This window comes from Stappia sp. TSB10P1A (assembly GCF_900185725.1).
Lineage (GTDB): Bacteria > Pseudomonadota > Alphaproteobacteria > Rhizobiales > Stappiaceae > Stappia.
The window spans coordinates 1-55,316 of record NZ_FYAU01000029.1; the positions used below are offsets into that span (position 1 = coordinate 1).

General features: G+C 69.1%; 53 protein-coding genes and 1 tRNA gene (1 of these 54 running past the window's edge). 41 read left to right on the plus strand and 13 right to left on the minus strand.

Annotated elements, in window-relative coordinates; all coding sequences use genetic code 11:
* From TSB10P1A_RS13850 to TSB10P1A_RS13860, 3 genes are all read left to right on the plus strand, one after another.
* Positions 1–2,107: hypothetical protein (locus TSB10P1A_RS13850; protein ID WP_186388534.1), on the plus strand; the 2,107-nt coding region annotated here is incomplete at its 5' end.
* The gene (locus TSB10P1A_RS13855; RefSeq protein WP_186388535.1) at positions 2,100–3,131 is read left to right on the plus strand and encodes a hypothetical protein; all 1,032 of its coding nucleotides are present in this window, start codon (positions 2,100–2,102) and stop codon (positions 3,129–3,131) included. The genes TSB10P1A_RS13850 and TSB10P1A_RS13855, both read left to right, overlap by 8 nt.
* Positions 3,128–3,715 carry a DUF4376 domain-containing protein gene (locus TSB10P1A_RS13860; protein ID WP_186388536.1) on the plus strand — a complete coding sequence of 196 codons (588 nt, stop codon included), beginning with the start codon at positions 3,128–3,130 and terminating at the stop codon, positions 3,713–3,715. The genes TSB10P1A_RS13855 and TSB10P1A_RS13860 overlap by 4 nt, the downstream gene beginning before the upstream one ends.
* 292 nt (positions 3,716–4,007) lie before the next feature.
* Here the strand turns inward: TSB10P1A_RS13860 and TSB10P1A_RS13865 are convergent.
* Positions 4,008–4,097 (minus strand) — tRNA-Ser (locus TSB10P1A_RS13865).
* Positions 4,098–4,596: 499 nt separating this feature from the next.
* Between TSB10P1A_RS13865 and TSB10P1A_RS13870 the strand changes: the two genes are divergently transcribed.
* The 3 genes from TSB10P1A_RS13870 to TSB10P1A_RS13880 all read left to right on the plus strand — a co-directional run bounded on the left by TSB10P1A_RS13870 (position 4,597) and on the right by TSB10P1A_RS13880 (position 6,703).
* Positions 4,597–4,920: a hypothetical protein gene (locus TSB10P1A_RS13870; protein WP_186388537.1), complete on the plus strand. Its 324-nt coding sequence runs from the start codon at positions 4,597–4,599 to the stop codon at positions 4,918–4,920.
* 40 nt (positions 4,921–4,960) lie between these two features.
* Positions 4,961–5,623 (plus strand): peptide-methionine (S)-S-oxide reductase MsrA, encoded by a 663-nt coding sequence (msrA, locus tag TSB10P1A_RS13875; protein WP_186388538.1) that lies wholly within the window; start codon positions 4,961–4,963, stop codon positions 5,621–5,623.
* 102 nt (positions 5,624–5,725) lie between these two features.
* Complete coding sequence (locus TSB10P1A_RS13880) at positions 5,726–6,703, plus strand: zinc metalloprotease HtpX (RefSeq protein ID WP_186388539.1); 978 nt, start codon at positions 5,726–5,728, stop codon at positions 6,701–6,703.
* A 24-nt stretch (positions 6,704–6,727) separates the two neighbouring features.
* Here the strand turns inward: TSB10P1A_RS13880 and TSB10P1A_RS13885 are convergent, their stop codons facing one another.
* The 4 genes from TSB10P1A_RS13885 to TSB10P1A_RS13900 form a co-directional block, all read right to left on the minus strand.
* Positions 6,728–7,822 (minus strand): linear amide C-N hydrolase, encoded by a 1,095-nt coding sequence (locus tag TSB10P1A_RS13885; RefSeq protein ID WP_186388540.1) that lies wholly within the window; start codon positions 7,820–7,822, stop codon positions 6,728–6,730.
* A 127-nt stretch (positions 7,823–7,949) separates the two neighbouring features.
* The gene (locus TSB10P1A_RS13890) at positions 7,950–8,762 is read right to left on the minus strand and encodes an SDR family NAD(P)-dependent oxidoreductase (RefSeq protein ID WP_186388541.1); all 813 of its coding nucleotides are present in this window, start codon (positions 8,760–8,762) and stop codon (positions 7,950–7,952) included.
* A gap of 123 nt (positions 8,763–8,885) precedes the next feature.
* Positions 8,886–9,686, minus strand: coding sequence for a phytanoyl-CoA dioxygenase family protein (locus TSB10P1A_RS13895; RefSeq protein ID WP_186388542.1), 801 nt, complete (start codon positions 9,684–9,686; stop codon positions 8,886–8,888).
* Positions 9,687–9,714: 28 nt separating this feature from the next.
* Positions 9,715–10,410 carry a GntR family transcriptional regulator gene (locus tag TSB10P1A_RS13900; RefSeq protein ID WP_244293120.1) on the minus strand — a complete coding sequence of 232 codons (696 nt, stop codon included), beginning with the start codon at positions 10,408–10,410 and terminating at the stop codon, positions 9,715–9,717.
* 1,334 nt (positions 10,411–11,744) lie between these two features.
* Between TSB10P1A_RS13900 and phnD the strand changes: the two genes are divergently transcribed.
* The 4 genes from phnD (at position 11,745) to phnE (TSB10P1A_RS13920) (ending at position 15,240) form a co-directional block, all read left to right on the plus strand.
* Positions 11,745–12,689 carry a phosphate/phosphite/phosphonate ABC transporter substrate-binding protein gene (gene phnD / locus TSB10P1A_RS13905; RefSeq protein ID WP_186388944.1) on the plus strand — a complete coding sequence of 315 codons (945 nt, stop codon included), beginning with the start codon at positions 11,745–11,747 and terminating at the stop codon, positions 12,687–12,689.
* 99 nt (positions 12,690–12,788) lie between these two features.
* Positions 12,789–13,607: a phosphonate ABC transporter ATP-binding protein gene (gene phnC, locus TSB10P1A_RS13910; protein ID WP_186388543.1), complete on the plus strand. Its 819-nt coding sequence runs from the start codon at positions 12,789–12,791 to the stop codon at positions 13,605–13,607.
* Between the two features lie 3 nt (positions 13,608–13,610).
* Positions 13,611–14,423 (plus strand): phosphonate ABC transporter, permease protein PhnE, encoded by an 813-nt coding sequence (phnE, locus tag TSB10P1A_RS13915; protein ID WP_186388544.1) that lies wholly within the window; start codon positions 13,611–13,613, stop codon positions 14,421–14,423.
* 1 nt (position 14,424) lies between these two features.
* The gene (gene phnE, locus TSB10P1A_RS13920) at positions 14,425–15,240 is read left to right on the plus strand and encodes a phosphonate ABC transporter, permease protein PhnE (RefSeq protein ID WP_186388545.1); all 816 of its coding nucleotides are present in this window, start codon (positions 14,425–14,427) and stop codon (positions 15,238–15,240) included.
* 12 nt (positions 15,241–15,252) lie between these two features.
* Here the strand turns inward: phnE (TSB10P1A_RS13920) and TSB10P1A_RS13925 are convergent, their stop codons facing one another.
* Entirely contained in the window at positions 15,253–15,909 is a 657-nt protein-coding gene (locus TSB10P1A_RS13925; protein WP_186388546.1) for a LysE family translocator, read from the minus strand.
* 275 nt (positions 15,910–16,184) lie between these two features.
* Between TSB10P1A_RS13925 and TSB10P1A_RS13930 the strand changes: the two genes are divergently transcribed.
* Positions 16,185–17,936: a SulP family inorganic anion transporter gene (locus tag TSB10P1A_RS13930; protein ID WP_186388547.1), complete on the plus strand. Its 1,752-nt coding sequence runs from the start codon at positions 16,185–16,187 to the stop codon at positions 17,934–17,936.
* Here the strand turns inward: TSB10P1A_RS13930 and TSB10P1A_RS13935 are convergent.
* The 4 genes from TSB10P1A_RS13935 to dnaK all read right to left on the minus strand — a co-directional run bounded on the left by TSB10P1A_RS13935 (position 17,915) and on the right by dnaK (position 22,448).
* A complete protein-coding gene (locus TSB10P1A_RS13935; protein ID WP_186388548.1) occupies positions 17,915–18,523 on the minus strand; it encodes a class I SAM-dependent methyltransferase in 609 nt (202 codons plus the stop codon). The two genes, TSB10P1A_RS13930 and TSB10P1A_RS13935, sit on opposite strands and share 22 nt — an antisense overlap.
* An 82-nt stretch (positions 18,524–18,605) precedes the next feature.
* A complete protein-coding gene (locus tag TSB10P1A_RS13940; protein ID WP_186388549.1) occupies positions 18,606–19,034 on the minus strand; it encodes a VOC family protein in 429 nt (142 codons plus the stop codon).
* Between the two features lie 45 nt (positions 19,035–19,079).
* The gene (gene dnaJ / locus TSB10P1A_RS13945; RefSeq protein WP_186388550.1) at positions 19,080–20,201 is read right to left on the minus strand and encodes a molecular chaperone DnaJ; all 1,122 of its coding nucleotides are present in this window, start codon (positions 20,199–20,201) and stop codon (positions 19,080–19,082) included.
* Between the two features lie 324 nt (positions 20,202–20,525).
* Positions 20,526–22,448 carry a molecular chaperone DnaK gene (gene dnaK, locus TSB10P1A_RS13950; protein ID WP_186388551.1) on the minus strand — a complete coding sequence of 641 codons (1,923 nt, stop codon included), beginning with the start codon at positions 22,446–22,448 and terminating at the stop codon, positions 20,526–20,528.
* 298 nt (positions 22,449–22,746) lie between these two features.
* Between dnaK and pdxH the strand changes: the two genes are divergently transcribed.
* Positions 22,747–23,382, plus strand: a complete 636-nt coding sequence (pdxH, locus tag TSB10P1A_RS13955; RefSeq protein ID WP_186388552.1) for a pyridoxamine 5'-phosphate oxidase — start codon at positions 22,747–22,749, stop codon at positions 23,380–23,382.
* Here the strand turns inward: pdxH and TSB10P1A_RS13960 are convergent.
* Complete coding sequence (locus tag TSB10P1A_RS13960; protein WP_186388553.1) at positions 23,373–24,257, minus strand: universal stress protein; 885 nt, start codon at positions 24,255–24,257, stop codon at positions 23,373–23,375. The genes pdxH and TSB10P1A_RS13960 overlap by 10 nt on opposite strands.
* Positions 24,258–24,584: 327 nt before the next feature.
* Between TSB10P1A_RS13960 and modA the strand changes: the two genes are divergently transcribed.
* Genes modA through modC form a run of 3 tightly spaced genes read left to right on the plus strand, consistent with a single transcriptional unit; the run spans position 24,585 to position 27,223 of the window.
* The gene (gene modA / locus TSB10P1A_RS13965) at positions 24,585–25,379 is read left to right on the plus strand and encodes a molybdate ABC transporter substrate-binding protein (protein WP_186388554.1); all 795 of its coding nucleotides are present in this window, start codon (positions 24,585–24,587) and stop codon (positions 25,377–25,379) included.
* A 45-nt stretch (positions 25,380–25,424) separates the two neighbouring features.
* Positions 25,425–26,120, plus strand: coding sequence for a molybdate ABC transporter permease subunit (gene modB / locus TSB10P1A_RS13970; protein ID WP_186388555.1), 696 nt, complete (start codon positions 25,425–25,427; stop codon positions 26,118–26,120).
* Entirely contained in the window at positions 26,117–27,223 is a 1,107-nt protein-coding gene (gene modC, locus TSB10P1A_RS13975; RefSeq protein ID WP_186388556.1) for a molybdenum ABC transporter ATP-binding protein, read from the plus strand. The genes modB and modC overlap by 4 nt, the downstream gene beginning before the upstream one ends.
* Positions 27,224–27,237: 14 nt before the next feature.
* Here modC and TSB10P1A_RS13980 read toward each other — a convergent pair whose 3' ends face one another.
* Positions 27,238–27,819 carry an NADPH-dependent FMN reductase gene (locus tag TSB10P1A_RS13980; RefSeq protein WP_186388557.1) on the minus strand — a complete coding sequence of 194 codons (582 nt, stop codon included), beginning with the start codon at positions 27,817–27,819 and terminating at the stop codon, positions 27,238–27,240.
* A 159-nt stretch (positions 27,820–27,978) separates the two neighbouring features.
* On the opposite strand from TSB10P1A_RS13980, the gene TSB10P1A_RS13985 reads away from it, so the two are divergent.
* From TSB10P1A_RS13985 to TSB10P1A_RS13995, 3 genes are all read left to right on the plus strand, one after another.
* Complete coding sequence (locus TSB10P1A_RS13985) at positions 27,979–28,344, plus strand: MmcQ/YjbR family DNA-binding protein (RefSeq protein WP_371515098.1); 366 nt, start codon at positions 27,979–27,981, stop codon at positions 28,342–28,344.
* Positions 28,345–28,568: 224 nt separating this feature from the next.
* Positions 28,569–29,540, plus strand: coding sequence for a TAXI family TRAP transporter solute-binding subunit (locus TSB10P1A_RS13990; protein WP_186388558.1), 972 nt, complete (start codon positions 28,569–28,571; stop codon positions 29,538–29,540).
* Positions 29,541–29,624: 84 nt separating this feature from the next.
* Positions 29,625–31,811 (plus strand): TRAP transporter fused permease subunit, encoded by a 2,187-nt coding sequence (locus TSB10P1A_RS13995; RefSeq protein ID WP_186388559.1) that lies wholly within the window; start codon positions 29,625–29,627, stop codon positions 31,809–31,811.
* A gap of 25 nt (positions 31,812–31,836) precedes the next feature.
* On the opposite strand, the gene TSB10P1A_RS14000 is transcribed toward TSB10P1A_RS13995, so the two are convergent.
* Entirely contained in the window at positions 31,837–32,289 is a 453-nt protein-coding gene (locus TSB10P1A_RS14000) for an Lrp/AsnC family transcriptional regulator (RefSeq protein ID WP_186388560.1), read from the minus strand.
* Positions 32,290–32,458: 169 nt separating this feature from the next.
* Here TSB10P1A_RS14000 and TSB10P1A_RS14005 point away from each other — a divergent pair, with 169 nt between their 5' ends.
* From TSB10P1A_RS14005 to TSB10P1A_RS14115, 23 genes are all read left to right on the plus strand, one after another.
* Positions 32,459–33,667, plus strand: a complete 1,209-nt coding sequence (locus TSB10P1A_RS14005; protein WP_186388561.1) for a methionine gamma-lyase — start codon at positions 32,459–32,461, stop codon at positions 33,665–33,667.
* A gap of 182 nt (positions 33,668–33,849) precedes the next feature.
* Positions 33,850–36,240 carry a 1-deoxy-D-xylulose-5-phosphate synthase N-terminal domain-containing protein gene (locus TSB10P1A_RS14010; protein WP_186388946.1) on the plus strand — a complete coding sequence of 797 codons (2,391 nt, stop codon included), beginning with the start codon at positions 33,850–33,852 and terminating at the stop codon, positions 36,238–36,240.
* Between the two features lie 176 nt (positions 36,241–36,416).
* On the plus strand, positions 36,417–36,974 hold the full coding sequence (gene hslV, locus TSB10P1A_RS14015) for an ATP-dependent protease subunit HslV (protein WP_158194572.1): 558 nt from the start codon (positions 36,417–36,419) through the stop codon (positions 36,972–36,974).
* Positions 36,964–37,506, plus strand: coding sequence for a GNAT family N-acetyltransferase (locus TSB10P1A_RS14020; protein ID WP_186388562.1), 543 nt, complete (start codon positions 36,964–36,966; stop codon positions 37,504–37,506). Before hslV ends, TSB10P1A_RS14020 begins: the two co-directional genes overlap by 11 nt.
* Positions 37,507–37,555: 49 nt before the next feature.
* A complete protein-coding gene (gene hslU, locus TSB10P1A_RS14025; RefSeq protein WP_186388563.1) occupies positions 37,556–38,860 on the plus strand; it encodes an ATP-dependent protease ATPase subunit HslU in 1,305 nt (434 codons plus the stop codon).
* A 70-nt stretch (positions 38,861–38,930) separates the two neighbouring features.
* Entirely contained in the window at positions 38,931–39,425 is a 495-nt protein-coding gene (locus TSB10P1A_RS14030) for a universal stress protein (protein ID WP_186388564.1), read from the plus strand.
* Between the two features lie 145 nt (positions 39,426–39,570).
* Complete coding sequence (locus TSB10P1A_RS14035) at positions 39,571–40,125, plus strand: NifU family protein (protein ID WP_186388565.1); 555 nt, start codon at positions 39,571–39,573, stop codon at positions 40,123–40,125.
* Between the two features lie 176 nt (positions 40,126–40,301).
* Positions 40,302–40,970: a tRNA (adenosine(37)-N6)-threonylcarbamoyltransferase complex dimerization subunit type 1 TsaB gene (gene tsaB, locus TSB10P1A_RS14040; RefSeq protein WP_186388566.1), complete on the plus strand. Its 669-nt coding sequence runs from the start codon at positions 40,302–40,304 to the stop codon at positions 40,968–40,970.
* Positions 40,967–41,455: a ribosomal protein S18-alanine N-acetyltransferase gene (rimI, locus tag TSB10P1A_RS14045; RefSeq protein ID WP_186388567.1), complete on the plus strand. Its 489-nt coding sequence runs from the start codon at positions 40,967–40,969 to the stop codon at positions 41,453–41,455. The genes tsaB and rimI overlap by 4 nt, the downstream gene beginning before the upstream one ends.
* 123 nt (positions 41,456–41,578) lie before the next feature.
* A complete protein-coding gene (locus TSB10P1A_RS14050) occupies positions 41,579–42,049 on the plus strand; it encodes a Fur family transcriptional regulator (RefSeq protein WP_186388568.1) in 471 nt (156 codons plus the stop codon).
* A 4-nt stretch (positions 42,050–42,053) separates the two neighbouring features.
* Positions 42,054–42,896: a 1-acyl-sn-glycerol-3-phosphate acyltransferase gene (locus TSB10P1A_RS14055; RefSeq protein ID WP_186388569.1), complete on the plus strand. Its 843-nt coding sequence runs from the start codon at positions 42,054–42,056 to the stop codon at positions 42,894–42,896.
* A gap of 63 nt (positions 42,897–42,959) precedes the next feature.
* Positions 42,960–44,441, plus strand: coding sequence for a tRNA (N6-isopentenyl adenosine(37)-C2)-methylthiotransferase MiaB (gene miaB, locus TSB10P1A_RS14060; RefSeq protein ID WP_186388570.1), 1,482 nt, complete (start codon positions 42,960–42,962; stop codon positions 44,439–44,441).
* A gap of 109 nt (positions 44,442–44,550) precedes the next feature.
* Positions 44,551–45,594, plus strand: a complete 1,044-nt coding sequence (locus TSB10P1A_RS14065) for a PhoH family protein (protein ID WP_186388947.1) — start codon at positions 44,551–44,553, stop codon at positions 45,592–45,594.
* Positions 45,591–46,124, plus strand: coding sequence for an rRNA maturation RNase YbeY (ybeY, locus tag TSB10P1A_RS14070; protein WP_186388571.1), 534 nt, complete (start codon positions 45,591–45,593; stop codon positions 46,122–46,124). Before TSB10P1A_RS14065 ends, ybeY begins: the two co-directional genes overlap by 4 nt.
* A gap of 17 nt (positions 46,125–46,141) precedes the next feature.
* Positions 46,142–47,242 carry a hemolysin family protein gene (locus TSB10P1A_RS14075; RefSeq protein WP_186388572.1) on the plus strand — a complete coding sequence of 367 codons (1,101 nt, stop codon included), beginning with the start codon at positions 46,142–46,144 and terminating at the stop codon, positions 47,240–47,242.
* 128 nt (positions 47,243–47,370) lie between these two features.
* Complete coding sequence (locus TSB10P1A_RS14080; RefSeq protein WP_186388573.1) at positions 47,371–47,652, plus strand: hypothetical protein; 282 nt, start codon at positions 47,371–47,373, stop codon at positions 47,650–47,652.
* Positions 47,653–47,946: 294 nt separating this feature from the next.
* Positions 47,947–49,542 carry an apolipoprotein N-acyltransferase gene (gene lnt, locus TSB10P1A_RS14085; protein WP_208985264.1) on the plus strand — a complete coding sequence of 532 codons (1,596 nt, stop codon included), beginning with the start codon at positions 47,947–47,949 and terminating at the stop codon, positions 49,540–49,542.
* A 207-nt stretch (positions 49,543–49,749) separates the two neighbouring features.
* Positions 49,750–50,157 carry a helix-turn-helix domain-containing protein gene (locus TSB10P1A_RS14090; protein WP_067223230.1) on the plus strand — a complete coding sequence of 136 codons (408 nt, stop codon included), beginning with the start codon at positions 49,750–49,752 and terminating at the stop codon, positions 50,155–50,157.
* Positions 50,158–50,415: 258 nt separating this feature from the next.
* Positions 50,416–51,588: a methionine adenosyltransferase gene (gene metK / locus TSB10P1A_RS14095; protein ID WP_186388574.1), complete on the plus strand. Its 1,173-nt coding sequence runs from the start codon at positions 50,416–50,418 to the stop codon at positions 51,586–51,588.
* A 114-nt stretch (positions 51,589–51,702) separates the two neighbouring features.
* Entirely contained in the window at positions 51,703–52,389 is a 687-nt protein-coding gene (locus TSB10P1A_RS14100; protein ID WP_186388575.1) for a tRNA (guanosine(46)-N(7))-methyltransferase TrmB, read from the plus strand.
* A gap of 179 nt (positions 52,390–52,568) precedes the next feature.
* Complete coding sequence (rimP, locus tag TSB10P1A_RS14105; protein WP_186388576.1) at positions 52,569–53,147, plus strand: ribosome maturation factor RimP; 579 nt, start codon at positions 52,569–52,571, stop codon at positions 53,145–53,147.
* Between the two features lie 98 nt (positions 53,148–53,245).
* On the plus strand, positions 53,246–54,913 hold the full coding sequence (nusA, locus tag TSB10P1A_RS14110) for a transcription termination factor NusA (protein ID WP_186388577.1): 1,668 nt from the start codon (positions 53,246–53,248) through the stop codon (positions 54,911–54,913).
* A gap of 56 nt (positions 54,914–54,969) precedes the next feature.
* Positions 54,970–55,316: the 5' portion of an RNA-binding protein gene (locus TSB10P1A_RS14115; protein WP_186388578.1), read on the plus strand. 334 nt of this gene lie beyond the right edge of the window; the window shows 347 of its 681 coding nt (coding positions 1–347); it begins with the start codon at positions 54,970–54,972; its stop codon lies off the right edge, out of view.

Sequence of the window (55,316 nt, forward strand, 5' to 3'; positions counted from 1 at the left end):
GGACGGAACGTTCGACAAGACCAAGAACATCGCGTTCGAGTGCGATGTCCGCCTGCCGGTGGCGCCAGCCGCGCGATCGGTGCTGTGGGAAGACGGCGGGACCGGGATCGGCGCCGCCGTCTACATCGCGAGTTCCGGACAGATGGTACTGCGGGCCGGCAGCGGCTCTCCCTCCGTGCAGGCGAGCGATGCCACCACCGCGGTGCTCAAGGTGCCGGTCGGCGCCGATGGCAAGGTGCACAGGATCGCCTGGGATATCCGGATCAACCCCGGCCGGGTCCGGCTGTGGATCGACGGCGTCCTGCTCGGGGAGGCATTTACGACGGGCGGAGGTCCGCTGTCGGGAAATGTCTATGCGGGCAGCGACTGGGGCGGGTATCTGCGGCCATCCACCGGCGACGGCAGTTTTGCCGGCGTGGCATCGGGCGGCGTGTGGTGGAGCGACCGCGCCGGCGCCAGCACCCTGCGGGTCTGGGCGGATCGGCAGCACGTTGCGCCAATAACGGTTGCACCGGTGACAGCTATTCCCAACGGCACTTTCAACAAGGCCGCCTCCATCGCCTTCGAGTGCGACGTTCGCCTGCCGGCGGAGCCGGCGCCATGGTCGGTGCTGTGGGAAGAAGGCGGCACCGGGTGGGGGTCATCGCTATTTGTAGATGCAGCGCGCCGCCTCATCCTCCGGGCGGGTAGCGGCAATCCGGCGACCACATCGAACACCTGGAACACGGTGATCGTCAGTCTCCCCGTCGAAATGCTGCCATTCGACGGCGCGGTGCACCGAGTTGCCTGGGACATCCGGATAGGCCCCGGCCGGGTCCGGCTGTGGATCGACGGGGTCCTCATCGGCGAAGCGCACACGACGGGAGGAGGCCCGTTGGGTGGCTCCATCTACGGTGATGCGGATGCCGGCGGCTATCTGCGCCCCTCGTCCGCGAACGTCTGGGCCGTCGCCGGCATCCCTGTCGTGCCGGTCAACTGGTCAGCCCCGGCCGACGCCAGCTCCCTGCGGGTCTGGCCGGGGTGGCGGCAGCACGACACATCGCGCCAGTCTGTGCATGTGCTCGCGCCCAGCCGCAACCCGGCGCCGTGGCTGCTGGAGGCGATGACCGGTCGGCTCAATGCGGACCCGATCCCGCTCGACGTAGTCGATCTCGACGGCATCCTGGCGTGGCGCAGCGATTGCTACGACAGCTCCTATACTTGCGACATGGTGGCGGAGGGCGAGAGCCTGTCCGACCTGCTGAGGATCATCGCGAGCTGCGGCTACGCGCGGCCCTATCAATCGGAGGTGTGGGGGGTGATCCGTGACCGCGACAGGTCGGCCGAGGCGCCGGTTCAGGTTTTTTCCCCGCGCAACATGTCGCGGTTCCGGTGGACGCGGGCGTTCGCACGCCTGCCGGCCGGCCTCCGGGCGACCTGGAAAGACGCGATCGAGCACGGCCGCGAGAGGCAGGTGATCGTCTATCGTCGCGGCGCGGTGGGCACGGACGCACGCACCGAGCAGGTGAGCTATGAGGGCCTGGTCGATGAGGACAAGGTGCGGCGTCGCGCCGCCTTCGACCTGGCGCAGGCGGAGCATCGCAGTGCCTTCTACGATTTCACCGCGCCGGCCGAGGCGATCCGCTGCCGGCGCGGATCGCTGATCGCGGTCAATCACGACGTACTGACGCGGCACAGCCAATACGGCCGGATCGTGAGCGTCACCACGTCGGGCGGCAATGTGACCGGCATCGTGCTCGACTGCACGATCGAGGTGGCCAACACGGCCGACATGGTGGTGACCGCAAACCTGCTGGCTGTCCCGGACATGCTCGACGTGGGGACGCGCACGGGCATCGCGATCCGGCGCGGCGACGGGTCGACGAGCGTGCATGCGCTGTCCACGGCGCCCGGCACCACCGACACGCTGATATTCGCCACTCCCGTCCCCAACGTGATCGTCGCCGGGCAGCCGGCGATCGATGCCGGCTGCCTCGTGGTGGTCGGCACGATCGACCGCGAGTACCGGCGGATGATCGTCTCTGAGATCCGCAACGGCAAAGGCCTCACCGCGCAAATCACGGCGGTGGATGAGGCGCCACAGATATGGGAGGCCATCAATGGCTGATCGCAAGCTTCCGACCTCAATCTCGCCGCCGCCGGTCACGGGGGCGTCCTACATGGATGCGGTCGCGTCGAAGATCGGGATGCTGTTCGATGCGAGCGTGATGCGGCCCGTCACGCTGACGAACGCCGGCAACGACTACACGGCCGAGGTGGACCCGGTGCTGGACGCGGACGTCGTCGCCGGCATGGCGTTTTATCTCCGGCCGAGCGTCTCCAACACCGGGCCAACGCGGCTGCGCATCCACGCAAGCAACCCCTATTACGACCTGACAAAGGCGGACGGCGGCCCGCTGGCGCAGGCCGAATTCATGGCGGGCACCGTGTACCTCGCCGTGTTCATCGCAGGGGCATTCAGGCTCGTCGGCGGTAGCGGCGGCGGCGGCTCGGCGACGCTCGACTACCAGGCGTTTACCGCGTCCGGGACGTGGACGAAGCCCACGGGCCTCAGTCCAGACGCCCTGGCGCTGATCGAGGCCTGGGGCGGCGGCGGCGGCTCCAACAACTCCAACACCTATCGCGGCGGCGGCGGCGGCGGTGCCTATGTCTGGCGCTGGATGCGCCTCGGCGAGCTCGGCGCCTCCGAGCCCGTGCAGGTCGGCGCCGGCGGCGTCGCCAACACCCAGCCCGGCGGCACCGGCGGTGCGAGCTCGTTCGGCTCGCATCTGTCCGCCTATGGCGGCGGCGGCGGCTGGAGCGGCGGCGCTGGTGCCCAAGGTGGCGGTGGCGGTGGTGGATGGGGCTCGGCAGGCGTCAGTGGCTCCGCCAGCACCAATGGCGGCAACGGAGCGCTGTGGGGGGTGACGTTCGGTGGTGGGGCGGGGGGCTCCGGTGTCGGCGCCGCCGCCGCTTATGGTGGTGGCGGCGGCGGCGCAGGTCCCGGCGGCGGCAGTCAGCCCGGCGGGACCTCGCTGTTCGGCGGCAAGGGCGGCGGCGGCAGCGGCGAGGCCGGATCGCCCCCCGGTGGCGGCGGCGGCGGCGGAGGGCCGGGCGCGCGCGGCGAAGTCAGAGTGAGGGTGATCGGATGAGCGAAGTAATGGCGCGCGCGCATGTGGTCGGCGGCATCGTCGTCAACATCATCATGGCGGGACCGGATTTCATGGTGGGTGATGGCTATCTGACCGATGCCGATGACGCCGCGATCGGCGACCTGCACGACGCCGACACGGGGTTTAGCCGGCCTCCCGCCCCGGCGCCTTTGCCGGCCGAGCTGATCGCCCTGGCCGCCGATCTGAGGTGGCGCGCGGAAGTGGGCGGGATGGAGTGGCGCGGCTGGCCCGTGCACACCGATCGGCAGAGCCAGACCAAGGTCCTGGCCGAGCACGTGGCGGTCACGAGCGGAAGCCGGCTTGACGGCGAGCCGTGGAAATTTGCAGACGGCCTGTTCCGGGAGCTGACCAACGCGGACGTCCAGGACCTCGCCCTGGCCGTGCGCGAGCATGTGCGCGCTTCCTTCGCCATCGAGGCGGCGGTGGCGGCGGAGATCGAGGCCGGCGTGATCGTCACACGGGAGGCGGTGGAAGTGGCCTTCGCGGCGCCAGAGCCCAAGCCCGAGCCGGAAGAGGACCCTGAGCCGGACCCCGAGCCTGAGCCGGGCATCAATCCAAAGTAAGGAGCGGCCGGCGGTTCGTCGGCTGCGAGCGCGAGGAGGCCTACTACGTGATCGCCTGCGAACGGCTTTCGAAGGCGCTTTGAAGCGCGCCGACGGTGGCGGCGAGGAAGGCTTGCCGTCGCGGGCGAAACTGTTGTCATCCGTTCTTGCGCGAAATGACAAACGATTTTGCGCGCTATAATTCCGCCGATGGATCATGCGCGAGGCCGGTGTCGCATAGATCCCGTGACCGGCCGAAAGGCCGCCCCCGCGAAAGGCGTCGAGCGAAGCGAGACTGCCGTGAGCGAAAGAGTGGCGGAGAGAGAGGGATTCGAACCCTCGATACGGTTTCCCGTATACACGCGTTCCAGGCGTGCGCCTTAAACCACTCGGCCACCTCTCCGCAGCCGGCCCGTCCGAAGAGGCCTGCGCAGCAGGCGTTTCGGCGGTCCTCGTGCGGGAGAAAGACCGCAGCCGGCGCAGGTGCCGAAGCGGCACGGGGCCGGACCGATCCGGCCCGCAAGTCGCGCAATATACTGACGGCGCGGCCAAGTTCAAGCCTTCATCCATGTCCCTGAGCGCTTTTCAACACGGGCACGCGGAGGGCCGCAAGACGCCGGCCGGACGACGGGGCCCGGCGGCACGCCCACCTGCGCATTGTCGCCGTTTTCGCGTGCTTTGCTGTCGCCTGGACGCGCCCGGCGGGCTATGGTCCGGATCGCGGCTGCGCGCGTATCCGGGCTGACGGTCAACGGCCGGGACGAGCCCCATTTGGGGTTGGCGACACCCGGTTGGCGCGGGACAGGCGTGACAGGCAGGCGCGTCAGGCGGGCGGCAGCGGCCCGGCAACTCCGGCCCGGCGGGCCGCGGGCTTTCGTGGTGGATGGATCCGGAACGGGACGATGGTCAGACTTTTCCTGCGGCTTCTCGGGCTCTGGTTCGTCGCCCTGGCGCTGGTGGCGCTCGTCGTCGACGGCACCGCCACCATCGCCGCCGGCGCCTGGTCGGCGACGCCCTTCGGCCAGTACTGGTTCGATTTCGCGCCCGGCAGCCTTGCCGCCGCCCAGGCCTTCGTCCAGAGCGAGGTCAACCCGCTCGTCTGGGATCCGGTGGTGCTGACGCTGCTGGTGCAGCCGGCCTGGGTGATCGTCGGCCCGCTCGGCTTCCTGTTGCTGTGGATCGGCGACCTCGGCCGCGGCCGCCGCAGGCGGGCCGGCATCGCCTGACCTGACGCCGTCCCGGCGTCTCGCCCAAAAGGAGGCATCCATGTCGTTCATGACCATGCTCAGCAACAAGTTTTCCCTGGTCGACCCGGCGATGGCGCTGCCCGGCCGCAGCGAGCCGATCATGACCCCGGGCATCCATACCGTGCTCGGCCGCCCGCTCGATCTTGCCCCCGGCGCCGGCGAGGACGAGGTGCTGCTCGGCCTCGGCTGCTTCTGGGGCGCCGAGCGGCTGTTCTGGACCCTGCCGGGCGTTCTCGTCACCGCCGTCGGCTATGCCGGCGGCCACACGCCGAACCCGACCTATCACGAGGTCTGCACCGGGCGCACCGGCCATGCCGAGGTGGTGCGGGTGGTCTTCGACACCGCGCGGCTGTCGCGCGAGGCGCTGCTCAAGGCGTTCTGGGAGGGCCACGACCCGACGCAAGGGATGCGCCAGGGCAACGACACCGGCACCCAGTACCGCTCGGCGATCTATTGCGCGGAAGGAAGCGGGATGGCGGCGGCGGTGGAGGCCTCGCGCGCGGCCTATGCGGCGGCGCTGAAGGCGGCCGGCCATTCGCGCGCGATCACCACCGAGGTGAAGCCGGTCGGCGCGTTCTACTTCGCCGAGGACTATCACCAGCAATATCTCGACAAGAATCCCGGCGGCTATTGCGGCCTCAGCGGCACCGGCGTCGCCTGCCCGGCCGGGCTGGACGTTTAGGTCGCCTCTTGCGACAAGCCGTTGCCGGCGATCCGGTGCGGGCGGGCGGGACGCGCGACGCGGCGGCTATGCAGCCGCCCCGGCTCGGGCCATAGTCGGACGATGAGACCTGCTCCCGGCATCGATCCGCTCGTGCGTGCCCGCCATCTGCGGCGCAACCGTCTGCACACGCTGCTGCTGGGGGCCGGCGCGGTGCTGCTGCTCACCCTGACCGCCTGGACGCTGGCCGGCCCCGACGGGGTGCTGTGGGCGGCGCTCGGCGGGGCGCTGTCGGTGCTGGTCGCGGCGCGCTTCTCCTCCGCGCTGGTGCTGCATCTCTACGGCGCGCGGGAGATGACGGCGGCCGCCTTTCCCGATGCGCATACGATCGTCCGGCTGCTGGCGCAGCGCGCCGGCCTGCCGCGCATGCCGAAGCTCTACCTGGTGCCGAGCCGGCTGGTGAACGCCTTCTCGACCGGCACCCGCGAGGACAGCGCCATCTGCCTCACCGAAGGGCTGCTGGTCCGCCTGACCCCGCGCGAATTCGTCGGCGTGATGGCGCATGAACTCGCCCATGTGGCGCATGGCGACATCCATGTCATGGCGATGGCCGACATGGTCGCCCGGATGACCGGCATCATGTCGCTGTTCGGCCTGGCCCTGGTGCTGGTCAACCTGCCCGAGGCGCTGGCCGGCGGCGCCGGCGTGCCCTGGGTCACGGTGCTGCTGCTGGTGGTGGCGCCGACGCTGGGCACGATGGTGCAGCTTGCCCTGTCGCGCACCCGCGAATTCGACGCCGATGTCGGCGCCGCCTCGCTGACCGGCGATCCGGACGGCCTTGCCAGCGCGCTGATGAAGCTGGAGCGCATTCACGGCCGGATGTGGGAGGCGGCGCTGCCGCAGGGCGCCCGCATCCCCGACCCCTCGGTCCTGCGCAGCCATCCGGAGACCGGCGAGCGGGTGCGGCGGCTGCGCGAATTGCGCGCGGTGCCGGAGGACTGGCTGCCGGTCGAGGCGATGCCGCATGTGGCGGGCCGCTCGCCGGTGCCCGACACCGGCGCGCCGCGCCGCCGGCTGAGCCGGTTCGGCACCTGGTACTGACGCCTCTGGCCGGGCCAGCCGCGCCTATTCCGGCAGGCCGAGGAAGCGGAACGGCTCGGCCTCGACAAAGTCCGCCGTGGCATCGCCCGAATGGATGTGCTGCTGGTCGGGGCCGAGGTCGAGCCTGCGCACCGGCGCGCCTTGCGCAAAGTCGATCTGCTTCAGGTCGACCCAGAACGTGTTCGGGGTGAGGGCGGATTCGAAGAAATACAGCAGCCGCTGGTGGTCGACGACCGTGCGCCAGCGGGTGGAGGAGATGTTCGGCTGGTCCGGCGTGGTGATGCCGAAGGGCACCGAGACGTTGCGGATGACGCTGAAGACGCTGGCGACCGCCCGGTTGGGATCCTCGGGCCGCGGGATCGCCTCGACATAGAAGCTCGCCCGCGCGAAGCGGTCGGCGGCGCGGTTGGTGCCGGGCAGGAACACGGTGCCGCCGATGCCGCGCCAGTATTCGGCGAGCGCCAACTGCTCGTCGAAGGTCGGCGAATTGGTCATCACCGTGTAGCGGCGGCCGTGATGGATGACCTGGCGGCCCTCGATATATTCGACGATGGCGCTGTCGCCGCTGGCATCCGACATCGACAGGTGCAGCGTCGCAAGCCGGTCCTCGCCGGGCACGCTGTCGGTGACGATGGTGAAGGGCTCCGTCTCCAGCACCGCGACCGCCTCGGCGACGCTGGCGAAATTGTCGAGCACATACTGGCCCCAGGCGGCGATGGTCAGGCCCGGGCGGTCACCGTTCAGCTCGGGATATTCGGACTCGGCCAGCCAAAGGAGGTTGACGGCAAGGCCCTCCTCGTTGACCCCGTCCGTGGTCGATATGTCATAGCCCGAAGCGATGACGCTGCCGTATTTCGAGGTCCATTTCAGCGAGTTCGGCCCGGCCTCGCCGCTGCGCTCCATGCCGCGCGGCATCACCCACAGGTTGGTGGCGATCTCGGTCCTCCAGTCCATCGACCGGGCGGTGATCACCGTGTCGCCGGCGCCGTGATAGACGAGGCGGGTGCAGGCCTCGGCAAGGGCAACGCCGCCGGTGGCGATGAGCGCGGCGAGCGCGATACGCGCGCTGATGCGCGTGCCGAGGTGGCGGGCGCGGGCGGAAAACGGCGTGCGGGGCATGGGGGACCTTTCGGCGAGCCTTGTGGGGGGCGACTGCGCCGCCCCGAAACGGACGGCCGCCGCCATGGTAGAGGGCGGCGGCGGCGTCCGGCAAGCCGGTAAAACCTATGGCTGCACGGGCGAGCGCCTATGGCGCGACGCAGGTTGCCGTCAGCCCGCCGTCCACCACCAGCTCCTGCGCCGTGATGTAGCGGGCCTCGTCCGAGGCGAGGAACAGCGCCGCATGGGCGGTGTCCCAGGCATCGCCCATGTGCCCCATCGGGCATTGCGCATCGCGCCGGGCGATCATCTCGTCTTCTCCGCCATAGGCGGCGGCGAGCGGCTTGCGGATCATCGGCGTGTTCATCAGCCCCGGCGACACGCAATTGGCGCGGATGCCGAGCGGGGCATATTGCAGGGCGATGTTGCGGGTGAGCCCGACGATCGCCGCCTTGGAGGCCGAATAGGCGGCATAGGGAAAGCCGATATAGCGGGAGGCGGCGATCGAGGCGACATTGACGATGGCGCCGCTTCGCTGGCGCTCCATCACCGGCAGCACATGCTTGCAGGTGAGGAAGACGCTGGTCTGGTTGACGGCGATCACCCGGTTCCAGCTCTCCTCGGAGGCCTCCACCGGCCCGCCGGTTTCCGAGATGCCGACATTGTTGTGCAGGATGTCGATACGGCCGAAATGGGACAGGCAGGCCTCGACCATCGCCGCGACCTCGGCGGAGGCCGAGACGTCCGCCTGCGCCGTCTCGCAGGTGCCGCCCTCCGAGCGGATGATGTCGCGCGTTTCCGCCGCCGCGCGCTCATTGCGGTCGACGGCAAGGATGCGCGCGCCGCTGCGCGCGAAAAGCACTGCCGCCGCCTTGCCGTTGCCCCAGCCCTCTCCGGACGACCCGGCGCCGACGACGAGGGCGACCTTGCCGGCCAGTCGGCCAGCCGAACTATCTGTCATGTGGAAACCGTCCGTTGTGCTGCCTTGACGCGAAAAGTCCGGGGCGGGTGGGGCCCGTCCCGGATCGCAAGGAAAGCCGGAGCGGACGGGTCGCCGCCGCTCCGGCCGCTCGCGAAGGAGAGGCTATTCCGCCGCCTGGCGCAAGGACTGGGCGTAGCGGGCGAGGGCATCGTCCTCCACCGGCTCGATCGGCGTGAAATCGCGATGGGCGATATAGTCCGGCCGGGTCGGCTTGCGGATCGCGTTGGAGACGGTGGAGAGCGTCAGGTAGACGATCTTGCGCGGATAGGGCGTGATGTTGCCCGACGAGCCATGCACCAGATTGCCGTGGTGGATCAGCAACCCGCCGGCCTTGCCGGTCGGGGCGACGATGCCGCCCTTGGCGGCAAGCTCGGTGACCGTGTCGTTGTCGAGCGTCCACAGGCCGTAGCTGGTGGTCGTCGTGTCGTATTCCGACTTGAGCTGGCCATGGGTGTGCGAGCCGGCGATCAGCATCAAGGGACCGTTGATCGGCAGCACGTCGTCGAGGAACACGGAGATGTTCATCGCCCGCGGCTCGGGCATGCCGTCGTCCTTGTGCCAGGTCGGGAAGTCCTGGTGCCACTGCCAGACGTCGCCGGTGAAGGCGGCCTTGGCGTTGACCTTGAACTGGTGCATGTACAGCTCTTCGCCGAAGATCTGGCGCACCGGCTCGATCAGCCGCGGATGGCGGCCGAGCAGGCGGAAGGCCTCGTTGTAGGTGTGGCAGGCGAAGGCCGTGCGCGGGGAGCCGTCCTTCTCGCGCCAGATCTCCTTGCGGTCCTCGTCGAAGATGCCATTGGCGGCCTCGCGCAGAACCTCGACCTCTTCGCGAGAGAAGGCCTCGGGCAGGAACAGGTATCCCTCCCGGTTGAACTCGTCGAGTTGCTCCTGTGTCAGTTTCATGTGGCGTTCCTCCTCTTCGCCACGGCGCTCAGGCCGTGTTCCTCAGCGTTCGCCCGGCGGTGAGACGGGCCTCCGTCTCCCGTCCGGCATTTTCCGCGTGGGCTCTTGCGGCCTCTTCCGCGGCCCTGTCGCCGGCCTCGATCAGGCGGGCGATCTCCCGATGCTGCTCCCACGCCGTCTCGCGGAAGCCGCCGATGTCGAGCACCAGCCGCATCGACCGCGTCATATGCGAGAACTGCGGCTCGAGCGTCTCGGCGATCCGGCGGTTGCCGGACAGGACGATGACCTGGTTGTGAAAGGCGACGTCGAGCGAAATCCGCTCGGCGACCGGGGTGTCGCCGTCGAAGCGCTCGGCCTGCTTCAGGATCGCGGCCAGCCGGCGCAGCTCCGCCTCAGGGACGGTGCCCTCGGCGACGCGGGCGGCGGCGAGCCCGGCGGCGAGCCCGTCCAGCGCCGCGCGCACCTGGTAGATCTGGCGCAGATGCACCGGGTCGATCTCGGTGACCTTCAGCCCCTTGCGGCCGGTCTCCTCGACCAGCCCGTCGCGCTTGAGCAATTGCAGCGCATGGCTGACCGGCTGGCGCGACACGCCGAGCCGTTCGGCGAGCTCCGCCTGGCGGATGCGCTCGCCGGGGGCAAGGTCCGCCAGCGCGATGGCCTGCCGCAGCCGGTCGTAGACGCGGTCCACCAGGATCGGGCTCTGGTCGATGAGTTCCATGGACATGCCTTGCGTCCCCCTTGGCGCTCCCCTTTGGCGTCTCCCCTTGGCGCCCCCCCTGGTGCCCCAGTGCTGGCGCGGTCGCCCGACCGCAGCCGTCGTCTCATCCCACGCCGAACGCCCGCCGGGCAATGGGCACGGTTCGCCCCGCCGGAATCACCCCGCCGGGATCACCCCGTTGGGATCACAAGGACTGCCGCGCCGCCGGACGCACCGCGGGTAGAGTTCGGGAGGCCCGCATCGGGCACCCGGCGGCGCGGCCCTTGGGGACGGACCTGTCCCTGACACGGCGAGAGGCCGTGTCCTCCGCTGTCTCCGCGGCGTCCGGGATCCGCCTCGCCGGTTCGGGGCCGGCTGGAGCGGAGCCGGACCGGCCGGCGGTCTGGCGATGGGGCCAACGGAGCCCGGTTGCCGGCAGGGCCGGCGAAATGGGTCGACGCTCCGGCGTAAATACCGGCGAAAGACTGGCGAGAGGCCAGTGACGCTGCCGGGTCGCACGGAGCGGCGGGGCCGAAGGGAAGCGACGGTACCCGCTAGAGGAATTCGGAATTCCAAATTCCGTTGACCTCACCCTGCCGCATCGGCGGCGGCCTGTCAATCGCATCGGAATTCGGAATTCCAAAAATTCGTGCGGGCCGCGTCCTCGCGGTGCTTTCTCGGGCCGCGTCCTCGGGTCTCCTCCGGCCGCGCCCCGGCCGCCCACCTTTCCCAGCGTCATTCCGGGCAAGGCGAAGCCGCGACCCGGAACCGGCGAGCCGAGGCCTGTCGGACGTGCTCCCGAAAGCCCCCGTGAGCGCCGTGGCTCCCCGATCCCGCATCTCCGCTTCGCTGCGTGCGGGATGACGCGGGAGGGGGCGTGTGCCCTCGCCGCCGCTCTGGCAGCCAATAGACCCCGGCTCTCCGGCTTCGCCTGCGGCCGGGGTGACATCGGTGGGTGGGATGACCGGCGCGTGCTTGCGTGCGACCGGGGGGGGGTGACCATCCGAGATGGGGTGAGGTCGTGCCTCCCTCCCGGCCGTCTTTCGCAACGCGGCGAGGAAAGCACGTCGTCCGCCCCGCCCGCAGGATGTCGTCCCGGTTCGGCGTGGGCGCGCCGTCCGGGAAGACGCGGGGATGACGGGTGCGGCGTGCAGGGGGCGGCGAGCGCAGGCGAGGCGGGTGTTTCGCGGTGCCGGGCAGTGCAACCTGAGGAAAGCTTCGCCGGCTTACAGACTTGACGGGGTTGTGTTGTCATCCAGCCTTCACACAGGACGCATAACAGACATCCGGTCCCTAATGGATGCAGACCGCGCCCCAGTGGAGGAACGTAGATGACCATGCACCTGACGAAGCTCGCCGGCATGGCGAGCGTTGCCGCCCTGCTTGCCGGCCTGATGGCCGCCACTCCGGCACAGGCCGAGTTCAAGCTCGACAGCCGCTACACCGATGCCGACGGCGACATGATCGCCGACATTCCTTCCGATCCCGCCCAGCAGGTCGACCCCTCGACGCTGATCTTCGCCTATACCCCGGTCGAGGACCCGGCCGTCTATGCCGAAGCCTGGGCCGATTTCCTGGCTCATATGGAGAGCGTCACCGGCAAGAAGGTGCAGTTCTTCCCGGTGCAGTCGAACGCCGCCCAGATCGAGGCGATGCGCGCCGGCCGCCTGCATATCGCCGGCTTCAACACCGGCTCCAACCCGCTCGCCGTCGCCTGCGCCGGCTTCCGCCCCTTCACCATGATGGCCAAGGCCGACGGCTCCTTCGGCTACGAGATGGAAATCATCACCTATCCGGGCTCGGGCATCGAAAAGGTCGAGGACATCAAGGGCAAGACGCTGGCCTTCACCTCCGAGACCTCGAATTCCGGTTTCAAGGCGCCCTCCGCCCTGCTGCAGGCGGAATATGGCCTCGTCGCCGGCACCGACTACCAGCCGGCCTTCTCCGGCAAGCATGACAACTCGATCCTCGGCGTCGCCAACAAGGACTACCCGGCGGCCGCCATCGCCAACTCGGTGATGACCCGGATGATCGAGCGCGAGGTGGTCAAGCCCGAGCAGATCGTGACCATCTACAAGTCGCAGACCTTCCCGACCACCGGCTACGGCATCGCCCACAACCTGACGCCGGAGCTGCAGGAGAAGATCAAGGAAGGCTTCTTCAGCTTCAAGTGGGAGGGCTCGTCGCTGGAGAAGGAATTCTCCAAGTCGGGCGAGGCGCAGTTCATCCCGATCACCTTCAAGGACACCTGGGCCGTCATCCGTCAGATCGACGAGGCGAGCGGCGTGTCCTACACCTGCCAGTAAGTCTCTGGCCGGCCGGGCGCGGCGACCTGTCTCCGCGCCCGGCCCCGACATGACCGGCCTCCCGGCCCGACAGACCTGGCCCTCTCCCCGGATCCCCGCATGCTGACAGTCGACGCGCTTACCAAGACCTACAAGACCGGTGACAAGGCGCTGAGGTCGGTCAGCTTCACCGTGCCGAAAGGGCAGGTGCTCGGCCTGATCGGCCCGTCCGGCGCCGGCAAGTCGACCCTCATCCGCTGCATCAACCGCCTGGTCGAGCCGACCGAGGGCCGGGTGCTGCTGGGGGACCTCGACATCACCGCGCTGCCGGCCGGCGACCTGCGACGGGCGCGGCGGCGGATCGGCATGATCTTCCAGGAATACGCCCTGGTGGAGCGGCTGACGGTGATGGAGAACGTCTTGTCCGGCCGCCTCGGCTATGTCGGCTTCTGGCGCTCCTTCCTGCGCCGCTTTCCCGGCGAGGACGTGGAGAACGCCTTCCGCCTGCTCGACCGGGTCGGCCTGATCGACCATGCCGACAAGCGCGCCGACGCCCTGTCCGGCGGCCAGCGCCAGCGGGTCGGCATCGCCCGCGCGCTCGCCCAGGATCCCGAACTGCTGCTGATCGACGAGCCGACCGCCTCGCTCGACCCCAAGACCTCGCGCCAGATCATGCGGCTGATCGTCGAGATCTGCGCCGAGCAGGACCTGCCGGCGATCATCAACATCCACGACGTGGTGCTGGCCCAGCAGTTCACCCAGCGCATCATCGGCCTGCGGGCCGGCGAGGTCGTGTTCGACGGCGCCCCGGAGCTGCTGGACGAAAGCGTGCTCACCCGCATCTATGGCGAGGAGGACTGGACCGCCATGCGCCGCGCGGCGGAGGAGGACCACCATGCCGAGCGCGACGCGGCCGAGCGCATGGCCGGGATGGTCTGAGCCATGACCGCCACCGCCAAGGCCTATCCCCGCCGCTGGCGCCGCCCGGCGACGATGATCCCCGATCCGCGCTGGCGCTACGGGCTCTACGCCGCCATCCTCGTCTATCTGGTGCTGGCCATCGGCTCGGTCGAGGTCAACTGGATGCGCGTGTGGGACGGGCTCGACCGCGGCTGGCGCTTCGTCCAGGGCTTCCTGCAGCCGGACTTCACCAGCCGCTGGAAGGACATCCGCGCCGGCATGATCGAGAGCCTGACCATGACGGTCACCTCGACCGTGGCCGGCGTGCTGATCTCCGTCCCCATCGGCATCGGCGCGGCGCGCAACATCGCCCCGCGCGCGGTCTATTACGTCTGCCGCGGCATCATCGCCGCGAGCCGCGCCCTGCAGGAGATCATCATTGCCATCCTGCTGGTGGCGATGTTCGGCTTCGGACCCTTTGCCGGCTTCCTGACCCTGTCCTTCGCCACCATCGGCTTCCTGGCGAAGCTGCTGGCCGAGGACATCGAGGACATCGACGAGGCCCAGGCCGAGGCGATCCGGGCCACCGGCGCCTCCTGGTGGCAACTGGTCAACTATGCCGTCCAGCCGCAGGTGATGCCGCGGCTGATCGGCCTGTCGCTCTACCGCTTCGACATCAACTTCCGCGAAAGCGCGGTGATCGGCATCGTCGGCGCCGGCGGCATCGGCGCGACGCTGAACACCGCCATCGACCGCTACGAATATGACAGCGCCGGCGCCATCCTGCTGATCATCATCGTCGTGGTGATGTTTGCCGAATATTCCTCCAGCCATATCCGCAAGTGGGTGCAGTGACATGCCGGTGACGCAAACCGAGAACGGCCCGGTCTGGCGCCTGCGCACCCCGCGCGCCCGTCTTGCCCTGTGGGCCGGCTGGTTCGCCCTGGTCGCCCTCACCGTCTGGTGCTGGCAGGTGATGACCAGGGACACGATCTGGCTCTTCGTCCTCGATGCCCCGCAACAGGCGGCCGACATCGGCTCGCGCATGTTCCCGCCGCGCCTTGCCTATATCGAGCGGCTGCTCTGGCCGCTATGGGACACGATCAACATGGCGACGCTCGGCACCCTGCTCGGGGTCGTCATCGCCACGCCCATCGCCTTCCTGGCCGCGCGCAACACCTCGCCGAGCCTGCTGATCGCCCGGCCGATCGCGCTGTTCATCATCGTCGCCTCGCGCTCGATCAACTCGCTGATCTGGGCGCTGCTGCTCGTCTCGATCCTCGGCCCCGGCCTGCTCGCGGGCATCATCGCCATCGCGCTGCGCTCCATCGGCTTCGTCGGCAAGCTGCTCTACGAGGCGATCGAGGAGACGGAGGCAAGCCAGATCGAGGCGATCCAGGCGACCGGCGCCGGCGGCGCGCAACTGCTCAACTACGGCTACTGGCCGCAGATCGCGCCCGCCTTCTGGGGCATCTCGGTGTTCCGCTGGGACATCAACATCCGCGAGAGCGCGGTGCTCGGCCTTGTCGGCGCCGGCGGCCTCGGCCTGCAGCTCCAGGCCTCGCTCAACGTGCTGGCCTGGCCGCAGGTGACGACGATCCTCCTGGTCATCCTGGCGACGGTGGTGTTCAGCGAGTGGGTCTCGGCCAAGGTCCGCCACGCCATCATCTGACGGGGCTGCGGATCAGCTCCGCCGCTCCAGCGCCAGCCGCAGGCCGAAGCCGATCAGCACCGCGCCGGTCAACCCGTCGAGCGAGCGGGTCACCGCCGGGCGCTTGAGCAGGCCGGTGATCGGTCGCGTCGCCAGGGTCAGCAGCGCGAACCAGGCGATCCCCATCGCCGCGTGGATCGCGGCAAGGCCGACGCTGAAGGCGACCACCGGCACGCCCTCGGCAGTGAACTGCGGCAGGAAGCTGACATAGAACACGCCGACCTTCGGGTTGAGCAGGTTGGTCAGCAGCCCGCGCCAGTACCAGCCGCGGCCGCCGCCGCCGGTTCCGCCGGCCCCCTTGGCGCTCGCCATCGCCGCCAGGTGCCGCGCCCGCTCCGGCGACAGCGCCGCGCGCAGCATGCCGAAGCCGAGCCACAGCAGATAGACGGCGCCGGCGATCCGCAGCAGCAGATAGGCGGTCTCCGAAACCGCGAGCACCGCGCCGAGCCCGAGCGCGGCCATCAGCCCCCAGGCGAGAACGCCGGTCGAGACGCCGGCGCCGGCCAGCATCGCCTGTCCCGGCCCTTCCACCGCCGCCGTGCGCAGCACCAGGGCGGTGTCGAGGCCGGGCGTCAGCGTCAGCAGCGCGGCGGCAAGCGAGAAGGCGAGAACGGCGGAGAGCGGATCCATCGGCAGCATCCTGACGAGAGCGGTGCCCGCAAGGGCGCGGGGCGGCATCCGCAAGGGATCGCATGGCTCCGCCGGCCGGCCAAGCGCTTTCCTCTCAACCGGCGGTGAGGAGCTTTCACGTGCCCCGTGTCCCGTGTCCTGGGGGCCTGCCGCGCCGCGGTCCTGACGAGAGCGTTAGGTATTTTCGCGTATTGCTCTTGCGGAGGCCGGGGGCGGATGCTGCTCTATCACCATAGCCCGCCGACCGACGGGCCCCCCGACATATGAGATCCGCGATGACCGCCACCGGACAGGATGCGCGCAAGCCCTCCGCGCATCGTCCCCACTCCCAATCCGCCGCACCCGATCCGGCGGCCCTGTTCACCCCCAAGCTCGTCACCGTGTTCCGGGAGGGCTATGGCCTTGCCGCGCTCAGGGCCGATGCGATCGCCGGCCTGACCGTCGCCATCGTCGCGCTGCCGCTGTCCATGGCGATCGCCATCGCCTCCGGCGTCGCCCCGGCGCAGGGGCTCTACACCGCCATCGTCGGCGGCTTCCTGGTCTCGGCGCTGGGCGGCAGCCGCTTCCAGATCGGCGGTCCGGCCGGGGCCTTCATCGTGCTGGTCGCCGCGACGGTGATGCAGCACGGGGTCGAGGGGCTGATCCTCGCGACCTTCCTGTCCGGCCTGATCCTGATCGGCGTCGGCGCGCTGCGGCTCGGCACCTATATCAAGTTCATCCCCTGGCCGGTGACGGTCGGCTTCACCGCCGGCATCGCCGTCATCATCCTCGCCTCGCAGGTGAAGGATCTCTTCGGCCTGACGCTGGACGGGCCGGAACCGGGTCCCTTGCTGGAAAAGCTGCCGGTGCTGTGGCGGGCGCTGCCCGGTTTCGAGCCGGCCGCAGCCTTGCTCGCCGGCGGCACGATCGCGGTCATTCTCGGGCTGAAGCGCTGGCGGCCGCACTGGCCGGGCCTGCTCATCGCCGTCACCCTCGCCTCGCTGGTCACCTGGGCGGCGGGCCTGCCGGTCGACACCATCGGCTCGCGCTTCGGCGGCATTCCGAGCGGATTGCCGGTGCCCGCCCTGCCGGACATCTCCTTCGAGCGGATCGTCGCGGTGCTGCCGGCGGCGGTCTCCTTCGCCCTGCTCGGCGCGATCGAATCGCTGCTCTCCGCCGTGGTCGCCGACGGCATGACCGGCCGCCGTCACCGGTCGAATTGCGAGCTGGTCGGCCAGGGCGTCGCCAATATGGGCTCGGCGCTGTTCGGCGGCTTCTGCGTCACCGGCACCATCGCCCGCACCGCAACCAATGTCCGCGCCGGCGCCATCGGCCCTGTCGCCGGCATGCTGCACGCCCTGTTCCTGCTCGCCTTCATGCTGCTGGCCGCGCCGCTCGCGTCCTACATCCCGCTGGCGAGCCTTGCCGGCCTTTTGGCGGTGGTCGCCTGGAACATGGCCGAGCGCCATGCCATCACCATGCTGCTGCGCACCTCGCGCGGCGAGACGCTGGTTTTCGCCGTCACCTTCCTGCTGACCATCTTCCGCGACCTGACCGAGGCCATCGTCACCGGCTTCGCGCTTGGCTCGGTCCTGTTCATCCACCGCATGTCGCAGATCGCCGGGGTGCGTCGGCTGCCGCTGGTTTCGGAGGACCAGGCGGACACCAGCGCCGACGGCGGCCTGCCCTATGACGGGGCGGCGGCCGACCCGCAGGTGGTCGTCTACCGCATCACCGGCGTGTTCTTCTTCGGCGCGGCCGCGTCGATCGGCTCGGTGCTGGAGCGCATCGCCGACACCCACCGGGCGCTGGTCATCGACTTCTCGGCGGTGCCCTTCCTTGATTCGACCGCGGCCAATACGGTGGCCGGCCTGGTCGACAAGGCGACACGGCGGGGCATCAACGTGGTGCTGTGCGGTCTGGAGAAGGGATTGCGCCGCCCGCTGGTGGCGCAGGGACTGGTGCCGCCGAAGGTGACGTTCGCCGCCGATGTCGAGGCGGCGATGGCGGCCCTGCGGGCCGTGCCTCAGGCGGAGGTGCGGCGGTAGACCCACACCCGCGCGGGCGGCAGGTTCTTGAGGATCCAGCCGCTGCGCTGCACCGAGAAGACGCGCGGCTCCGGCGCCACCGGAGGCACCAGGGCATAGGAGAACTGGATGAACGGGGCGCCGGGCTGCAGCAGATCGAAGGCCTGCATCAACAGCGCCCGGCGCTCTTCCCGGGGGCGCGAGAACAGCGGCATGGACGAGACGATGCTGGCGAGCGTGCCCGGCTCGACATCGGCCAGCGTCTCGCGCAGCCGGTAGGCGTCGCCGCGCACGATCCTCATGTCGGGATAGCGGCGGGCGAGCAGGCGGCAGAAATCCTCGCTGTATTCCAGCGCGATCACCCGGTCCTGGGCGATGCCGCGTTCGAGAATGGCATGGGTGACGACGCCGGTGCCGGGGCCGAGTTCCAGCACCGGGCCGGGGCGCTCGGCCTCCACGAAGCTTGCCATGCGGCGCGACAGATCGGGTCCGGAGGGGCTGACCGCCCCGGTGGTGAGCGGCTTTTCCGCCCAGCTTCGGATGAAGCGCAGCTCGTCGGCGACCTTGGTGGACAGGCCTTTGACCTTGCGCGCGGGCGTGCTGAGCATGCTGAAATCCATCCCTTTCGAAACCCGGAGACGGGCTTGCACCCTGCTCCACCCGCCAAGGTGGTCCCCGGCCGTGGTGAAATCAAGGCAGGAAGCGGTCCTGACCCTGGTTCGTGTCCGCCGCGATCGGCCGCATGAAGACGAAGGCCAGCTTGTTGCCGTCGGGATCGCGCGCATAGCCGCCGAAGAACGCCGGCCCGTATTGCGGGCGCGGGCCCGGCGCGCCTTCGTCGCTGCCGCCATGGGCAAGGGCCGCGGCATGGAGCTGCCGGACCATCGCCTCGCAGGAGGCGCGCAGCGCCAGCATCGCGCCGTTGCCGACCGAGGCCTCCCGGCCGTCGAACGGCGCGCCGACCACCAGCGCGCCGTGCGCCGGATCGTCGAACGAGCCCCAGGCCGCGCCGGTCTCGCCGCTCCAGCAGCGCGGCTCGCCGAGGATCGCCATCAGCGCGTCATAGAAGCGGATCGACCGGGCCAGATCGCTTGTCCCGAGTGTCGCATAGGAGAACATCGTCCCTCCGTTCCGTGCCCCCTCGGATCGCCCCGGTTGCGACCCTCACTTGCCGAGCGTGTCGAGGAAGTCCTTCACCCGCGCGAAGAAGCCATGCGACTCGGGATGGGTCTCGCCGGAGGATTCCTGCTCGAACTCGGCCAGCAGCTCGCGCTGGCGGCGGGTCAGGTTGGTCGGCGTCTCCACCGTCACCTGGATATAGGCATCGCCGAGCTGCTGCGAGCGCATCACCGGCATGCCCTTGCCCTTGAGGCGGAACTGCTTGCCGGTCTGGGTGCCCTCCGGCACCTTGACCCGCATGGTCTCGCCGCCGAGCGTCGGCACCTCGAACTGGCCGCCGAGCGCGGCCGTCGTCATCGACACCGGCACCCGGCAATAGAGGTCCGCCCCGTCGCGCTGGAAGAAGGCGTGCGGGCGGATCGACAGGAAGATGTAGAGATCGCCGGACGGGCCGCCGCGCAGGCCGGCCTCGCCCTCGCCGCCGAGGCGGATGCGGGTGCCGTCCTCAATGCCGGCGGGAATGTTCACCGACAGGGTGCGGTTGACGGTCTTGCGGCCGGCGCCATGGCAGTCGGGGCAGGGGTCGGAGATCACCTGGCCGCGGCCCTGGCAGGCGGTGCAGGTGCGCTCCAGCGTGAAGAAGCCCTGCGAGGCGCGCACCCGGCCCGAGCCGCCGCACACGCGGCAGATGGTCGGGGCGCTGCCGGGCTTGGCGCCGGAGCCGGAACAGGTCTCGCAGGTGATCGAGGTCGGCACCTCGATCTCCACCGTCTTGCCGGCAAAGGCCTCTTCCAGCGAGATCTCCAGATTGTAGCGCAGGTCCGCGCCGCGATCGCGGCCGCCGCGCCGCCCGCCGGACATGCCGAAGAACTCGTCGAAAATGTCGGACATGGCCGAGGCGAAGTCGCCGGGGCCGCCGCGCCCGCCGCCGAAGCCGCCATTCTCGAAGGCGGCATGGCCGAAGCGGTCATAGGCGGCGCGCTTCTGCTCGTCCTTCAGCGTGTCATAGGCTTCGCTGACCTCCTTGAAGCGGTTCTCCGCCTCCGCGTCGCCCGGATTGCGGTCCGGGTGATACTGCATGGCCAGCTTGCGATAGGCGCTCTTCAGCACCGTGCCGTCCGCGTCGCGGGCAACGCCGAGGACTTCGTAATAGTCGCGCTTTTCCATCAGGATGTTCCGTCACGTCGCCCCGCCATGACGGCACGGGGAGCGGCGCCGGGCGGTGGCGCGAGGGGCGCCGCAAGGGGGGGGAGGATCGGCTGCCTCATATCCGGATGTCACTCTCCAGCGTCTGGGTCGCGCCGGCCTGGGCGCCAGCGGGGGAACTCGGCCGCTCCGCGCGGCGGAACGGGGATCGAACACGGACAAGGGCAGCCGGACGAAAGGCCCGCTGCCCTTACCCGCTCCTTGGCGGCCGGAACCATGCCGTTCCGGCAGGCCGGCGGCGCGGCGCATCCCGACACCGGGGGGCCGCGTCGCCGCTCAGTCAGGTCAGGCGGACTTCTTGTCGTCCTCGTCGCGCACTTCCTCGAAGTCCGCGTCGACCACGTCGTCATCCGCCCTGGAGGCGTCGTCGCTGGCAGCGCTCTCGCCGGCGTCCTCGGCCGCCTGGGCCGCCTTGTACATCGCCTCGCCGAGCTTCATCGAGGCTTCGGCCAGCGCCTGGGTCTTGGCCTGGATATCCTCCAGGTTGTCGCCCTCCAGCGCCGACTTCAGATTGGCCATGGCCGTCTCGATGGCACCCTTCTCGTCGGCCGAGACCTTGTCGCCATAGTCCTTCAGCGACTTCTCGGTCGAGTGGACGAGCGCCTCGCCCTGGTTCTTCGCCTCGACGAGCGCCTTGCGCTTCTTGTCCTCGTCGGCATGCGCCTCGGCGTCCTTGACCATCTTCTCGATGTCGGCGTCGCTGAGGCCGCCCGAGGCCTGGATGCGGATCTGCTGCTCCTTGCCGGTGCCCTTGTCGCGCGCCGACACGTTGACGATGCCGTTGGCGTCGATGTCGAAGGTCACCTCGACCTGCGGCACGCCGCGCGGCGCCGGCGGAATGCCGACCAGGTCGAACTGGCCGAGCAGCTTGTTGTCCGCCGCCATCTCGCGCTCGCCCTGGAACACCCGGATCGTCACGGCGGTCTGGTTGTCCTCGGCGGTGGAGAAGGTCTGGCTCTTCTTGGTCGGGATCGTCGTGTTGCGATCGATCAGGCGGGTGAAGACGCCGCCCAGCGTCTCGATGCCGAGCGACAGCGGGGTCACGTCGAGCAGCAGCACGTCCTTGACGTCGCCCTGCAGCACGCCGGCCTGGATCGCCGCGCCCATGGCCACGACCTCGTCCGGGTTGACGCCCTTGTGCGGCTCCTTGCCGAAGAAGGTGGTGACGACCTCCTGGATCTTCGGCATGCGGGTCATGCCGCCGACAAGGACGACCTCGTCGATCTGCCCGGCGACGATGCCGGCATCCTTGAGCGCGGCCTTGCACGGCTCGATCGTGCGCTGGACGAGATCCTCGACAAGGCTCTCGAACTTGGCGCGGGTCAGCTTCATCGTCAGGTGCTTCGGCCCGGAGGCGTCGGCGGTGATGAAGGGCAGGTTGATCTCGGTCTGCGACGAGGAGGACAGCTCGATCTTGGCCTTCTCGGCCGCCTCCTTGAGGCGCTGCAGCGCGAGCTTGTCGTTCTTCAGGTCGATGCCCTGGTCCTTCTTGAACTCCGAGGCGAAGTAGTCGACGAGGCGCATGTCGAAGTCCTCGCCGCCGAGGAACGTGTCGCCGTTGGTCGACTTCACCTCGAAGACGCCGTCGCCGATCTCCAGGATCGACACGTCGAAGGTGCCGCCGCCGAGGTCATAGACCGCGATGGTCTTGCCGTCGTTCTTGTCGAGGCCGTAGGCGAGAGCTGCCGCCGTCGGCTCGTTGATGATGCGCAGCACCTCGAGGCCGGCGATCTTGCCGGCGTCCTTGGTGGCCTGGCGCTGGGCGTCGTTGAAATAGGCCGGAACGGTGATCACCGCCTGCTCGACCTTCTCGCCGAGATAGCTTTCGGCGGTTTCCTTCATCTTCTGCAGGATGAAGGCGGACACCTGCGAGGGAGAATACTTCTCGCCGCTCGCCTCGACCCAGGCATCGCCATTGTCGGCGCGCACGATGTCGTAGGGGACGAGCTTCTTGTCCTTCTCGACGGTCGGGTCCTCGTAGCGGCGGCCGATCAGGCGCTTCACCGCGAACAGGGTGCCGGTCGGGTTCGTCACCGCCTGGCGCTTGGCCGGCTGGCCGACGAGCCGCTCGCCGTCGTCGTTGAAGGCGACCATGGACGGGGTCGTCCGCGCGCCTTCGGAATTCTCGATCACCTTGGGATTTTTGCCGTCCATGACGGCGATGCACGAATTGGTCGTGCCGAGGTCGATACCGATGACCTTTGCCATATTGCCCTCTCTTTCCAGCAAGCCGGTCGGACCCGTTGCGGCATCGGACCGGCCCCTCTTTTCGGTTCATGGTGACGGGCCGGCTACGGGGCGGGCCCGCATGTCGGAACACGTCGGCAGAACGTGACCGCTATATATGTTGGGCGCTTGCGCATCGCAAGGCTGGCGCGCCGGGCGGGCCGCGCGCGCCGCGCACCCGGCGGCTGGCAAAGCCGCCGGGCTGCGATATAAGGCTGTGGAGCCGGGCCGGCGCGCCCGGACGGGACAGCGACAGCCAACGAGCAGCGAGCAGCGACAGATGAGCAGCGACACCGGAAACCTGGAACCGGACGATCTGGAAACCCGCGTCGCGGCGGGCGATCCCTTCGTGCTGTTCGGCGAATGGCTGGACCTGGCGAGCGCCAAGGAGCCGAACGATCCCAACGCCATGGCGCTGGCCACCACTGGTGCCGACGGCCTGCCGGACGTGCGCATGGTCCTGCTCAAGGGCTTCGACGAGAACGGCTTCGTCTTCTACACCAACACCCAGTCGCAAAAGGGCGGCGAACTGGCCGAGAACATGCAGGCCGCCGGCGTGCTGCACTGGAAGTCGCTGCGCCGCCAGGTCCGCTTTCGCGGTCCGGCCGAGTTCGTGACAACCGAGGAGGCCGACGCCTATTTCGCCTCGCGGCCGCGCGACAGCCGCATCGGCGCCTGGGCGAGCCAGCAGTCGCGGCCGCTGGAAAGCCGCTTCGCGCTGGAAAAGGCGGTGGCGAGATACGCCGCGCGCTTTGCCATCGGCGAGGTGCCGCGCCCGGACCACTGGACCGGCTACCGCATCCGCCCCCTCTATATCGAGTTCTGGATGGACCGGCCGTTCCGCCTGCACGACCGCCACATCTTCCGCCGCGAGCGGCCCGAGGGCGGCTGGGTGACCGAGCGCTTCTATCCCTGAGCCGCGTCCTGCGCGCCGGCCGCGGCCGGTGGCACGGCGAGCACGTCGACCGTCGCGATCCGCAGCACTTCCATCGCCACCGATCCGACCACCAGCCCGGCAAGGCCGGTTCGGCCGCGCGTGCCCACCACCACGAGGTCGGCGCCGATCGCCCGCGCCCGGCTGCAGATGTCATGCGCCGGCAGCGTCTCGATATGGCGGACGACCTCGCCGGTCGGGGCAAGGCCGGTGTCCCTGACGAAGGTGGACAGTTCGCCCGCCGCGTTGCGGCCGACCTCGGCAAGATGCGCCCGCAGCTTCGGCGTCGAGATCGAGGACCGCAGCATCAGCCGGACTTCCGGCGCGTCGAACAGATACAGCACGGAAAGCTGCGCCCCCTGGCACAGGTCGAGGCCGGCGAGCCGCCGCGCCGCCTCCGCCGAACAGTCCGACAGGTCGGTGGCGAACAGGGCATGGGCATAGGCGGCGGCGGGAACGCCGTTCGCCATCAGCACCGGAACCGGGCTCGCGCGGATGATTCGCTCGGCCGTGGTGCCGAGGAACGTGTCCATCAGCGGCCGCCGGCGATGCGGGCCGACGACGATCAGCCCCGCCTCCGCCTCCCGGGCCGCCGCGATCACCCCCTCGAAGGGGGCGCCGGTGACGACCCTTGCCTCGCAGTCGAGCCCGTCGACCTCGCGGAAGGTGCGCGCCTGCTCGGCCAGCAGCGCCGTCGCCGCCGCCGTCTCGGCGGCGATCTTGCGCTCGGCCTGGTCGTCGTCGACGGTATGGACGAGGACGAGCCGGGCGCCGCTGCGCCGGGCGAGCAGCGCCGCGCGCCGCAGCGCCCGGTCGGAACGGGTGGAAAAATCCGTCGCGGCGAGGATCGTGGTCATCGGTGCAGGGCTCCCCTTCGATCTTTCCGGCCAACTTTGCGGCGATCTTTCCGGATCGGACGCAGGTCCGTCACGTCACCGGCCTACGCCTATATCGTCGCAGCGGGTCGGGAAAGCGATCCGGAAAACCACTTGACCAACCCCGTTTGGCCGAAATGCGAGGCGGGAACGCAGGGATCGGCCGTTTTCCGAGGCCCCGTCCAAGGACCGATTCCCTCCCCGCCGCAAAGCGACTAGGCTCCGCCTCATGAACAAGGACGACCAGACGGTCGGGGTGCGCCTGCGCCTCGTCTTCGAGCCCGACGGACGGGAGAGGGAACCCCGCCGATGACTTTTGCCTTTCTTCGATCCGGGCTGCGGCCGTCGGCCCTGCTGCTCGCCGTCACGCTGGCGCTGGGCGCCGGCCCGGACGCGGCGAGGGCGGACAACGTGCTGGTCTTTGCCGCCGCCAGCCTGAAGACCGCGATGGACGAGATCGCCCCGGCTTTCGAGGCGGCGACCGGCGACAGGCTGGTCGTGTCGCTGGCCGGCTCCTCCGCCCTGGCGCGCCAGATCCAGGCCGGTGCCCCGGCGGACCTCTTCATCTCCTCCAACTCCGACTGGATGGACACGGTCGAGGCCGATGGTCTCGTCCAGGCGGGAACCCGTGTCGACCTGCTCGGCAACGCCATCGTGCTGATCGCCCATGGCCGGGACGCCTCTCCCCTCGAGATCTCCCCCGCTCTCGACCTTGCCGCCTTGCTCGGCGACGGCCGGCTGGCGATGGCGCTGGTCGACGCGGTGCCGGCCGGCATCTACGGCAAGGCGGCGCTGGAGAGCCTCGGCCTGTGGCAGGCCGCCGCGCCGAAGGTGGCGCAGGCCGACAATGTGCGGGCCGCGCTGGCGCTGGTCGCCGCCGGCGAGGCGCCCTACGGCATCGTCTATGCGACAGACGCGGCCGCCGAGGACAATGTGACGGTCGTCGCCACCTTTCCCGCCGACAGCCATCCGCCGATCGTCTATCCTGCCGCGGTGATGGCGCAGAGCGGCAAGCCCGCTGCCGTCGCGGCGCTGGCCTATCTGCGCGGAGGCGAAGCCCGGGCCGCCTTCGAAAAACAGGGCTTCGTCGTTCTGGACGAGTGACGCGCTGGCAACGGGTGAACGGATCGGGGGCGGGGCCGCAGACGCATGGAGTATCTCAGTCCGCAGGAATGGAGCGCCGTCGCGCTGTCCCTGCGCGTCTCCTTCTGGGCAACGCTGGTCAGCCTGCCGCTCGGCATTCTCGTCGCCATGCTGCTTGCCCGCGGCAATTTTCCCGGCAAGCAGGTGCTCAACGGCCTCGTCCACCTGCCCCTGATCCTGCCGCCGGTGGTCACCGGCTATCTGCTGCTCGCCACCTTCGGCCGCCGCGCGCCGGTCGGCAGCTTTCTTGCCGACACGTTCGGCCTGGTCTTCGCCTTCCGCTGGACCGGGGCGGCGCTGGCCGCCGGCGTCATGGCCTTTCCGCTGATGGTGCGGGCGATCCGCCTCGCCATCGAGGCGGTCGATCCGAAGCTGGAGCAGGCGGCCGGCACGCTCGGCGCCTCGCGGGCGATGGTGTTCCTCACCATCACCCTGCCGCTGATCCTGCCGGGCATCATCGCCGGCTCGGTGCTCGCCTTCGCCAAGGCGATGGGCGAATTCGGCGCCACCATCACCTTCGTCTCCAACATTCCCGGCGAGACCCAGACCCTGCCGTCGGCGATCTATGCCTTCATGCAGGTGCCCGGCGGCGAGGCCTCCGCCGCCCGGCTGGTCATGGTCTCGATCACCGTGGCGATGGCCGCGCTGCTGCTGTCGGAATGGGTGAGCCGGCTTGTCGCCCGCAGGATCCGCGGCGCATGAGCCTGTCCGTCGCCCTCCGCCACGCCTTTTCCGGCTTCGCGCTCGACCTCGCCTTCGAGGCGCCGCCCGGCGTCACCGCCCTGTTCGGCCGCTCCGGCTCGGGCAAGACCACGGTGGTCAATGCGCTGGCCGGGCTGATCGCGGTCGATGCCGGCCATGCCAGGGTCGGCGGCGAGACGCTGTTCGATACTCGCCAAGGCGTGTTCCTGGCCCCGCATCGCCGCCGCATCGGCTATGTCTTCCAGGAGGCGCGGCTGTTTCCGCATCTCACCGTGCGCCAGAATCTCGGCTATGGCCGCTGGTTCGCCCGCCGTCACGGGGCGGAGGTCGCCGATATGGGCGCCGTCGTCGAGATGCTCGGCATCGGCGCGCTGCTCGCCCGCCGTCCGGGCACCCTGTCGGGCGGCGAGCGCCAGCGCGTCGCCATCGGCCGGGCGCTGCTCAGCGGCCCGCGCTTACTTCTGATGGACGAGCCGCTCGCCTCGCTCGACGAGGCGCGCAAGACCGAGATCCTGCCCTATCTGGAACGCCTCAGCCGCGAGACCAGGGTGCCGATCCTCTATGTCAGCCATTCGGTCGCCGAGGTCGCCCGCCTTGCCACCACGGTGGTGGCGCTCAGTGAGGGGCGGGTGGTGCGCGCCGGCACGCCGGCCGAGGTGCTGAGCGACCCGCAGGCCGTGCCGACCCTTGGCATCCGCGATGCCGGCGCGGTGATCGCCGCCACCGTCGCGGCGCATCATCCCGACGGGCTGAGCGAGCTGGCGACCTCCGGCGGCCGCCTGCTGCTGCCGCATATCGCCGCCGCGCCGGGCGCGCTGGTGCGCGTGCGCATCCATGCCCATGACGTGATGCTGTCGCTGGCGCCGCAGGAGGGCATTTCGGCGCTGAACCAGCTTCCCGTCGAGATCCTCTCGCTGCGCCGCGGCGAGGGGCCGGGCGTCGTCGTGCAACTGCGCTGCGGCAGCGACCGGCTGCTCGCCCGCATCACCCGCCGCTCCGCCGAGGCGCTCGGCCTTGCGCCCGGCCTTGCCTGCCACGCCATCCTCAAATCCGTCGCGGTGGCGCAGGAGGACGTGTGGATCGAGGGCCGCGAGGAGCGGTAGGGGAGGCCGCGCGCCTACCCGCGCAGCTTCACTTCCTCGATCAGCCGGGCGACCGTCTCCTGCAGCAGGCCGGCGGTGCGCTCGTTGGTGAGATGGCCATGGGCGTCGAAGGCGGAAGCGGCGTTCGGCACGGTCGCCATGTTGGGAATGACCAGCGCGCCGAGGCCGATCTCCAGGATGGTGCGCAGGCCGATCAGGCCGCGGATGCCGCCGAGCGCGCCGATCGAGGCGGCGCCGAGCGCGAAGACCCGGTTGCGGAAGGCGGCGGCCGGCGGCTCGCCCTTGTCCGACAGGCGCGAGACCCAGTCGAGCGTGTTCTTCAGCAGGGGCGTCACGGCGGTGTTGTATTCCGGCGAGGCGATGAACACGCCATTGTGCTGCTGGAACACCGCCTTCAGCTTGCGGGCATTCTCCGGCACACCGGTGTCCGCCTCCAGGTCGCCGTCATAGATCGGCAGGGGATAGTCGGCGAGCGAGATCTGCGTCACTTTGGCGTCGGCCATGGCGGCGGTTTTGGCGGCCAGCGCGGCGAGCTTGGTGTTGTAGGATCCGGCGCGAATCGAACCGGAGAGGACGAGGATGCGAATGTCGGTCATCGAGATCCCTTGTCATCGGATGGCTGTGGACGGGACGGGTACGGACGAGATGGCGCGGACGGCCTTGCATATATGTCGCAGGAGATCCCTGGCCAGTGTCAGCTCTGCGGAGGGGATCGCCGGTCCTCTCCCTGCGCCGACGGGTCGGGCCGCGCGCCGATGACGATGGCGATCACCCGCGCCCAGTTCGACGCCACCTGCGCCGCCCTGCCGGCCGCGACCCATGTGGTGCAATGGGGCGGGGCCTCGGTGTGGAAGGTCGGCGGCAAGATCTTCGCGATCTGCTCCTCCTGGGGCGAGGGCGCGAATGAGGCCATCGCCTTCAAGTGCTCGGACCTCTCCTACCGCATCCTCACCGACCTGCCCGGCGTGGTGCCGGCGCCCTATCTTGCCCGCGCCTCCTGGGTGCAGGTCCGCGCCGGCGCGCCGCTGGCGGCCGAGGACATCCGCGCCCATCTCGCCGAAGCGCACAGGCTGGTGGCGGCAAAGCTGACGCGGGCGAAACGGGCCGAGCTCGGGCTATAGGTATAAACTCGTAATTCCGCCGGGAAACGCTCCTTGCGCCCGCCCGCCGCTGCGGCAGTTTCCCCGGATTTGACGGGGGCCGGCGGGGCTTTTCGTTGACATCACGCAGGTGCTGCTTGAAATACAGGCGCCGATCCTGTTGACATGTTTGACGCTTCCGTGCGGTCTTGCGCGACAACCGGAGCGTGACATGGGGTCGTTCCGAGTTTCCGTGGGAGGAAAGAATGAAGTTCAGGACACTCGCCGCCATCGCCGCAGCCGCCGTGATTGGCATGGGCACCGCCACCGCTCAGGACAAGACCGGCTGGCCGAACGAACTGACGATCGGCACCGCAAGCCAGGGCGGGACTTACTTCGTTTATGGCAACGGCTTTGCCAGCTATATTTCCGAGGCGCTCGGCCTCAACGCCACCGGCGAAGTGACCGGCGGCCCGGTGCAGAACGTGACGCTGGTCGAGACCGGCGATCACCTGATGGGCCTCGTCACCATGGGCCCGGCCTATGACGCCTGGATCGGCCAGTCCGAACTGGCGCCGGGGCTCGAGCACAAGTCGATCCGCGCGCTGTTCCCGATGTACCAGACGCCGTTCCAGGTGATCGCGCTGAAGTCCTCGGGCATCAAGTCGGTCTCCGACCTCGCCGGCAAGCGCGTCGGCGTCGGCCCGGCCGGCGGCACGCCCGGCACCTACTGGCCGCGCTTCATGGAAGCGGTCGGCGTCACCGCCAACATTTCCAATGCCGGCGCGTCGGATGCGGCGAGCCAGCTCAAGGACGGCCTGATCGACGCCTTCGCCTTCGCGGCCGGCGTGCCGATCTCGGCCTTCAGCCAGCTCGCCGCCGAGAACGACGTGGTGATGTTCGGCCTGACCGAGGACGAGAAGGCCAAGGTGCTCGCCGCCTATCCGGCAATGGCGCCGCTGACGATCGCCTCCGGCACCTATGCCGGCCACGACTACGACCAGGAAACCGTCGCGCTGTGGAACTTCGCGATCGCCCATCAGGACATGCCGGAGAGCCTCGCCTACGAGATCACCAAGCTGGCGATGGAAAACCCGCAGCGCATGGTGCAGATCCATGCCGCGGCCAGCGAGACGCTGCTGGAGAACTGGGACAAGAACACCTTCATGCCGTTCCATCCCGGCGCCGTGCGCTATCTCGAGGAGAAGGGCATCACCGTTCCCGACGAGCTGAAGTGAACCGGGACTAGCTCGAAAATCGCGGCGCGGGTCCCGGCGGGCCCGCGCCGCATGCATATCGGGTGCAGGGGGGGAGGAGCCACCATGTCATCGAACTCGTCCATCGGCGCGGCGTCCGCGGACAGCGCCATGATCGCCAGCGGCGTCGACGCGGAAATCGTCACGGGCAACCAGCGCGTGCCGACCGGCATTGCCGGCAAGGTGATCATCGCTCTTTGCATCCTCTTCACCTCCTTCCATGTCGGGGTGATGAACCTCTATCCGCTCGAGACCTGGACCTATCGGCTGATCCATGTCGGCGGCGGCCTGGCGCTCGGCTTCCTGCTGTTTTCCTCGATGCTCTTCGCCGACGATGCCGTGCCCGGCAGGCGGGGTCTGTCGCGCGGCCTCTATCTGGCGCTGCTGGCGCCGGGCGCGCTCGCCGTCGCGGCCGCCTTCGTCCAGGCGGTCGGCTTCTTCGTCACCGGCGAGGGGGTCGGCCAGGCCGCTGCCAAGACGGCGCTGGTCGCCAGCTTCGGCTGGCCGCTGGTTGGCGGCACCCTCTGGCTGATCGCCATGAGCTGGGCCCTGCCGGATCGCGAGCGCGGCACGCTCGATCTCGCCGACGTCTTCCTCGCCCTCGCGGCGGTGACGGTGGCGATGTACATCATCTTCCACGCGCCGTTCCTGCGGCTGCGCGCCGGCACCGCGCTCGCCAAGGACGCGGACATGTTCGCCGCGATCGCCGGCGTGATCCTGATTCTGGAGATGACCCGCCGGCTCGCCGGCCTGGCGCTGGTGATCATCGCGGCGCTGTTCGTTCTCTACAGCTTCGTCGGGCCCTACCTGCCCGGCATTCTCAACCATCGCGGCTATTCGCTGTCGCGCTTCTTCACCTATATCTACACCGACCAGGGCATTCTCGGCCCGACGACGGCGATCTCCTCGACCTATATCATCCTGTTCGTCACCTTCGCCGCCTTCCTGCAGGCCTCGCGCGTCGGCGAGTATTTCGTCAACTTCGCCTTCGCCGCCGCCGGCGGCGCGCGCGGCGGCCCGGCCAAGGTCGCGGTGTTCGGCTCCGGCCTGATGGGCATGATCAACGGCACCTCGGCCGGCAATGTCGTGTCCACCGGCTCGCTGACCATCCCCTTGATGAAGAAGGTCGGCTACAAGCCGCAGACGGCGGCCGCCGTCGAGGCCGCCGCCTCCTCGGGCGGGCAGATCCTGCCGCCGATCATGGGCGCCGGCGCCTTCATCATGGCCGAGATCACCGGCATCGCCTATGCCGACATCGTCGTCGCCGCGATCATCCCGGCGGTGCTCTACTTCGTCTCGGTCTATTTCATGGTCGACCTGGCCGCGCAGAAGTTCGGCATGAAGGGCCTGCCGCGCGAGGAGCTGCCGCAATTCGCCAAGCTGCTGCGCCAGGCCTATCTCTTCGTGCCGATCTTCATTCTGATCGGCGCGCTGTTCTCCGGCTATTCGGTGATCCGCGCCGGCACGCTGGCGATGGCCGCCGCCGCCGTGGTGAGCTGGCTGACCCCGCATCGGATGGGTGTGAAGGAGGTGCTGTTCGCGCTGCAGATCGCCGCCAAGATGTCGCTGCAGCTCGTCGCCGTCTGTGCCGCCGCCGGCATCATCGTCGGCGTCATCGCGCTGACCGGCATCGGCACGCGCTTTTCCTCGCTGCTGCTCGGCCTTGCCGACCAGAACCAGGTGATCGCCCTGTTCTTCGCCATGATCGTGTCGATCGTCCTCGGCATGGGCATGCCGACGACGGCGGCCTATGCGGTGGCCGCCTCGGTGATCGCGCCGGGGCTGATCCAGATGGGCATCCCGCCGCTCACCGCGCATTTCTTCATCTTCTACTTCGCGGTGATGTCGGCGATCACCCCGCCGGTGGCGCTGGCCGCCTATGCGGGAGCGGCGATCGCCCAGTCCGATCCGATGCGAACCAGCGTCGAGAGCTTCAAGATCGGCCTTGCCGCCTTCGTCGTGCCCTTCATGTTCTTCACCTCGCCGGCGATGCTGATGCAGGGGCACTGGTTCGACATCCTGCATGTCTTCATCTCCGCCGCCTTCGGCATCTTCCTGCTGTCGTCGGCGGTGCAGGCCTGGTTCTTCGGCCGGCTCAACGTCGTCTTCCGCATCGTTCTCGGCGCGGCGGCGCTGGCGATGATCGCCGGCGGCTGGATCACCGACGCCATCGGCCTTGCCGCGGCGATCGGCGTATGGGCTGCTCAGAAGAAGCTGGTGACGCCGAAGACCATGGCCCGCGGCCTGGATTGAGCGCAGCGCGCAGGTGCTGCCCGGCTCACCCCGGCAGCACCTGCGAGTGCTTGACCGTGCCGAAGGCGAAGCTCGATTCCAGCGAGGCGATGCAGGGGATCTTGTGGATCCGCCGGCGCATGAAGCTCTCGTAGTCGGCGAGCGAGGCGACCACCACCTTGAGCAGATAGTCGCGGTCGCCGGCGAGCAGATAGCAATCCATGATCTCCTCGATGCCGGCCACCGCCTGCTCGAAGGTCGTCACCGTTTCCTGGGTGTGCGGCGTCAGCTTCACCTGCAGGAACACGGTGACGGGAAGCCCGTAGGCCTGCGGGTCGACCACCGCCGCATAGCCGGAAATGATGCCGGCCTTTTCCAGGTTGCGCACCCGCCGCAGGCAGGGCGAGGGCGACAGGCCCACCCTTTCCGAAAGCTGCTGATTGGTCAGGCGCCCGTCCTGCTGCAACTCGCGCAGGATGCGGCGGTCGATATCGTCCATCTTCAGGCCTCATTGTTGGCAGAACCTGCCAATCTGAACAGATCGAGGGGCAAACTACGCCAGAAATCACCTCTCGCGAAACCCTAGACTGCGGTCAGCAGGTCGGGAGAGGAACGGGGCGAGAGTGCCCGCGCTCTCGCCGCCCGCACCCGGTAGAGGAGCCTTCGCCATGACCCGCAGCAACCGTCCGCTCGGCTTTGCCACCCGCGCCATCCATCACGGCTACGACCCGCTCGCCAACGAGGGCGCGCTGACGCCGCCGGTGCACCTGACCTCGACCTTCGCCTTCGAGACCGCGGAAGCCGGCGGCGAGATGTTCGCCGGCGAGCGTGCGGGCCATGTCTACAGCCGTCTCTCCAACCCGACGCTGAGCCTGCTGGAAGAGCGGATGGCGGTGCTGGAAGGCGGCGAGGCGGCCATCGCCTTCGCCTCCGGCATGGGCGCGATCACCGCGGTGATGTGGACCTTTCTCGCGCCGGGCGACGAGATCCTCGTCGACAGGACGCTCTATGGCTGCACCTTCGCCTTCTTCCGCCACGGGCTGGCGAAGTTCGGCATCACCGTCACCCATGTCGACATGCGCGATCCCAAGAACGTTGAGGCTGCGATCTCGCCGCGCACCCGCATCGTCTATTTCGAGACGCCGGCCAATCCGAACATGCGCCTCGTCGACATCGCCGCCGTCTCGGGAATCGCCCGCGCGGCCGGCGCCCGCACCGTGGTCGACAACACCTATGCGACGCCGGTGCTGACCCGGCCGCTGGAACTGGGCGCCGACATCGTCGTCCATTCGGCCACCAAATATCTCGGCGGCCATGGCGACCTGATCGCCGGCATCGCGGCCGGCTCGGCCGAGGACATGCGTGAGGTGCGCCTCGTCGGGCTGAAGGACATGACCGGCGCGGTGATGGCGCCGCTCACCGCGCATCTGATCATGCGCGGGCTGAAGACGCTGGAACTGCGGATGGAGCGCCACTGCGCCAGCGCGCAGGCCGCCGCCCGCCTGCTGGAGGACCACCCGGCGGTTGCGACCGTCCACTATCCGGGCCTGCCGAGCTTTGCCCAGCATGGGCTGGCCGTGCGGCAGATGCCGGGCTTCGGCGGCATGATCGCTTTCGAGCTGGTCGGCGGCATGCAGGCCGGCATCGAATTCCTCAACGCGCTGGCGCTTACCCGCCGCGCCGTCAGCCTCGGCGATGCCGAAACGCTGGTCCAGCACCCGGCCAGCATGACCCATTCGACCTACACGCCGGAGGAGCGGCAGGAGCACGACATTTCCGACGGGCTGATCCGCCTGTCGGTCGGGCTGGAGACGCCGGAAGACATTCTCGCCGACCTTGCCCAGGCGCTCGACAAGGTCTGGCGCGTCGCCGCCTGAGCGGGCGGACCCGAGGCGCAAGGATCCGGTGGGGCGGGTAATTTTGTATCGACCTCGGCCCGCCAGGGATCGATTTCGGAAAGATTTTGGCGCAAAAAAGAAAAAAGCGAACAAAATTCGCCGAATGCCGCCCTTATGGTTGGCGTCCCTGCGGCACGACGCGCGCGAAGGCAAAGGCAGTGATGGACAGCACCCGCAAGGCCGAATTGAAGGCCATCGAGAAGAAACTCCTGTGGCTCGCCTGCTGGACGATCCACAACGCCAACCACCTGCGGGAAAAGGGCGACGGCATGAAGGTCGGCGGCCATCAGGCCTCCTGCGCCTCGATGGTGTCGATCATGACGGCGCTTTATTTCGACTGCCTGCGCCCGCAGGACCGGGTGGCGGTGAAGCCGCATGCCTCGCCGGTCTTCCATGCCATGCAGTATCTCGCCGGCAAGCAGACGCGCGAGAAGCTGGAGGCCTTCCGCGCCTATGGCGGCGCCCAGTCCTATCCCAGCCGCACCAAGGACATCGACGACGTCGACTTCTCCACCGGCTCGGTCGGCCTCGGCGTCGCGATCACCGCGTTTTCCTCGATGATCCAGGACTATCTCGCCGCCAAGCCCTGGGCCGCCAAGCGCCCCGAGGGGCGGATGATCGCCCTGGTCGGCGATGCCGAACTCGACGAGGGCAATATCTACGAAGCGCTGCAGGAGGGCTGGAAGCACGACCTGCGCAACACCTGGTGGATCATCGACTACAACCGCCAGAGCCTCGACGGCGTCGTCCGCGAGGGCTTGGCCGGGCGGATCGAGGCGATCTTCGGCGCCTTCGGCTGGGACGTGGTGCGGCTCAAATACGGCGCGCTGCAAAAGGCCGCCTTCGCCGAGCCGGGGGGCGAGGCCCTGCGCGCCTGGATCGACGGCTGCCCCAACGCGCTCTATTCGGCGCTCGCCTTCCAGGGGGGAGCGGCCTGGCGCCGGCGCCTGCTCGACGACATCGGCGACCAGGGCGATGCAACGGCCCTGATCGAGCGGCGCAGCGATGCCGAGCTGCAGGAGCTGATGACCAATCTCGGCGGCCATTGCCTCGAGACCTTGAGCGAGACCTTCGCCGAACAGGCGCGCCACGACCGCCCGACCGCCTTCGTCGCCTATACGATCAAGGGCTGGAACACCCCGCTCGCCGGCCACAAGGACAATCATGCCGGCCTGATGACGCCGGGCCAGATGGACGAGTTCCGCGCCGCCATGCAGGTGCGCGAGGGGCACGAATGGGATCTCGCCGAGGGCCTCGACATCGACGCGGCGGCGTTGCGCCAGGCGGTGCTGTCGACGCCGTTCTTCGCCGCCGGCCGCCGCCGCCATCATGCCGAGCCGGTGGCGACCACCGGGCCGGTCGCGCTCGACGACAAGGTGCTGTCGACCCAGGCCGGCTTCGGCAAGATCCTCGACCAGATCGCCCGCTCGGATTCGAAGCTCGCCGAGCGCATCGTCACCACCTCGCCGGACGTCACCGTTTCCACCAATCTCGGCCCCTGGGTGAACCGGCGCGGCCTGTTCGCCCGCGACGCGCTGGCCGACACGTTCCGCGACGAGCGGATCCCGTCCGCGCAGAAATGGGCGTTCTCGCCGGACGGCCAGCATATCGAGCTCGGCATTGCCGAGATGAACCTGTTCCTGCTGCTGGGCGCGGCCGGCCTGTCGCATTCGCTGTTCGGCGAGCGGCTGATCCCGGTCGGCACGCTCTACGATCCGTTCATCTCGCGCGGTCTCGATGCGCTGAACTATGCCTGCTACCAGGATGCCCGCTTCCTGCTGGTGGCGACGCCCTCGGGCGTGACGCTGGCGCCGGAGGGCGGCGCGCACCAGTCGGTCGCCACCCCGCTGATCGGCATGAGCCAGGACGGGCTGGCCTCGTTCGAGCCGGCCTGGCTGGACGAGCTGTCGCTGATCATGGACTGGAGCTTCGACTATCTGCAGCGCGACGGCGAGGCGGTACATGACGAGCGCACCTGGCTGCGCGACGAGACCGGCGGCTCGGTCTATCTGCGCCTGTCGACAAGGGCGCTGGAGCAGCCGATGCAGCGCCGGGACGAGCGCTTCCGCCGCGGCGTCATCGACGGCGCCTACTGGCTGCGCGAGCCGGGGCCGAATTGCGAGGTGGTGATCGCCTATCAGGGCGCGGTGGCGCCGGAGGCGATCGAGGCGGCCGGCCGCATCGGCGGCGACCGCCGCGACATCGGCGTGCTGGCGGTGACCTCCGCCGACCGGCTCAACGCCGGCTGGCATGCGGCGATGCGCATGCGCAAGCGCGGCCATCGCGGCGCCATGAGCCATATCGAGCGGCTGCTGTCGCCGCTGCCGGCCCATTGCACGATGATCACGGTGATCGACGGCCATCCGGCGACGCTCGCCTGGCTCGGCTCGGTCTGCGGCCACCGCACGGCGGCGCTGGGCGTCGAGCATTTCGGCCAGACCGGCACCGTTGCCGACCTCTACCACCACTTCGGCATCGACGCGGATGCGATCGTCGCTGCGGCCTCCGAACTGGCGCCGGGGCGCCCGGTGCGGCTGGTCAATCCGCTCTGAAGGCGCGCGCGCGATCCGCGCCGATTTTCCTGTTGCCTGCACGGCGCCTGTCGCGGGCGGGGGATTTGCATTCCCCGCCCGCCTGCTTACATAGGCAGACCGGAGGGGGCGGACCGGAGGGGTGCCGCGCGTTGCGTGCCCCGCGCCCCGAACGACCTGGCAGGAGACGACAGCGCATGCAGGCACAGCACGATCCCACGGGCTGGCACGGCACCACCATCCTCAGCGTCCGCAAGGGCGGCAAGGTGGTGATCGCCGGCGACGGGCAGGTCTCCCTCGGCCAGACCGTGATCAAGCACACGGCGCGCAAGGTGCGCCCGCTCGCCAAGGGCGAGGTGATCGCCGGCTTCGCCGGGGCCACCGCCGACGCCTTCACCCTGTTCGAGCGGCTGGAGGCGAAGCTGGAGCAGTATCCGGGCCAGTTGATGCGCGCCTGTGTCGAGCTCGCCAAGGACTGGCGCACCGACCGCTACCTGCGCCGCCTCGAGGCGATGATGCTGGTGGCCGACAAGTCGGTGTCGCTGGTGCTGACCGGGACCGGCGACGTGCTGGAGCCGGAGGGCGGCGTCATGGGCATCGGTTCGGGCGGCAACTATGCGCTGGCCGCCGCCCGCGCGCTCGCGGATTCGGAGCTCGACGCCGAGACCATCGCCCGCCGGGCGATGGCGATCGCCGCCGAGATCTGCGTCTACACCAACGGCAACCTCACCATCGAGACGCTGGATGCCGATTGACCCGCAGCGCATCGGCTTCCGGCCGCTCACAACGGCCGACCTGCCGCTGCTGGCGCAGTGGCTGGAGACCCCGCACTGGCGCCGGTGGTGGGGCGAGCCGGAGACCGAGCTGGCGCAGATCCGCGACATGGTCGAGGGGCGGGACACGACCGAGCCTTACCTCTTCACGCTGGACGGCCGAGAGGCGGGCTATATCCAGCTCTGGCGCGTGGCCGACAATCGGACGCCGGACCTCGTCGCCGACCATCCCTGGCTGGCCGAACTGCCGGCCGAGGCGGTCGGCGTCGACCTGTCCATCGGCCGCGAGGAGGATCTGTCGCGCGGCATCGGCACGGCGGCGCTGGCCGCCTTCGTCGCGCAGCTTCGTGCAAGGGGCCACCAGCGGATCGTCATCGATCCGGACGCGGACAACGGCCGCGCCTGCCGCGCCTATGAGAAGGCGGGGTTTCGCCCGCTTGCGCATCTTGCCGGCCGCACCGGCGGAGCGCTGATCATGGAACACGTCGAAAGCACCCAGGAGATCCGTCCGTGACCGCCCGGTCCGGCCTTCGACTGAGCTTCATCGAGAGAAAGACACGGCTATGACCACTTTGTCCCCCCGCGAGATCGTCTCCGAGCTGGACCGCTACATCGTCGGCCAGAAGGACGCCAAGCGCGCCGTCGCCATCGCCCTGCGCAACCGCTGGCGCCGGCAGCAGCTCGACGACAGCCTCCGCGAGGAGGTGATGCCGAAGAACATCCTGATGATCGGCCCGACCGGCGTCGGCAAGACGGAGATCTCCCGCCGGCTCGCCAAGCTGGCGAACGCCCCCTTCGTCAAGGTCGAGGCGACCAAGTTCACGGAAGTCGGCTATGTCGGCCGCGACGTGGAACAGATCGTCCGCGACCTGGTCGAGGCCGGCATCGCCCTGGTGCGCGCCGCCAAGCGCAAGGCGGTCGAGGCCAAGGCACATCTGCAGGCCGAGGAGCGGGTGCTGGAGGCGCTGGTCGGCAAGGGCGCGAGCCCGGCGACCAGGGACAGTTTCCGCAAGAAGCTGCGCTCCGGCGAGCTCGACGACAAGGAGATCGAGATCCAGGTGCGGGCCGCTCCGCAGATGCCGAGCTTCGAGATGCCCGGCATGCCCGGCGCCAGCGTCGGCGTGATGAACCTGTCCGACATGCTCGGCAAGGCCTTCGGCGGCCACACCAAGCCGCGCCGGGTCTCCGTGCGCGACAGCTACCAGATCCTGATCGAGCAGGAGGCCGATGCGCTGCTCGACGAGGACAAGGTGGTGGAGGAGGCAGTCCATCTGGTGGAGAATGCCGGCATCGTCTTCCTGGATGAGATCGACAAGATCTGCGCCCGCGGCGAGCGCATGGGCGGCGACGTCTCGCGCGAGGGCGTGCAGCGCGACCTGCTGCCCCTGATCGAGGGCACGGTGGTCGCCACCAAGCACGGGCCGGTCAAGACCGACCACATCCTGTTCATCGCCTCCGGCGCCTTCCATGTCGCCAAGCCGTCCGATCTTCTGCCGGAGCTGCAGGGCCGCCTGCCGATCCGCGTCGAGCTGAAGGCGCTGACCAGGGATGATTTCCGCGCCATCCTGACCGACACGGAAGTGAGCCTGATCAAGCAATATGTCGCCCTGCTGGCAACCGAGGAGGTGGAGCTGACCTTCACGGACGACGCCATCGACGAGATCGCCTCGATCGCCGTCGACCTCAACGCCACGATCGAGAATATCGGCGCCCGGCGGCTGCAGACGGTGATGGAGCGGATCCTCGACGAAGTGTCCTTCGTCGCGCCCGACATGGCTGATCGCCAGGTGACGATCGACGCCGCCTATGTGCGCGAGAACATCGGCGAGCTTGCCAAGAATGTCGATCTGTCGAGGTTCATCCTGTGATCCCCGGCAAGATGTCTCCCGCGACCGCATGGCGCTTGCCGCGCCCCGGCGGCAATGGCAGCATGCGCCCATGGTAGCGATCCGCAAGAGTTTCGAGGAAGGCCACAGGCGCAAGTTTCTCGTCGTCGTCGACGACACGGCGGAATGCGACCGGGCCATCGTCTATGCCGCCAAGCGTGCCGAACGCACCGGCGGTGTCGCCACGTTGCTCTATGTGATCGCGCCGGGCGACTTCCAGCACTGGATCGGCGTCGAGGACATCATGCGCGCCGAAGCCCGCGAGGAGGCCGATGCCTGCCTTGCCCGGGCGGCGGACCGGGTGCGGGCGGTGGCGCGCACCACGCCGGAACTGGTGGTGCGCGAGGGCAACCGCTCCGACGAGATCCTGCAACTGATCGAGGAGGATGCCGACATCGCCATCCTGGTGCTGGCGGCCGGCAGCGGCTCGGAAGGGCCGGGCCCGCTCGTCACCGCGATCGCGGGCAAGGGGGCCGGCAGCTTCCCGATCCCGGTCACCATCGTGCCCGGCACGCTCGACGACGAATCGATCGCCGCGCTCGCCTGAGCCCGACAAAAGCACAGACTGGAACCATTCCAATCTGGAAACCTGCGCCCCGGCGCTGTATATTAGGGTCAAGACCGGTGGCCGCGCGCCAAAGGGCCGCGCCCGCGAGGGCAAGCCAGGGCCTGCCAGGACAAGGAAGACCGACATGTTCATTCAGACCGAGGCGACGCCGAATCCGGCGACCCTCAAGTTCCTCCCCGGCCGGATCGTGGTGTCGGAAGGCACCATGGACTTCCGCAAGAGCGAAGACGCCGGCACCTCGCCGCTGGCGCAGAAGCTGTTCCAGGTGGACGGCGTCGAAGGCATCTTCTTCGGCCATGACTTCATCTCGGTGACCAAGGGCGATGTCGACTGGCAGCATATCAAGCCGGCGATCCTCGGCGCGATCATGGAGCATTTCCTGTCCGGCGCCCCGGTGATGGCCAGCGAGATGGCCGAGGAAAGCGAGGACGAGTTCTTCGAGGCCGGCGACGAGGAGACCGTCGACACGATCAAGGAACTGATCGAGACCCGCGTGCGCCCGGCGGTGGCGCAGGATGGCGGCGACATCACCTTCCGCGGCTTCCGCGACGGGATCGTCTACCTGTCGATGCGCGGCGCCTGCTCGGGCTGCCCGTCCTCCACCGCGACGCTGAAGCACGGCATCCAGAACCTGCTGCGGCACTTCGTCCCGGAAGTCGAGGAAGTGCGCGCCATCTGATCCGGCATGCCGGCAGACGACGGGCGGCCCGGCCAGGAAACGGCCGGGCCGCCCTCGCTTTTGGGCGCGTCTGCCGGGAGCCGTCCCGCCCGTCGCCGCCACCGCGTCCGGGTGGGCGGGCGCTATTAGCAATTGGTCTTGTCGACTTCTCCCACCGCGACCGGTTTAGTCATCTCATGCGCCTGCTCGCCATCGATACCGCGCTCGACGCCTGCTCTGTTGCCGTCCATGACGGCGGCGGCGGCATGGCGCGCCTGACCTCGGCCTGCGAGGTGCTGGGGCGCGGCCATGCGGAACGGCTGATGGGCATGATCGCCGACGTGATGGTGGAGGCGAGCCTGCCCTTTGCCGCGCTCGACCGGATCGCGGTGACGGTCGGACCGGGCTCCTTCACCGGGCTCAGGGTCGGCCTGTCGGCGGCGCGCGGCATCGCCCTGGTGGTCGGTGCGCCGGCGGTCGGCATCGGCACCCTGGCGGCGCTTGCCGCCGGGATCGCGGCGGACGAGCCGGTCCGCGCCGTGCTGGCGGCCAAGGGCGGCGAGATCTACGCGCAGGGCTTTGCCGCCGACGGGACGCCGCTCGAGGCGCCGCGGGCGGTCGATGCCGCGGCCTATGGCGCGGCTCTGCCCTCGGGGGCAGCTCTTTACGGGAGCGGCGCGGCGAAGCTGGTCGCGGCGAGCGGACGCGAGGATCTCAGGATCCTCGGCGAGGCCGCCTGGCCGGACATTGCCGCCGTTGCCCGCCTCGGCGCTGTCGCCGAGATCGGCAGCCATCCGCCCGAGCCGCTCTACCTGCGTCCGCCCGACGCGGCGCCGGCGCGGCGTGATCTGCGGTTGCTGGCATGAGCCCCTGGTGGTTCCTGCCCGAGCCGCCGGTGGTGGAGGAGGCGAGCCCGGCGGACTATGCGGTGCTGGCCGAGATCCACGAGCGCTCCTTCCCCAGCGGCTGGAGCGAGGACGATTTGGCCGCGCTCGCCCGCCAGCCCGGCGTCACCATCCTGCAGGCCCGCCGCTCCAGCCTGTTCGGCAGCCGCTCGATCCTCGGTTTCGTCATCCTGCGGGTCGCTGCCGATGAGGCGGAGGTGCTGACCATCGCCGTCGATCCGCGCCAGCGCCAGCGCGGCGTCGGCGGCCTGCTGATGCGCAGCGCCCTGTCGCGGCTTTACGCCGATCGGGTGGCCTCGCTGTTCCTCGAGGTCGATGCCGCCAACGCGCCGGCGCTGGCGCTTTACCGCCGTCTCGGCTTCCGCAAGGTTGGCGAGCGGCGCGGCTACTACCGCGACAGCGCGGGCGATGGCGGTGCGCTTGTCATGCGGGTCGATCTGGCGTAATCGGCTTGGCGGTGGTGCGACGGCCCGCAAGCCGGCCGGCGTACCGGTCGATGGGCGCGAGCCGGGGGCGCGAGCCGAGGTGCGAGCCGGGGCGCGAGCCAAGGCGCGAGAAGGAGAGGCGAGATGACCGATTCCGGCAGCCGCAAGGGCGCCGAGACCGCGGCCGACCAACCGCTCGCCTCGCTGGAGGAGCAGTGCGTCGCCAAGGGCATGCGCATGACCGAGCAGCGGCGCATCATCGCCCGGGTCATCGAAGGCGCCAGCGACCATCCGGACGTCGAGGAACTCTACCGCCGGGCGGTGGAGAACGACCCGCGCATCTCCATTTCCACGGTCTATCGCACGGTCAAGCTGTTCGAGGATGCCGGCATCATCGAGCGCCACGATTTCCGCGACGGGCGCGCCCGCTACGAAACCGTACCGGAAGAGCATCACGACCATCTGATCGACCTGAAGAGCGGCACCGTCATCGAGTTCCGCAACGAGGAGATCGAGCGGCTGCAGGAGGCCATCGCCCGCAAGCTCGGCTACAAGCTGGTCGATCACCGGCTGGAGCTTTACGGCGTGCCGCTGCCGCCCAAGGACCGGGACTGATCCGATGAGGGGCCTGCGCGCCGCGACGGTGCTGGCGACCCTGACGGCGGTGACGCTGCCGCTGATCCCGGTGCAGTGGGTGGCGCTGCGCCTGAAGGGCGGGTTGAAGCGCTCGCTCCCCGTCGTCTGGCACCGCATCGCCTGCCGCACCGTCGGCATCCGCGTGCGCGAGATCGGCCGCCCGGCCCGCGAGCGCCCGCTGCTGATCGTCGCCAATCACGTCTCCTGGCTCGACATCACCGTGCTCGGCAGCCGCATGCCGCTGTCCTTCGTCGCCAAGACCGAGGTCGCCTCCTGGCCGGTCTTCGGGCTTTTCGCCAAGCTGCAGCGCTCGGTCTTCGTCGACCGCCAGCGGCGCAGCGCGACCGGGCGCACCGCCGAGGAGCTGGGCACCCGCCTTGCCTCGGGCGATGCCATGGTGCTGTTCGCGGAAGGCACGTCGAACAGCGGCAACGAGGTGCTGCCGTTCCGCTCCGCCCTGATCGGCGCCGCCCGCCATGCGCTGGCCGGCGACGAGGGGGAAATGTGGATCCAGCCGCTGGCGCTTGCCTATACCCATCTGCACGGCCTGCCGATGGGACGGCAGTTCCGTCCGCATGTCGCCTGGTATGGCGACATGGAGATGGGGCCGCATTTCATGAATGTCGTGCGCCAGGGCGCGATCGATGTCGCCGTGGTCTGGGGCGAGCCGGTGCGGGTGACGCCGGACATCGACCGCAAGACCCTGACGCGGCTGCTGGAAGACGAGGTGCGCCGGCTCGCCGGCCATGTGCGGGCGGGCTATCCGCCGGCGGGACCCGGTGTCCCGGATGCGCCGGCTATTCTCAACGCGCCCGAAAACGGCTAAAGCAGGCCCCATCGGCGAGCGGCCGGGCGGCAGACGGCGCGGCAGGACCCGCGCGGAGACAGGATGAGCGAAGAGATCACCAACACCCCGGCAGGGGACGGCACCGTCAGCGATCCGGTGGCGAGCCACGCCGCCGGCACGGCGCCGGCGCGCCGGGTCTTCGTCAAGACCTATGGCTGCCAGATGAATGTCTATGACAGCGAGCGGATGACCGACGCCCTGGTGCCGCAGGGCTACAGCGCCACCGAGACGCTCGAGGATGCCGACCTGATCATCCTCAACACCTGCCATATCCGCGAGAAGGCGGCGGAGAAGGTCTATTCGGAGCTCGGCCGGCTGCGCAAGCTGAAGGCCGCGCGCGCCGAGCAGGGGCGCGAGACGATGATCGGCGTCGCCGGCTGCGTCGCCCAGGCCGAGGGCGAGGAGATCGCCCGCCGCGCGCCCGTCGTCGACCTGGTCTTCGGGCCGCAGACCTATCACCGGCTGCCGGAACTGGTCAGCCGGGCGGCGGCCGGCGAGAGCGTCGTCGAAACCGAGTTCGAGATCGAGGAAAAGTTCCGCCACCTGTCGAAGTCGCAGGCGGCGGGCGAGGCGAAGGCATCGGGACGGCCGCGCAGCTACACCGCCTTCCTGACGGTGCAGGAGGGCTGCGACAAGTTCTGCACCTTCTGCGTCGTGCCCTACACGCGCGGCGCGGAAGTCTCGCGCGATGTCGCGCAGATCGTCGCCGAGGCCGAGCGGCTGGCCGCGCGCGGCATCCGCGAGGTCACCCTGCTGGGGCAGAACGTCAATGCCTGGCACGGCGCGGGGCCGGATGGCTCCGCCTGGGGCCTCGGCCGGTTGCTGGAGCGGCTGGCGCGCATCGACGGGCTGGACCGGCTGCGCTACACCACCAGCCACCCGCGCGACATGGACGACGCGCTGATCGCCGCCCATCGCGACCTGCCGCAGGTGATGCCCTATCTGCACCTGCCGGTGCAGTCGGGCTCCGACCGCATTCTCAAGGCGATGAACCGCAAGCACACGCGCGCCGACTATCTCCGCCTGATCGAGCGCATTCGCGCCGCCCAGCCGGATCTCGCCCTCTCTTGCGATTTCATCGTCGGCTTTCCGGGCGAGACGGACGCCGATTTCCGCGACACGATGGCGCTGATCGAGGAGGTCGGTTACGCTTCGGCCTTCTCCTTCAAATACAGCCCCCGTCCCGGCACGCCGGGCGCCACCATGGCGGGTCATGTGCCCGAAGAGGTGATGACCGCCCGGCTGCTGGAGCTGCAGGACCTGGTGGCGCGCCAGCAGAAGGCCTTCAACGCGAGCCTCGTCGGGCGCACCTGCGAGGTCCTGGTGGAAAAGCCCGGCCGCAATGCCGGACAGCTCAACGGCCGCTCGCCCTGGCTGCAGCCGGTGCAGTTCGATGCGGATGCGAGCCTGATCGGCGAGATCGTGCCGGTGGAAATCGTCGCAACCGGCGCGAATTCCCTGTTCGCGCGTCTTGCGCCGGGGCACAATAGCGGCGAGGCAACGCCCTTGCGGGCTCGGGCGTGAGGCCCGCGCCGGGGGTTTCAGGAGGCAGGATGCCAGGAGAAGCCGCTTGAACGGCGCCAGCCGGACGCCCGGCCGGGGAGGGTACCGCGCCGCGGTCCCCGCTTCGGACATGACCCATGTGGTTCTGGCCTTCGACGACAATAGGCTTGTCGGCGATCTTTTCGGCCAGTTCGACCAGAATCTCGCGCTTATCGAGCAGCGCCTCGGCGTCGATGCGGTGGCGCGCGGCAATCAGGTGATCATCAAGGGACGGCACGGCGGCTGCGAGCAGGCGCGCCGGGCGCTCGAATCGCTCTATGCCCGCCTGCAGCAGGGCTATGAACTGCACCCTGGCGACGTGGAAGGGGCCTTGCGCATGGCAGCGGCCGAAGAGGCGCAACTCGATCTGCCGGCCATCGAGCCGCGCTCGCACCTGAGCTATGCGCAGGTCTCCACCCGCCGCAAGACGGTGCTCGCCCGCACCCCGGCGCAGGATGCCTATATCCGCGCCATGGACCGGGCCGATCTCACCTTCGGCGTCGGCCCGGCCGGCACCGGCAAGACCTTCCTCGCCGTTGCCTATGCGGCGGCGCTGCTGGAGCGCGGCGACGTGGCCCGGCTGATCCTGTCGCGCCCGGCAGTGGAGGCGGGCGAGCGGCTCGGCTTCCTGCCCGGCGACATGAAGGAGAAAGTCGACCCCTATCTGCGCCCGCTCTACGACGCGCTCTACGAGATGATGCCGGCGGAAAAGGTCGAGCGCGGTCTGCAGTCCGGCATGATCGAGGTGGCGCCGCTCGCCTTCATGCGCGGCCGCACGCTCTCCAATGCGGTGGTGATCCTGGACGAGGCCCAGAACACCACCACCATGCAGATGAAGATGTTCCTGACCCGCCTTGGCGAGAACTCGCGGATGATCGTCACCGGCGATCCGACCCAGGTCGACCTGCCGCCGGGCCAGAAGTCGGGCCTGCGCGAGGCGCTGGCCCTGCTGGAAGGCGTCGAGGGCGTGGCGCAGGTGCGCTTCACCGAGGTCGACGTGGTGCGCCACGAGCTCGTCGCCCGCATCGTCCGCGCCTATGACGAGGCCGGCCGCGAGGCCAGTGCCGAGCGCGACGCGGCGGAGGCCGCCGCCGAGGCGGCGCGGCGCGCGCCGCGGCGGGGACCGGCCGCATGAGCGGGTTCTCGGGCGTCCTGCCGGAGATCGATGTCGCGGTGGAGGCCGAGGGCTGGCCCGCGCCGGCGGAGCTTGAGGCGCTGGTCGCCCGTGTCGTCGGCATCGCCTGCGCCGAGGCCGGGCTGGAGCTTGTCGAGGGGGCGGAACTGTCCGTCGTCTTCGCCGACGATGCCCGCGTGCGCGAGCTCAACCGCGACTGGCGCGACAAGGATGCGCCGACCAACGTGCTGTCCTTCCCCGGCGGTGACGAGGAAGAACCGCCCTTCGGGCCGCTGCTCGGCGACATCATCCTCGCCCGCGAAACGGTGCTGCGCGAGGCGGAGGCGCTGGAAATCGCCTTTTCCGACCATGTGACGCATCTTGTCGCGCACGGATTCCTTCACCTTTTCGGCTATGATCACCAAATGGAGGACGAGGCCGAGGAGATGGAAGCTCTGGAGCGGCGGATTCTTGCCGTTCTGGGCATTGCCGACCCCTACCGGGACCCGCCTGCGGCCGGACATGACACGGAGAGCGAGACGCCTGCCTGAGCGGGCGTGAAACCGATATGAACGATACAGAGGTCCGAAGTACGACCGACACTCCGGCGTCGCCTGGCGCGGCCGCCGGAGCGGCGGCGGAAGCCGCCCAGACCGACGACGAACCGCAGCGATCGCTGCGCAGCGTGTGGTCCGATGCCCTGAAACGATTGGCCGGCCTGCGCCGGCCGGGCAACGGTGCGGGCACTCTGCGCCAGAATCTTCAGGACGAACTGGCCCGCGAGGCCGACGACAGCGCCAGCTTCACGCCGGAAGAGCGCATCCTCCTGTCCAACATCCTGCGCCTGCGCGAAGTGCGGGTGGAGGACGTCATGGTGCCGCGCGCCGACATCGACGCGGTCGAGGACAGCGTCTCCGTCGCCCGGCTGATGGACGTGTTCCGCGAGAGCGGCCATTCGCGCATGCCGGTCTATCACGACGGGTTGGATGATCCGCGCGGCATGGTTCACATCAAGGACCTGATGGCCTTTTTCGCCGGCCGCGCCATGCCGGAAGACCGGCGCGAGGGCGAGGCCGGCGCCGTCAGCAACGAGCCGCAGGGCTTCGACCTGACCCGCATCGATCTCTCCCTGCCGCTGGCGGAGGCCAACCTGATCCGCCCCGTCCTCTTCGTGCCGCCGTCCATGCCGGCGACCGACCTGATGGCGAAGATGCAGGCGGACCGGGTGCAGATGGCGCTGGTGATCGACGAATATGGCGGCACCGAAGGCCTCGTCTCGCTGGAAGACATCGTCGAGACCGTCGTCGGCGACATCGAGGATGAGCACGACGAGGACGAGGAGGCGATGATCCAGAAGGTCGCCGACGGCGTCTGGGTGGCCGATCCGCGGGTGCCGATCGAGGAGGTCGAGGAGGCGCTGGGCACCGGCTTCCAGCTCGGCGATCTCGCCGAGGAGGTCGACACGCTGGGCGGGCTGGTCTTCACCCTGGTCGGCCGGGTGCCGGTGCGCGGCGAGTTGCTCACCGCCCGCGCGCTTCCCGGCTACGAGTTCGAGGTGCTCGACGCCGATCCCCGGCGGATCAAGCGGCTGCGGATCCGGGCGCGGCGTCCCGAGGCCCGCCATGCGGAGACGCGGCGGCGGCTGCGCCGGCCGGATCGGCCGGGCTAGTTGGGTGAATTCGCATTCGCTTCCGGCTTGCGGGGAGTATCTCAGTTTGAAATTTGATTAGCTTCGACCGGTTGTCGCGCTCCGACTCGAACTCCTTTATACTTACTAGAAAGCATAGGAATTTTGGCATGGATGTTACAGCTCTGTCTTATACAGCGTCCGCTGTTCTGATTTGGCTGCCAGAAGGGCAAGAGCCGAAGGCAGAAGACTTCGCCGTGGACGGCGCCGAAAAGCTTTCGCCACCATATCCAAATCCGGAAACGTGGTGGGAACTTGGCCAAGCCGTAAAGTACGCCCGCGAGGCGGATAGTGCCAACCATATGAAACTGCCTTGGATAAAGACGGGGGACGAATTGCTATCACCCGATGACGTTCTTCAAGCCTACGAATTTCTTAAAGAGAAGAAATGATGTCCATCGGAGCTAGTCCCATTCAGCGTTATGTTCATTAGCTTTGCATATCACGGCAAAGCCGGGGCCAGCACCCACGGCGACGGTTTTCTGCCCGCTCCGACCATCAAGTAAATTCCCGCCTCGGGCGGTAGTGAGCGCGTGTAGCTCGGCCAGCTCCGCAAGTTCTAAAACTGAGACACTGCCCTTTGCGGCCGCCCTTGACCGGCGTCGGGGCGCCGGGAATGGTCTGGTGAGGGGCTGGTGATTCGCCCCCACCGGCGCATTCCCGATGTCAATGCAGGAGCCGACGCAGTGTTGCGCCTCGCACAGGTCTTTCTTCTCGCGCATGGCTGGCGGCGCTGGCTGCTGGCCGCCCTCGCCGGCGCGCTCGCTGCGCTCGCCATGCCGCCCTTCGGCCTGTTCCCGGTGCTCGCCCTGTCGATGCCGGCGCTGGTCTGGCTGCTCGACGGGGCGATCTGCGACGGGCAGCGCTGGGGCCGGCGACTGCGTCCGGGCTTCGCCATCGGCTGGTGGTTCGGCTTCGGCTTTCATCTGGCCGGCCTGTGGTGGATCGGCCGCGCCTTCCTGGTCGAGGCGGACCTCTTCGCCTGGATGATCCCCTTCGCCGTCGTGCTGCTGCCGGCCGGCCTTGCGCTGTTCACCGGGCTTGCGCTGGCGCTGGCGGCGCTGGCCTGGCGCGACGGGCCGGACCGGCTGCTGCTGCTGGCGCTGGTTCTGACGCTCGGCGACTGGCTGCGCGGCCATGTGCTGACCGGCTTCCCCTGGAACCTGTGGGCCTATGCCTTCGGCGACTATGCGGTCCTGATGCAGCCGGCCGCCCTGGTCGGGGTCTATGGGCTCGGCCTGCTGGTGGCGACCATCTTCTGCGGCCTTGCCGGTTTTGCCGACGGCACGCGCGGCGGGCGGCGGATGGGCGTTGTCTCGCTGCTGCTCTTCGCCGCCCTTGCCGGCTATGGCGCCGCGCGCCTGTCCCTGTCGCCGGACGCCGGGACCGAGCCGGTCGCCCTGCGGGTGGTGCAGCCGTCGATCCCGCAGGAGGAGAAGTGGGAGCCGGGCAACCGTGCCGCCGTCTTTGCCACCTATCTGGACGCGAGCCGCGCGCCCTGGCGGGGGGAGGAGGAGGACGCGGACCTGCCGCGCCTGGTGATCTGGCCGGAATCCGCGCCGCCCTTCCTGCTGACCGAGTCTCCCGATGCGCTGGCGGCGATCGCCGGCCTGCTGCGCGAGGGCGACACGCTGGTCACCGGGGCGATCCGCGCCAGCGTCGAGGATGCCGGCAACCGGATCTTCTACAACTCCGTCTTCGTCATCGATGGCGAGGGCACGATCCGCGATGCCTATGACAAGGTGCGCCTCGTGCCCTTCGGCGAATACCTGCCGCTCGGCGACATGCTGGAGGCGATCGGCCTGACCAAGCTGGTGGCGCTTCCCGGCACCTTCCGCGCCGGCTTCCGCCATCGCACCCTGGCGCCGGTCGCCGGCCCGTCTTTCCTGCCCCTGATCTGCTACGAGGCGATCTTCCCGCAGGCCGCGACCTCGCGCGACGGCCGGCCGGGATTCCTGCTCAATGTCACCAACGACGCCTGGTTCGGCGACACGCCCGGACCCCGCCAGCATTTCGCCCAGGCACGCATGCGGGCGGTCGAGCAGGGCTTGCCGGTTGTGCGCGCCGCCAACACGGGCATATCAGGGGTTGTCGATGCCTATGGCCGGGTGGTCGAACTGCGCCCGCTGATGGCGGCCGCGATCATCGACACGCGCCTGCCCTCTGCGGGCCCCGCAGGGCTTTTCGCGCTCTATGGGCAAAAGGTATTGTTAGTTCTGCTGATAGTTTTTCTTGGCACCCTTCTGATAACGCGCTACTTAGGGTATGCGCGTAATGATTGACGGGTCGCGTCGCGGCACGGCATCATAACAACCGCCGCAACCTGCTGCAAAGAAAGGGTTGCAATTCTGCGAACTGGCGTCGGTTCGGCCATGATATTTCTCTCGACGGATGCCCGTATCCGGCGAGGCATGTTGGGGTCGGGCAAAGAAACGCTGGGTAAGAAGAGTATGGTCACAGCAACCGACAGACCCAGAAAGAAGACAAGAATGAGTAGCAAGAAAGCGCCGAACCCCATCGATGTGCATGTCGGCAGCCGCGTGCGGTTGCGCCGGATGATGCTTGGAATGAGCCAGGAAAAGCTTGGAGAAAGCTTGGGCATCACATTTCAGCAGATTCAGAAGTATGAAAAAGGCACCAACCGTATCGGGGCCAGCCGACTGCAGCATATCGCCACGATCCTGAAGGTGCCGGTGGCCTTCTTCTTCGAGGACGCGCCGGGCACGCCGGAAGATGCGAGCGGCTTCGGCGAAGCCAAGCCGGCATCCTATGTGGTCGACTTCCTCTCCTCCTCCGAGGGCCTGTCGCTCAACAAGGCCTTCGTGCGGATCGAGGACGCCAAGGTGCGCCGCCGCGTCGTCGACCTGGTGCGCGCCCTCGCCGGCGAAGAGGTCTGATCCTTTTCGCGACCCGACGGGAGAGGGGCGGAGGCGGATCCCCTCCTCTCCCGGCGCATCCGTGATGCGGCGTCCGCCGCGCGGGATCTGATGGCCATCTTGCCACTGTCTGCCGGTCTTGCGCCGCCATGCGCGCTCCGCGCGGCCGGGTCGCCCGCCGCATGGCTTGACGAGCCCTCGTCTTCGCTGGCATGTGTCGAACGTGGCGGCGGGAATCCTCGCCGTTTCTTTCTATTCTTCCCAGAAGGACGGTTGAACGTGGCTCGTCAAGATTATCTCTTCACTTCCGAATCCGTGTCGGAAGGTCATCCCGACAAGGTGTGCGACCGCATTTCGGATACGGTCGTCGACGCCTTCCTCTCCGAGATGCCGGAGGCGCGCGTTGCCTGCGAAACGCTGGCAACCACCAATCGCGTGGTGATTGCGGGCGAGACCCGTGGCCCGGCGACGATCACCAACGAATATGTCGCGCATCTGGCCCGCCTCGCCATTCGCGACATCGGCTACGAGCAGGACGGCTTCCACTGGGAGACCTGCAACATCGCCGTCCATCTGCATGCCCAGTCGGCCCATATCGCCCAGGGCGTCGACGCCTCGGAGAACAAGGACGAGGGTGCCGGCGACCAGGGCATCATGTTCGGCTATGCCTGCCGCGAGACGCCGGAGCTGATGCCGGCGCCGATCCATTATTCGCACAAGATCCTGCGTCTGCTGGCCGAGGCCCGCCGCTCCGGCCGCGAGCCGGTGCTCGGGCCGGACGCCAAGAGCCAGGTGACGGTGCGCTACGAGAACGGCGCGCCGGTCGGCGTCACCTCGATCGTGCTGTCGACCCAGCACCTCGACGCGAAGCTGACCTCCGACGACATCCGCGCCATCGTCGAGCCCTATATCCTGACCGCCCTGCCGGCCGGCTGGGTCGGCAAGGACACCGCCTGGCACGTCAACCCGACCGGCGCCTTCGTGATCGGCGGACCCGACGGCGATGCCGGCCTGACCGGGCGCAAGATCATCGTCGACACCTATGGCGGCGCGGCGCCCCATGGCGGCGGCGCCTTCTCGGGCAAGGACCCGACCAAGGTCGACCGCTCGGCCGCCTATGCGGCCCGCTATCTCGCCAAGAACGTCGTCGCGGCCGATCTCGCCGACCGCTGCACCATCCAGCTCTCCTATGCCATCGGCGTCGCCGAGCCGCTGTCGGTCTATGTCGACCTGCACGGCACCGGCAAGGTCGACGAGGCGAAGCTGGAAAAGGCCCTGCGCGAGGTGATGAACCTGACGCCGCGCGGCATCCGCCAGCATCTCGGCCTCAACCGGCCGATCTATGCCCGCACCGCCGCCTATGGCCATTTCGGCCGCGAGCCGGACGCCGATGGCGGCTTCTCCTGGGAGAAGATCGACCTGGTGCACGACCTGCGCAGCGCCACCGCCTGACATCGCGCCGGGCCGCAAGGCCGCGGCCTGTCCTCCCGCCCGGCACGCTGGTGCCGGGCGGATTTCGTTTCCGCCGCCCGGCCCGGCCCGGGCGGGAAGTGCCGGACCTCACGCATGACCGATCACAGCAAGGGTTCCTTCTTCGGCCGCCGCGTCGGCAAGCCGCTGCGCGCGCAGCGGCGCGAGGTGTTCGAGACGGCGCTGCGGCGGCTGCAGCCGGACCTGTCGCATCCCGCCCCTTGGGACCTGCGCACCCTGTTCGAGGCGCCGGTCGAGGCGGTGTGGATGGAGATCGGCTTCGGCGGCGGCGAGCACCTTTTGCATGAGGCACGGCGGCTTCCCGCCACCGGCTTTCTCGGCGTCGAGCCCTTCGTCGCCAGCCTTGCCAAGGCGGTGGTGGAGATCGAGGCCGAGCGCCTCGCCAATGTCCGGGTCTATGGCGACGACGCGATCAAGCTGCTCGACTGGCTGCCGGGCGCCTCGCTCGACGGCCTCTACCAGCTCTATCCCGACCCCTGGCCGAAGCGCCGGCACTGGAAGCGCCGCTTCGTCAACCCGGTCAATCTCGACCGCTTCGCCCGGGTGCTGAAGCCCGGCGCGCTCTACCGCTTCGCCAGCGACATCGACACCTATCTCGACTGGACGCTGGCCCGCCTGCTCGCCCATCCCGCCTTCGAGTGGACGGCGGAAGGCGCGGCCGACTGGCTGACCCCGTGGCAGCCCTGGTCGGGCACCCGCTACGAGGCCAAGGCCTATCGCGAGGGCCGCAAGGGCCACTATCTGGAGTTCCGCCGGCGCTGAGACCGGCGGGCGGGGGCCGGGCGATGCGGCGAATTCTCTTGCGTTCGCCCGCCGGCCCGCTATAGTGAACCCACTTCAATTCTCTATCGGCTCGCATGAGCAGTATGAGAGTGGGCCCTTCCGGGGACCCGCTCTTTTTGTTTTGGTGGTCGCCCTTCGGCGGCTCCGGGGAGACGGTTTTGCAGGATCAGGAAACGCGGATCGTTCGCGAGAACGGACTGGAAGCGCGCATTGCGGCCATGGTCGAGCCGGCGATCGTCGATCTCGGCTTCCGCCTCGTGCGCGTCAAGCTGTCGGGCCTCAACGGCTTCACCCTGCAGATCATGGCCGAGCGCCCCGACGGCACCATGACCGTCGACGACTGCGAGGCGGTGAGCCGCGCGGTGACGCCGGTCCTCGATGTCGAGGATCCGATCGACCGGGAGTATCATCTCGAGATCTCCTCGCCCGGCATCGACCGGCCGCTGGTGCGGGCCATCGATTTCGAGCGCTGGCGCGGGCATCTCGCCAAGCTGGAGCTGGCCGTGCCGCGCGACGGCCGCAAGCGCTTCCGCGGCGAGATCCGCGCCGTCGAGGGCGGCGAACTGGTGCTGCGGCTGGAGGATCTGCCGGATGACGGCGAGCCGGACGTGCGCCTGACGCTCGCCGACATCGCCGAGGCCCGCCTGGTGCTGACCGACGCGCTGGTCGAGGCCTCGCTGAAGGCGGACAAGGCGGCGCGGCGCAAGGCCGGCGCCAACGGCGCGGACGAGGGCTGAGCCGCGCGGCGGCAACGGGAATTCCGACGGAAGCGGCCGAGCCCTTCCAGATGACAGGAAAGCGCCGGCACGGACCGGCGCGAGAGGAGTGGACTGAGATGGCAATCAGTGCGAACCGGCTGGAGCTGCTGCAGATCGCGGATGCGGTCGCGCGCGAAAAGACGATCGACCGCGGCATCGTCATCGCCGCGATGGAGGACGCGATCCAGAAGGCGGCGCGCTCGCGATACGGCTCCGAGACCGAGGTGCGTGCCGAGATCAATCCGCGCACCGGCGAGATCAAGCTGCAGCGCCTGCTGTTGGTGGTCGAGAGCATCGAGAACACCTCGACGGAGATCGACCTTGAGGAGGCGCTGCGCCGCAACCCGATGGCGCGCCTCGGCGACTATATCGCCGAACCGCTGCCGCCGCTCGACTTCGGCCGCATCGCCGCCCAGTCGGCCAAGCAGGTGATCGTGCAGAAGGTGCGCGAGGCCGAGCGCGACCGCCAGTATGACGAGTTCAAGGACCGCATCGGCGAGATCGTCAACGGCGTCGTCAAGCGGGTCGAATACGGCAATGTCATCGTCGACCTCGGCCGCGGCGAGGCCATCGTGCGCCGCGACGAACTGATCCCGCGCGAGCTGTTCCGCAACGGCGACCGCATCCGCGCCTATGTCTACGACGTGCGCCGCGAGCAGCGCGGCCCGCAGATCTTCCTGTCGCGCACCCATCCGCAGTTCATGGCCAAGCTCTTCGCCCAGGAAGTGCCGGAGATCTACGACGGCGTCATCGAGATCCGGGCGGTGGCCCGCGATCCGGGCTCGCGCGCCAAGATCGCCGTCATCTCCAAGGACAGCTCCATCGATCCGGTCGGTGCCTGCGTCGGCATGCGCGGCAGCCGCGTCCAGGCGGTGGTCGGCGAGCTGCAGGGCGAGAAGATCGACATCATCCCGTGGAACCCGGATCACGCGACCTTCATCGTCAACGCGCTGCAGCCGGCCGAGGTGAGCAAGGTGGTGCTCGACGAGGATGCCGAGCGTATCGAGGTGGTGGTGCCGGACGAGCAGCTCTCGCTGGCGATCGGCCGCCGCGGCCAGAATGTCCGCCTCGCCTCGCAACTGACCGGCTGGGCGATCGACATCATGACCGAGCATGACGAGTCGGAGCGCCGCCAGAAGGAATTCACCGATCGCACCCAGCTCTTCATGGAGGCGCTGAACGTCGACGAGGTCGTCGGCCAGCTTCTGGCGTCCGAAGGATTTGCCTCCGTGGAAGAAGTGGCGTATGTCGAGCGCGAAGAGATTGCCACGATCGAGGGCTTCGACGAGGAGACCGCCGACGAGATTCAGGCACGTGCCCGCGAATATCTCGACGAGATTGAGGCGAAGCTCGACGAGGAGCGCCGTGAACTCGGCGTTTCCGACGATCTCAGGAGCATCTCCGGTCTGACCACGGCCATGCTGGTCGCGCTCGGCAAGGATGGGGTGAAGTCCGTCGAGGATCTCGCCGGCTGCGCCACCGACGATCTCGTCGGCTGGAGCGAGCGCGCCAGCGGCACCGTCACCCGCCACGAGGGCGCGCTGAGCGGGTTCGATCTCAGCCGCGCCGAGGCCGAGGAGATGATCATGTCCGCGCGCCTCGAGGCGGGCTGGATCACCGAGGCGGACCTGGCGTCCGACGAGGAGCCGGCCGGGGACGAGGCGGACGAGGGCGAGACGGACGAGAACGGGGCGGACGAGAACGAGGCGGGCATCGCCGCAAGCGGTGTGGTGCACGAGGTTTGATCCGGCTGGGCCCGACCCGGTTGGGTTAGGGTCGAACGACCGGCGGAGCAAGACGGGTGCCGAAACGAAACGAGCCATTGGAACGAAGCTGCGCGTTGACCCGCGCGGTGCGGCCGGTGGAGGATCTGATCCGTTTCGTCGCGGGCCCGGACGGCGCTATCGTCCCCGACCTGCGGCGCCGTCTGCCGGGCCGGGGCGTCTGGATCACGGCGAGCCGCCGGTCGGTCGCCGAGGCCCAGAAGAAGAAAGTGTTTGCCCGCGCGCTCAAGGATGGGACCGTGCGGGTGGAGGGCGACCTCGCCGACCAGGTCGAGGCCCTTCTTGAGCGGTCCGCGCTGAACGCGCTGTCTCTGGCCCGAAAGGCGGGCGAGGTCGTCAGCGGCTTCGCCAAGGTGGAGGCGGC

Coding starts and splice junctions, on each gene's coding strand:
- TSB10P1A_RS13855 (WP_186388535.1), top strand. CDS start 2,100: ATGGCTGATCGCAAGCTTCCGACCTCAATCTCGCCGCCGCCGGTCACG.
- TSB10P1A_RS13860 (WP_186388536.1), top strand. CDS start 3,128: ATGAGCGAAGTAATGGCGCGCGCGCATGTGGTCGGCGGCATCGTCGTC.
- TSB10P1A_RS13870 (WP_186388537.1), top strand. CDS start 4,597: ATGGTCAGACTTTTCCTGCGGCTTCTCGGGCTCTGGTTCGTCGCCCTG.
- msrA (WP_186388538.1), top strand. CDS start 4,961: ATGTCGTTCATGACCATGCTCAGCAACAAGTTTTCCCTGGTCGACCCG.
- TSB10P1A_RS13880 (WP_186388539.1), top strand. CDS start 5,726: ATGAGACCTGCTCCCGGCATCGATCCGCTCGTGCGTGCCCGCCATCTG.
- TSB10P1A_RS13885 (WP_186388540.1), bottom strand. CDS start 7,822: ATGCCCCGCACGCCGTTTTCCGCCCGCGCCCGCCACCTCGGCACGCGC.
- TSB10P1A_RS13890 (WP_186388541.1), bottom strand. CDS start 8,762: ATGACAGATAGTTCGGCTGGCCGACTGGCCGGCAAGGTCGCCCTCGTC.
- TSB10P1A_RS13895 (WP_186388542.1), bottom strand. CDS start 9,686: ATGAAACTGACACAGGAGCAACTCGACGAGTTCAACCGGGAGGGATAC.
- TSB10P1A_RS13900 (WP_244293120.1), bottom strand. CDS start 10,410: ATGTCCATGGAACTCATCGACCAGAGCCCGATCCTGGTGGACCGCGTC.
- phnD (WP_186388944.1), top strand. CDS start 11,745: ATGGCGAGCGTTGCCGCCCTGCTTGCCGGCCTGATGGCCGCCACTCCG.
- phnC (WP_186388543.1), top strand. CDS start 12,789: ATGCTGACAGTCGACGCGCTTACCAAGACCTACAAGACCGGTGACAAG.
- phnE (WP_186388544.1), top strand. CDS start 13,611: ATGACCGCCACCGCCAAGGCCTATCCCCGCCGCTGGCGCCGCCCGGCG.
- phnE (WP_186388545.1), top strand. CDS start 14,425: ATGCCGGTGACGCAAACCGAGAACGGCCCGGTCTGGCGCCTGCGCACC.
- TSB10P1A_RS13925 (WP_186388546.1), bottom strand. CDS start 15,909: ATGGATCCGCTCTCCGCCGTTCTCGCCTTCTCGCTTGCCGCCGCGCTG.
- TSB10P1A_RS13930 (WP_186388547.1), top strand. CDS start 16,185: ATGACCGCCACCGGACAGGATGCGCGCAAGCCCTCCGCGCATCGTCCC.
- TSB10P1A_RS13935 (WP_186388548.1), bottom strand. CDS start 18,523: ATGCTCAGCACGCCCGCGCGCAAGGTCAAAGGCCTGTCCACCAAGGTC.
- TSB10P1A_RS13940 (WP_186388549.1), bottom strand. CDS start 19,034: ATGTTCTCCTATGCGACACTCGGGACAAGCGATCTGGCCCGGTCGATC.
- dnaJ (WP_186388550.1), bottom strand. CDS start 20,201: ATGGAAAAGCGCGACTATTACGAAGTCCTCGGCGTTGCCCGCGACGCG.
- dnaK (WP_186388551.1), bottom strand. CDS start 22,448: ATGGCAAAGGTCATCGGTATCGACCTCGGCACGACCAATTCGTGCATC.
- pdxH (WP_186388552.1), top strand. CDS start 22,747: ATGAGCAGCGACACCGGAAACCTGGAACCGGACGATCTGGAAACCCGC.
- TSB10P1A_RS13960 (WP_186388553.1), bottom strand. CDS start 24,257: ATGACCACGATCCTCGCCGCGACGGATTTTTCCACCCGTTCCGACCGG.
- modA (WP_186388554.1), top strand. CDS start 24,585: ATGACTTTTGCCTTTCTTCGATCCGGGCTGCGGCCGTCGGCCCTGCTG.
- modB (WP_186388555.1), top strand. CDS start 25,425: ATGGAGTATCTCAGTCCGCAGGAATGGAGCGCCGTCGCGCTGTCCCTG.
- modC (WP_186388556.1), top strand. CDS start 26,117: ATGAGCCTGTCCGTCGCCCTCCGCCACGCCTTTTCCGGCTTCGCGCTC.
- TSB10P1A_RS13980 (WP_186388557.1), bottom strand. CDS start 27,819: ATGACCGACATTCGCATCCTCGTCCTCTCCGGTTCGATTCGCGCCGGA.
- TSB10P1A_RS13985 (WP_371515098.1), top strand. CDS start 27,979: ATGACGATGGCGATCACCCGCGCCCAGTTCGACGCCACCTGCGCCGCC.
- TSB10P1A_RS13990 (WP_186388558.1), top strand. CDS start 28,569: ATGAAGTTCAGGACACTCGCCGCCATCGCCGCAGCCGCCGTGATTGGC.
- TSB10P1A_RS13995 (WP_186388559.1), top strand. CDS start 29,625: ATGTCATCGAACTCGTCCATCGGCGCGGCGTCCGCGGACAGCGCCATG.
- TSB10P1A_RS14000 (WP_186388560.1), bottom strand. CDS start 32,289: ATGGACGATATCGACCGCCGCATCCTGCGCGAGTTGCAGCAGGACGGG.
- TSB10P1A_RS14005 (WP_186388561.1), top strand. CDS start 32,459: ATGACCCGCAGCAACCGTCCGCTCGGCTTTGCCACCCGCGCCATCCAT.
- TSB10P1A_RS14010 (WP_186388946.1), top strand. CDS start 33,850: ATGGACAGCACCCGCAAGGCCGAATTGAAGGCCATCGAGAAGAAACTC.
- hslV (WP_158194572.1), top strand. CDS start 36,417: ATGCAGGCACAGCACGATCCCACGGGCTGGCACGGCACCACCATCCTC.
- TSB10P1A_RS14020 (WP_186388562.1), top strand. CDS start 36,964: ATGCCGATTGACCCGCAGCGCATCGGCTTCCGGCCGCTCACAACGGCC.
- hslU (WP_186388563.1), top strand. CDS start 37,556: ATGACCACTTTGTCCCCCCGCGAGATCGTCTCCGAGCTGGACCGCTAC.
- TSB10P1A_RS14030 (WP_186388564.1), top strand. CDS start 38,931: ATGGTAGCGATCCGCAAGAGTTTCGAGGAAGGCCACAGGCGCAAGTTT.
- TSB10P1A_RS14035 (WP_186388565.1), top strand. CDS start 39,571: ATGTTCATTCAGACCGAGGCGACGCCGAATCCGGCGACCCTCAAGTTC.
- tsaB (WP_186388566.1), top strand. CDS start 40,302: ATGCGCCTGCTCGCCATCGATACCGCGCTCGACGCCTGCTCTGTTGCC.
- rimI (WP_186388567.1), top strand. CDS start 40,967: ATGAGCCCCTGGTGGTTCCTGCCCGAGCCGCCGGTGGTGGAGGAGGCG.
- TSB10P1A_RS14050 (WP_186388568.1), top strand. CDS start 41,579: ATGACCGATTCCGGCAGCCGCAAGGGCGCCGAGACCGCGGCCGACCAA.
- TSB10P1A_RS14055 (WP_186388569.1), top strand. CDS start 42,054: ATGAGGGGCCTGCGCGCCGCGACGGTGCTGGCGACCCTGACGGCGGTG.
- miaB (WP_186388570.1), top strand. CDS start 42,960: ATGAGCGAAGAGATCACCAACACCCCGGCAGGGGACGGCACCGTCAGC.
- TSB10P1A_RS14065 (WP_186388947.1), top strand. CDS start 44,551: ATGACCCATGTGGTTCTGGCCTTCGACGACAATAGGCTTGTCGGCGAT.
- ybeY (WP_186388571.1), top strand. CDS start 45,591: ATGAGCGGGTTCTCGGGCGTCCTGCCGGAGATCGATGTCGCGGTGGAG.
- TSB10P1A_RS14075 (WP_186388572.1), top strand. CDS start 46,142: ATGAACGATACAGAGGTCCGAAGTACGACCGACACTCCGGCGTCGCCT.
- TSB10P1A_RS14080 (WP_186388573.1), top strand. CDS start 47,371: ATGGATGTTACAGCTCTGTCTTATACAGCGTCCGCTGTTCTGATTTGG.
- TSB10P1A_RS14090 (WP_067223230.1), top strand. CDS start 49,750: ATGAGTAGCAAGAAAGCGCCGAACCCCATCGATGTGCATGTCGGCAGC.
- TSB10P1A_RS14100 (WP_186388575.1), top strand. CDS start 51,703: ATGACCGATCACAGCAAGGGTTCCTTCTTCGGCCGCCGCGTCGGCAAG.
- nusA (WP_186388577.1), top strand. CDS start 53,246: ATGGCAATCAGTGCGAACCGGCTGGAGCTGCTGCAGATCGCGGATGCG.